This is a genomic window from Sulfurimonas sp., assembly GCF_041583195.1.
Classification (GTDB): domain Bacteria; phylum Campylobacterota; class Campylobacteria; order Campylobacterales; family Sulfurimonadaceae; genus Sulfurimonas.
Genome location: NZ_JBFHGL010000009.1, coordinates 1 through 57,671, shown reverse-complemented (window position 1 = coordinate 57,671; position 57,671 = coordinate 1). Strand labels below are relative to the sequence as shown.

The 57,671-nt window shown below is 34.2% G+C and carries 54 protein-coding genes and 3 tRNA genes (1 of these 57 running past the window's edge); 18 read left to right on the top strand and 39 right to left on the bottom strand.

Annotation, left to right across the window (positions count from 1 at the left end):
• The 4 genes from ygiD to ABZA65_RS09015 all read right to left on the bottom strand — a co-directional run.
• On the bottom strand, window positions 1–511 hold the 5' portion of the coding sequence (gene ygiD, locus ABZA65_RS09030) for a 4,5-DOPA dioxygenase extradiol (protein ID WP_373072843.1). 257 nt of this gene lie to the left of the window's left edge; the window shows 511 of its 768 coding nt (coding positions 1–511); the start codon lies at window positions 509–511; the stop codon falls past the left edge of the window.
• Window positions 512–532: 21 nt separating this feature from the next.
• Entirely contained in the window at window positions 533–1,099 is a 567-nt protein-coding gene (locus tag ABZA65_RS09025) for a YceI family protein (protein ID WP_373072841.1), read from the bottom strand.
• 47 nt (window positions 1,100–1,146) lie between these two features.
• Window positions 1,147–1,599 (bottom strand): MarR family winged helix-turn-helix transcriptional regulator, encoded by a 453-nt coding sequence (locus tag ABZA65_RS09020; protein ID WP_373072839.1) that lies wholly within the window; start codon window positions 1,597–1,599, stop codon window positions 1,147–1,149.
• 77 nt (window positions 1,600–1,676) lie between these two features.
• A complete protein-coding gene (locus tag ABZA65_RS09015; RefSeq protein ID WP_373072837.1) occupies window positions 1,677–2,864 on the bottom strand; it encodes an NAD(P)/FAD-dependent oxidoreductase in 1,188 nt (395 codons plus the stop codon).
• A gap of 75 nt (window positions 2,865–2,939) precedes the next feature.
• On the opposite strand from ABZA65_RS09015, the gene ABZA65_RS09010 reads away from it, so the two are divergent.
• Window positions 2,940–5,381, top strand: a complete 2,442-nt coding sequence (locus tag ABZA65_RS09010; RefSeq protein WP_373072835.1) for an FIST N-terminal domain-containing protein — start codon at window positions 2,940–2,942, stop codon at window positions 5,379–5,381.
• Here the strand turns inward: ABZA65_RS09010 and ABZA65_RS09005 are convergent.
• The 5 genes from ABZA65_RS09005 to ABZA65_RS08985 are packed head-to-tail and all read right to left on the bottom strand — an operon-like array spanning window position 5,378 to window position 11,589.
• Complete coding sequence (locus ABZA65_RS09005; RefSeq protein ID WP_373072833.1) at window positions 5,378–7,570, bottom strand: endonuclease MutS2; 2,193 nt, start codon at window positions 7,568–7,570, stop codon at window positions 5,378–5,380. The two genes, ABZA65_RS09010 and ABZA65_RS09005, sit on opposite strands and share 4 nt — an antisense overlap.
• The gene (locus tag ABZA65_RS09000) at window positions 7,561–7,890 is read right to left on the bottom strand and encodes a hypothetical protein (RefSeq protein WP_373072831.1); all 330 of its coding nucleotides are present in this window, start codon (window positions 7,888–7,890) and stop codon (window positions 7,561–7,563) included. The genes ABZA65_RS09005 and ABZA65_RS09000 overlap by 10 nt, the downstream gene beginning before the upstream one ends.
• Window positions 7,891–7,931: 41 nt before the next feature.
• A complete protein-coding gene (locus ABZA65_RS08995) occupies window positions 7,932–8,864 on the bottom strand; it encodes a hypothetical protein (RefSeq protein ID WP_373072829.1) in 933 nt (310 codons plus the stop codon).
• Window position 8,865: 1 nt separating this feature from the next.
• The gene (locus ABZA65_RS08990) at window positions 8,866–9,588 is read right to left on the bottom strand and encodes an NAD-dependent deacetylase (RefSeq protein WP_373072827.1); all 723 of its coding nucleotides are present in this window, start codon (window positions 9,586–9,588) and stop codon (window positions 8,866–8,868) included.
• A 21-nt stretch (window positions 9,589–9,609) separates the two neighbouring features.
• Window positions 9,610–11,589, bottom strand: a complete 1,980-nt coding sequence (locus ABZA65_RS08985; RefSeq protein ID WP_373072825.1) for a molybdopterin oxidoreductase family protein — start codon at window positions 11,587–11,589, stop codon at window positions 9,610–9,612.
• A 148-nt stretch (window positions 11,590–11,737) separates the two neighbouring features.
• Between ABZA65_RS08985 and ABZA65_RS08980 the strand changes: the two genes are divergently transcribed.
• The 4 genes from ABZA65_RS08980 (at window position 11,738) to ABZA65_RS08965 (ending at window position 17,674) form a co-directional block, all read left to right on the top strand.
• Entirely contained in the window at window positions 11,738–13,384 is a 1,647-nt protein-coding gene (locus ABZA65_RS08980) for a protein phosphatase 2C domain-containing protein (protein WP_373072823.1), read from the top strand.
• A gap of 125 nt (window positions 13,385–13,509) precedes the next feature.
• Window positions 13,510–14,790 carry a nitrate/nitrite transporter gene (locus tag ABZA65_RS08975; protein WP_373072821.1) on the top strand — a complete coding sequence of 427 codons (1,281 nt, stop codon included), beginning with the start codon at window positions 13,510–13,512 and terminating at the stop codon, window positions 14,788–14,790.
• Between the two features lie 15 nt (window positions 14,791–14,805).
• On the top strand, window positions 14,806–16,095 hold the full coding sequence (gene cobA, locus ABZA65_RS08970) for a uroporphyrinogen-III C-methyltransferase (RefSeq protein ID WP_373072819.1): 1,290 nt from the start codon (window positions 14,806–14,808) through the stop codon (window positions 16,093–16,095).
• On the top strand, window positions 16,079–17,674 hold the full coding sequence (locus ABZA65_RS08965) for a ferredoxin--nitrite reductase (RefSeq protein WP_373072817.1): 1,596 nt from the start codon (window positions 16,079–16,081) through the stop codon (window positions 17,672–17,674). The genes cobA and ABZA65_RS08965 overlap by 17 nt, the downstream gene beginning before the upstream one ends.
• On the opposite strand, the gene murC is transcribed toward ABZA65_RS08965, so the two are convergent.
• The 3 genes from murC to ABZA65_RS08950 are packed head-to-tail and all read right to left on the bottom strand — an operon-like array spanning window position 17,671 to window position 20,634.
• Window positions 17,671–18,984: a UDP-N-acetylmuramate--L-alanine ligase gene (murC, locus tag ABZA65_RS08960; protein WP_373072815.1), complete on the bottom strand. Its 1,314-nt coding sequence runs from the start codon at window positions 18,982–18,984 to the stop codon at window positions 17,671–17,673. The two genes, ABZA65_RS08965 and murC, sit on opposite strands and share 4 nt — an antisense overlap.
• Window positions 18,981–19,502 carry a hypothetical protein gene (locus ABZA65_RS08955; RefSeq protein ID WP_373072813.1) on the bottom strand — a complete coding sequence of 174 codons (522 nt, stop codon included), beginning with the start codon at window positions 19,500–19,502 and terminating at the stop codon, window positions 18,981–18,983. Before ABZA65_RS08955 ends, murC begins: the two co-directional genes overlap by 4 nt.
• On the bottom strand, window positions 19,495–20,634 hold the full coding sequence (locus ABZA65_RS08950) for a succinyldiaminopimelate transaminase (RefSeq protein WP_373072811.1): 1,140 nt from the start codon (window positions 20,632–20,634) through the stop codon (window positions 19,495–19,497). Before ABZA65_RS08950 ends, ABZA65_RS08955 begins: the two co-directional genes overlap by 8 nt.
• 60 nt (window positions 20,635–20,694) lie before the next feature.
• Here ABZA65_RS08950 and ABZA65_RS08945 point away from each other — a divergent pair, with 60 nt between their 5' ends.
• Both ABZA65_RS08945 and ABZA65_RS08940 read left to right on the top strand, forming a co-directional pair.
• Window positions 20,695–21,483 carry a hypothetical protein gene (locus tag ABZA65_RS08945; RefSeq protein WP_373072809.1) on the top strand — a complete coding sequence of 263 codons (789 nt, stop codon included), beginning with the start codon at window positions 20,695–20,697 and terminating at the stop codon, window positions 21,481–21,483.
• Window positions 21,484–21,873, top strand: a complete 390-nt coding sequence (locus tag ABZA65_RS08940; RefSeq protein WP_373072807.1) for a cytochrome c — start codon at window positions 21,484–21,486, stop codon at window positions 21,871–21,873.
• A 1-nt stretch (window position 21,874) separates the two neighbouring features.
• Here ABZA65_RS08940 and ABZA65_RS08935 read toward each other — a convergent pair whose 3' ends face one another.
• The 7 genes from ABZA65_RS08935 to guaB all read right to left on the bottom strand — a co-directional run bounded on the left by ABZA65_RS08935 (window position 21,875) and on the right by guaB (window position 28,010).
• A complete protein-coding gene (locus ABZA65_RS08935) occupies window positions 21,875–22,546 on the bottom strand; it encodes a ThiF family adenylyltransferase (RefSeq protein WP_373072805.1) in 672 nt (223 codons plus the stop codon).
• Between the two features lie 66 nt (window positions 22,547–22,612).
• A complete protein-coding gene (locus ABZA65_RS08930; protein ID WP_373072803.1) occupies window positions 22,613–23,401 on the bottom strand; it encodes a carbon-nitrogen hydrolase family protein in 789 nt (262 codons plus the stop codon).
• On the bottom strand, window positions 23,401–23,592 hold the full coding sequence (gene xseB, locus ABZA65_RS08925) for an exodeoxyribonuclease VII small subunit (RefSeq protein WP_373072802.1): 192 nt from the start codon (window positions 23,590–23,592) through the stop codon (window positions 23,401–23,403). The genes ABZA65_RS08930 and xseB overlap by 1 nt, the downstream gene beginning before the upstream one ends.
• Window positions 23,585–24,691 (bottom strand): homoserine O-acetyltransferase, encoded by a 1,107-nt coding sequence (locus ABZA65_RS08920; RefSeq protein WP_373072800.1) that lies wholly within the window; start codon window positions 24,689–24,691, stop codon window positions 23,585–23,587. The genes xseB and ABZA65_RS08920 overlap by 8 nt, the downstream gene beginning before the upstream one ends.
• Window positions 24,692–24,753: 62 nt before the next feature.
• On the bottom strand, window positions 24,754–26,019 hold the full coding sequence (locus tag ABZA65_RS08915; RefSeq protein WP_373072798.1) for an O-acetylhomoserine aminocarboxypropyltransferase/cysteine synthase family protein: 1,266 nt from the start codon (window positions 26,017–26,019) through the stop codon (window positions 24,754–24,756).
• Between the two features lie 61 nt (window positions 26,020–26,080).
• Complete coding sequence (locus ABZA65_RS08910) at window positions 26,081–26,563, bottom strand: RDD family protein (RefSeq protein ID WP_373072796.1); 483 nt, start codon at window positions 26,561–26,563, stop codon at window positions 26,081–26,083.
• Between the two features lies 1 nt (window position 26,564).
• The gene (gene guaB / locus ABZA65_RS08905) at window positions 26,565–28,010 is read right to left on the bottom strand and encodes an IMP dehydrogenase (protein WP_373072794.1); all 1,446 of its coding nucleotides are present in this window, start codon (window positions 28,008–28,010) and stop codon (window positions 26,565–26,567) included.
• A 146-nt stretch (window positions 28,011–28,156) separates the two neighbouring features.
• On the opposite strand from guaB, the gene ABZA65_RS08900 reads away from it, so the two are divergent.
• On the top strand, window positions 28,157–28,579 hold the full coding sequence (locus ABZA65_RS08900) for a MarR family winged helix-turn-helix transcriptional regulator (RefSeq protein ID WP_373072792.1): 423 nt from the start codon (window positions 28,157–28,159) through the stop codon (window positions 28,577–28,579).
• Window positions 28,572–29,738, top strand: coding sequence for a YbfB/YjiJ family MFS transporter (locus ABZA65_RS08895; RefSeq protein ID WP_373072790.1), 1,167 nt, complete (start codon window positions 28,572–28,574; stop codon window positions 29,736–29,738). Before ABZA65_RS08900 ends, ABZA65_RS08895 begins: the two co-directional genes overlap by 8 nt.
• Here the strand turns inward: ABZA65_RS08895 and ABZA65_RS08890 are convergent.
• The 4 genes from ABZA65_RS08890 to gatA form a co-directional block, all read right to left on the bottom strand.
• The gene (locus tag ABZA65_RS08890; protein WP_373072788.1) at window positions 29,735–32,536 is read right to left on the bottom strand and encodes a PAS domain-containing protein; all 2,802 of its coding nucleotides are present in this window, start codon (window positions 32,534–32,536) and stop codon (window positions 29,735–29,737) included. The two genes, ABZA65_RS08895 and ABZA65_RS08890, sit on opposite strands and share 4 nt — an antisense overlap.
• Before the next feature lie 15 nt (window positions 32,537–32,551).
• Window positions 32,552–33,313 (bottom strand): MBL fold metallo-hydrolase, encoded by a 762-nt coding sequence (locus ABZA65_RS08885; RefSeq protein ID WP_373072786.1) that lies wholly within the window; start codon window positions 33,311–33,313, stop codon window positions 32,552–32,554.
• The gene (locus ABZA65_RS08880) at window positions 33,306–34,805 is read right to left on the bottom strand and encodes a response regulator transcription factor (RefSeq protein WP_373072784.1); all 1,500 of its coding nucleotides are present in this window, start codon (window positions 34,803–34,805) and stop codon (window positions 33,306–33,308) included. Before ABZA65_RS08880 ends, ABZA65_RS08885 begins: the two co-directional genes overlap by 8 nt.
• 73 nt (window positions 34,806–34,878) lie before the next feature.
• Window positions 34,879–36,216: an Asp-tRNA(Asn)/Glu-tRNA(Gln) amidotransferase subunit GatA gene (gene gatA / locus ABZA65_RS08875; RefSeq protein ID WP_373072782.1), complete on the bottom strand. Its 1,338-nt coding sequence runs from the start codon at window positions 36,214–36,216 to the stop codon at window positions 34,879–34,881.
• 113 nt (window positions 36,217–36,329) lie between these two features.
• Here gatA and ABZA65_RS08870 point away from each other — a divergent pair, with 113 nt between their 5' ends.
• The 3 genes from ABZA65_RS08870 to ABZA65_RS08860 all read left to right on the top strand — a co-directional run bounded on the left by ABZA65_RS08870 (window position 36,330) and on the right by ABZA65_RS08860 (window position 40,596).
• Window positions 36,330–38,906 carry a cation-translocating P-type ATPase gene (locus ABZA65_RS08870; protein WP_373072780.1) on the top strand — a complete coding sequence of 859 codons (2,577 nt, stop codon included), beginning with the start codon at window positions 36,330–36,332 and terminating at the stop codon, window positions 38,904–38,906.
• 5 nt (window positions 38,907–38,911) lie between these two features.
• A complete protein-coding gene (locus tag ABZA65_RS08865; protein WP_373072778.1) occupies window positions 38,912–39,520 on the top strand; it encodes a fumarylacetoacetate hydrolase family protein in 609 nt (202 codons plus the stop codon).
• Window positions 39,521–39,936: 416 nt separating this feature from the next.
• On the top strand, window positions 39,937–40,596 hold the full coding sequence (locus tag ABZA65_RS08860) for a GGDEF domain-containing protein (RefSeq protein ID WP_373072776.1): 660 nt from the start codon (window positions 39,937–39,939) through the stop codon (window positions 40,594–40,596).
• Between the two features lie 4 nt (window positions 40,597–40,600).
• Here the strand turns inward: ABZA65_RS08860 and ppsA are convergent, their stop codons facing one another.
• The 5 genes from ppsA to ABZA65_RS08835 form a co-directional block, all read right to left on the bottom strand.
• Window positions 40,601–42,979: a phosphoenolpyruvate synthase gene (gene ppsA, locus ABZA65_RS08855; RefSeq protein WP_373072774.1), complete on the bottom strand. Its 2,379-nt coding sequence runs from the start codon at window positions 42,977–42,979 to the stop codon at window positions 40,601–40,603.
• Window positions 42,980–42,993: 14 nt separating this feature from the next.
• Complete coding sequence (locus tag ABZA65_RS08850; protein ID WP_373072772.1) at window positions 42,994–43,296, bottom strand: hypothetical protein; 303 nt, start codon at window positions 43,294–43,296, stop codon at window positions 42,994–42,996.
• A 10-nt stretch (window positions 43,297–43,306) separates the two neighbouring features.
• Window positions 43,307–43,921 carry a protein-L-isoaspartate O-methyltransferase gene (gene pcm, locus ABZA65_RS08845; protein WP_373072770.1) on the bottom strand — a complete coding sequence of 205 codons (615 nt, stop codon included), beginning with the start codon at window positions 43,919–43,921 and terminating at the stop codon, window positions 43,307–43,309.
• A 4-nt stretch (window positions 43,922–43,925) separates the two neighbouring features.
• Window positions 43,926–44,129, bottom strand: coding sequence for a hypothetical protein (locus ABZA65_RS08840; protein WP_373072768.1), 204 nt, complete (start codon window positions 44,127–44,129; stop codon window positions 43,926–43,928).
• Window positions 44,130–44,193: 64 nt separating this feature from the next.
• Window positions 44,194–44,787 carry an alpha/beta hydrolase gene (locus ABZA65_RS08835; RefSeq protein WP_373072766.1) on the bottom strand — a complete coding sequence of 198 codons (594 nt, stop codon included), beginning with the start codon at window positions 44,785–44,787 and terminating at the stop codon, window positions 44,194–44,196.
• A gap of 271 nt (window positions 44,788–45,058) precedes the next feature.
• On the opposite strand from ABZA65_RS08835, the gene ABZA65_RS08830 reads away from it, so the two are divergent.
• Together ABZA65_RS08830 and ABZA65_RS08825 are read left to right on the top strand one after the other, a co-directional pair.
• Window positions 45,059–45,490 (top strand): permease, encoded by a 432-nt coding sequence (locus tag ABZA65_RS08830; RefSeq protein WP_373072764.1) that lies wholly within the window; start codon window positions 45,059–45,061, stop codon window positions 45,488–45,490.
• Entirely contained in the window at window positions 45,487–45,981 is a 495-nt protein-coding gene (locus ABZA65_RS08825) for a permease (protein WP_373072762.1), read from the top strand. The genes ABZA65_RS08830 and ABZA65_RS08825 overlap by 4 nt, the downstream gene beginning before the upstream one ends.
• A 7-nt stretch (window positions 45,982–45,988) precedes the next feature.
• On the opposite strand, the gene ABZA65_RS08820 is transcribed toward ABZA65_RS08825, so the two are convergent.
• The 11 genes from ABZA65_RS08820 to ileS all read right to left on the bottom strand — a co-directional run bounded on the left by ABZA65_RS08820 (window position 45,989) and on the right by ileS (window position 56,106).
• A complete protein-coding gene (locus ABZA65_RS08820) occupies window positions 45,989–48,178 on the bottom strand; it encodes a copper-translocating P-type ATPase (RefSeq protein WP_373072760.1) in 2,190 nt (729 codons plus the stop codon).
• Window positions 48,179–48,189: 11 nt separating this feature from the next.
• Entirely contained in the window at window positions 48,190–48,414 is a 225-nt protein-coding gene (locus ABZA65_RS08815) for an SHOCT domain-containing protein (protein WP_373072758.1), read from the bottom strand.
• A 130-nt stretch (window positions 48,415–48,544) separates the two neighbouring features.
• A complete protein-coding gene (locus ABZA65_RS08810) occupies window positions 48,545–48,982 on the bottom strand; it encodes a hypothetical protein (RefSeq protein ID WP_373072756.1) in 438 nt (145 codons plus the stop codon).
• A 208-nt stretch (window positions 48,983–49,190) separates the two neighbouring features.
• Window positions 49,191–49,925, bottom strand: a complete 735-nt coding sequence (locus ABZA65_RS08805) for an endonuclease (protein ID WP_373072754.1) — start codon at window positions 49,923–49,925, stop codon at window positions 49,191–49,193.
• Window positions 49,926–50,039: 114 nt separating this feature from the next.
• On the bottom strand, window positions 50,040–51,620 hold the full coding sequence (locus ABZA65_RS08800; RefSeq protein ID WP_373072752.1) for a sodium/solute symporter: 1,581 nt from the start codon (window positions 51,618–51,620) through the stop codon (window positions 50,040–50,042).
• A 21-nt stretch (window positions 51,621–51,641) separates the two neighbouring features.
• A complete protein-coding gene (locus tag ABZA65_RS08795; protein WP_373072949.1) occupies window positions 51,642–51,911 on the bottom strand; it encodes a DUF3995 domain-containing protein in 270 nt (89 codons plus the stop codon).
• Window positions 51,912–51,921: 10 nt separating this feature from the next.
• On the bottom strand, window positions 51,922–52,053 hold the full coding sequence (locus ABZA65_RS08790; RefSeq protein WP_373072750.1) for a hypothetical protein: 132 nt from the start codon (window positions 52,051–52,053) through the stop codon (window positions 51,922–51,924).
• Between the two features lie 466 nt (window positions 52,054–52,519).
• On the bottom strand, window positions 52,520–52,627 hold the full coding sequence (locus tag ABZA65_RS08785) for an FMN-binding negative transcriptional regulator (protein ID WP_373072748.1): 108 nt from the start codon (window positions 52,625–52,627) through the stop codon (window positions 52,520–52,522).
• Between the two features lie 8 nt (window positions 52,628–52,635).
• Window positions 52,636–53,097, bottom strand: a complete 462-nt coding sequence (locus ABZA65_RS08780) for a hypothetical protein (protein ID WP_373072746.1) — start codon at window positions 53,095–53,097, stop codon at window positions 52,636–52,638.
• A 130-nt stretch (window positions 53,098–53,227) separates the two neighbouring features.
• Window positions 53,228–53,350: a hypothetical protein gene (locus tag ABZA65_RS08775; protein ID WP_373072744.1), complete on the bottom strand. Its 123-nt coding sequence runs from the start codon at window positions 53,348–53,350 to the stop codon at window positions 53,228–53,230.
• Window positions 53,350–56,106: an isoleucine--tRNA ligase gene (gene ileS, locus ABZA65_RS08770; RefSeq protein ID WP_373072742.1), complete on the bottom strand. Its 2,757-nt coding sequence runs from the start codon at window positions 56,104–56,106 to the stop codon at window positions 53,350–53,352. Before ileS ends, ABZA65_RS08775 begins: the two co-directional genes overlap by 1 nt.
• Window positions 56,107–56,231: 125 nt before the next feature.
• On the opposite strand from ileS, the gene ABZA65_RS08765 reads away from it, so the two are divergent.
• The 4 genes from ABZA65_RS08765 to ABZA65_RS08750 all read left to right on the top strand — a co-directional run bounded on the left by ABZA65_RS08765 (window position 56,232) and on the right by ABZA65_RS08750 (window position 57,669).
• Window positions 56,232–57,329: a CinA family protein gene (locus ABZA65_RS08765; RefSeq protein ID WP_373072740.1), complete on the top strand. Its 1,098-nt coding sequence runs from the start codon at window positions 56,232–56,234 to the stop codon at window positions 57,327–57,329.
• 70 nt (window positions 57,330–57,399) lie between these two features.
• Window positions 57,400–57,475, top strand: a tRNA-Lys gene (locus tag ABZA65_RS08760).
• Window positions 57,476–57,498: 23 nt separating this feature from the next.
• Window positions 57,499–57,575, top strand: a tRNA-Asp gene (locus ABZA65_RS08755).
• A gap of 18 nt (window positions 57,576–57,593) precedes the next feature.
• Window positions 57,594–57,669 (top strand) — tRNA-Val (locus ABZA65_RS08750).
• Window positions 57,670–57,671 lie beyond the last annotated feature (2 nt).

Below are 57,671 nucleotides of genomic sequence, written 5' to 3'. Positions count from 1 at the left end.
TAACTTCTCTTAAATTATGCGTTACATTTCCACTTGCAATGATCATTACACCTTCATCTCTCAGTACGCTTAATCTGCGGCCGAGTTCATAATGTTCTTTTAAACTCAAATTAGAATTAATAGATATTTGAGTTACGGGAATATCTGCATCTGGAAATAGATGTACCAGTATACTCCATACACCGTGATCCAAGCCTCTGTTTTCAACCTTAACATACTCATATTCTAATTGAAGTTTAGATATTAAAAAATCTGAATTCTCAGCTTTATACTCAACTTCATAGAGCTTATCGGGAAATCCGAACATATCATACATTAATTCATCGCTCTCATGCACGGATACGGCAGCGTATGGCACATACCAGTGTGCCGATATAGCAAGAATTGCTTTTGGTTTTTCTATAGATTTTCCTAAGCTATTCAATGAACGTGTGAACTCATTATTTTCTATAGCATTCATAGGATTTCCGTGACCTGCAAAAAATGCAGGGGCTCTTTTATTTTGAGACATAACATCTCCTTTTTTATCTGTTCACTTAGTTAAAATACCCTCCAACTCAATAAATATTTTAACTTTATCATCTACTATAAGTCCTCCGCTTTCTAAAAGATCGTTCCATTTAAGACCGAACTCTTGTCTATTTACTTTTGCCTCCAAACTTAAACCTGTTCTTTGATTACCCCAAGGATCTTTAATAACACCAGTAGTTTCAAGTTCAAACTTAACCAGCTTTGTAATACCGTGTATTGTTAATTTTCCTGTTGCTTCATCACTGCCTATATCTGTCAACTCAAGAGTAAGTGTTGGATACTTTGTAACATCAAAGAAATCTGCAGATCTTAGATGTGTATCTCTTTTTTCATTTTCTGTATTTACAGATGCAGCTTCGACTTCACCGTATAGAGATTTTAAAGTTTTTGTTTTCTCATCAAAAACAAAGTTACCTTTAAATTTGTCAAACTTACCTGTTACGTTTGATATCATCATATGTTTTACTTTAAAACTTACATTTGAATGAGTAACATCAACATTATAATTTCCTGCGAATAAACTACCTGCAACCAGTACAGATACCAATCCTAATCTTAATAAATTCATCTCTTATCCTTTAATACTAGTTAGTAATAATTTATAAAGAAAAAAAATCATTGTGATTTGTGTAATTTTCTCAATAAATTGAATAAGGTCTCCAATTCGTTTTCATCCAAAACTTCAAAGTAGTTCTCAAAGTTTTTAGCATGGTCTGGAAACAACGCACTAATAACATCTATACCTTTCCCAGTAATAGATATTATGTATGTTCTTTTGTCGTCAGGATCAGGTATAGAGTTCACAAAACCATCTCTAACTAAGTTTTTTATAACTACAGTTACATTCCCGGCAGTTCCAAGTGTTAGTTTGGTTATAGCACCTACACTTAAATCACCTCTATGGTAAAGAACTTCTAATATTTCAAATTGATTCATAGTTAAGTTGCATGACTTAATATAAGCCATCTCTTTAGCTCTGATCTTTTTAAAAGCACGATAGAGCTGAATCCATGTACTCATGGATTTATCAGCAGTTAAACCATAGCTTTTAGTAGTATTTACTTTCATAATTCCTTCTCCTTTTTAAAGTATATTACTAATTAGTAATAATGTCAAACAAAAGAATTATTTAAAAATAGTGGGTTTTATTTGGATATATCCTTAGCAGCAGCGTATCCGCTAGCCCATGCCCATGCAAAGTTATAACCGCCACGACGACCGACTACATCTAGAACTTCGCCTGTAAAGTAAAGATTTTTTTGTTTTTTAGATTCCATAGTTTTTGGATCTATTTCGCTGACATCTACACCGCCACCTGCAACTTCTGCATGACGAAAGCCATGAGTGTTTGAGACTTCAAACTTCCAGTTTAGACACTGATTTGCTATGCGTTTAAAATCTTTCATGTTTAGTGATTCCAGTTTGGTATCTGCAGATATATTTAGAACATCAAGTATTGTTTTAGATATTTTCAACGGAAGTAGGGCATGAAGCGCATTTAGTATAGAACTATCAGGAAGTGATTTGCTAATAGTGTTTAAATGATTTGATAGTTTTTGGTGTGAGAACTTCGGTAAAAGGTTTAAAATAACATCTACGCATGAGTAGTTCAGAATAGCTTCACTGGCTTCTCTAGATATGTCTAATATACTAAAGCCTGAAACTCCATAAGTTGTAAATAAAATATCACCGCTAGCAGATGAAATTTTTTGATTGTTAATCATCAGTGTCACTTCACCATCAACCTTTGCACCGCTCATTTTAGCATGCGATGAGTTTGATAGTTCTAGTTGAACAAGGCTTGGGTATGTTGGCACAATATTATGATCAAATGCTTTTGCAAACTCCAAACCATCATCACATCCGCCAAGATGAGAAGCCGCTTCGCTTCCTGTCGCTACTACTACGGCATCATATTTTTCAAACATTTTTTGTATATCTGATACTTTTGTATCATATATAAAATTTACACCACTGTTTAAGGCTTGCTCGTTTAAGATGGCAACAACCGATTTGGCTTCGTTTGAGAGAGGGTAGACTTTTCCGTCTTCTTTTTCATCTAGTAAAAGACCAATAGAATTGCAGTACTTTTGAAACTCTTTGTATCCAAAATTATTTAGTGCGTCAATAACAAAAGAGTTGCTTTGTGAGTAGTAGTCGTTTTGAGAGATCGTCGTATTTGTAATATTACATCTGCCGTTACCTGAGACCAGTATTTTTTTCCCGCTTTTTGAATTTTGTTCGTACAAATCTACCTTGCAAGAATTTTTGGCACATTCAATTGCACAAATAAGTCCACTTGCACCGGCACCGATAACTGCTACTCTTTTCATAAACCTAATTTTAGCCGATTTTATAGTCAATTAAATATAAATTGCTAAAATTTTGGTTATACAAGGGAGATCAACTTGAGAACTTTTAATACCTATTATAAAGATATTGATGATTTAGATAATTTCATATCAAAAAACTCAATTGATCAACACAAAGATATTCTAGTACAGGTTTTCAGCTCTGTATGCGATGAGAAAACTTTGCAACTACTTACAAGAGATATATTAAAACTACTCCCAAACGCTAAAATAATCGGTGCGACTACAGACGGTGAAATTTTAGGAAAAAACGTAAGTACTGATAAAATTGTTATAAGCATAACAGAATTTAAACATAGCACTTTAAACATATCTGCAGTCGAAAATGATGGCAACAGTTTCGAGTGTGGAGAAAAGTTAGCAAAAGATGTAATACATACAAACACAAAACTTATAATTCTTTTTGCCGACGGTTTGAGTATTAACGGTGAAGATTTTTTAGACGGGGTTAGCAGTGTAAGTAAAGATATTATGCTTGCAGGCGGTATGGCGGGTGACGGTGCCAGATTTAAAAATACTTATGTATTCTCAAACGATAAAGTAATCTCTAACGGAGCAGTCGGTGTATCGATAAACTCCAAAAACCTAAATGTAAAAAATGCATACAGCTTTTTTTGGCAGGAGATCGGTAAAGAGCTTATCGTTACTAAAGTTGAAGATAACAGAGTATATGAGATTAATGGTGTAAGTGCAGTAGATACTTACAGAAAATATTTAGGTGAAGAGGCTGCAAAAAGTTTACCTGCTATTGGAATTGAATTTCCATTAATTTTAAATAAAGACGGTGTAAAAGTAGCACGTGCTGTTCTTGGAAAAGGCGATGACGGCTCTTTGGTTTTTGCAGGGAATTTGCATATTGGAGATAGGGTACATTTTGGATTTGGTAATGCAAATGCAATTTTATCAGAGTCTATACAAATTGGTAAAGAGTTTCATGATACACCTGTTGAGTCAATATTTATATACTCTTGTATGGCAAGAAGAAGGTTTTTAGAAGATGCCATATCTGTAGAGTTAGAACCTCTATCAAAAGTAGCGCCAAGCAGTGGTTTTTTTACATACGGTGAGTTTTTTAAGTCTGATGAACCAGAACTTCTAAATCAAACTATGACTGTAATATCTTTAAGTGAGAGTGATGATGTAAGTAAATATCAACATGAAGAAGATGCAGAGATAGATTCGAAAATTAAGAGTATGAATGCAACAAACAAAGCACTCTCACATTTAATAGATCAAACGACACACGAGTTAAAAGAGACAAATGAAAATCTTGAATCATTAGTAGCTATAAAAACAAAAGAGTTGCAAAATAAAGTAAAAGAACTACAAACTGCATCTAAAGTAAAGTCTGACTTCTTAGCCAGTATGTCTCATGAGATAAGAACACCATTAAATGCTATTTTAGGCTTTGTAGATATTTTAAGAGGTGATGAGAAAGACAAGCAAAGGCAAAAATACTTCAGCATCATCAAAAACTCAGGTAATACTTTACTTACAGTTATAAACGATATACTCGACTTTTCCAAAATAGAATCTGGAAAAATGACATTTGAGAAAAGAAAATTTGCTACCAAAAAACCTTTTAAAGAGATAGGGCTTTTATTTTATGAACGTGCAAAAGAGAAAGGTATAGAGTTAAAGATAAATTTTGACGATAACCTTCCAAGGTTTTTCGTAGGTGATATTGTACGCGTAAAACAGATAGCTTCGAACTTTTTGAGTAATGCCATAAAGTTTACCGATCAAGGCGGTAAAATTACTATGAGTACCCATTATGATAAGCAAAGAGATGTGTTGATCTTTTGTGTTAAAGATACAGGCTCAGGAATAGACAAAAAAAACCTTGATAAAATTTTTGAAGCGTTCACTCAAGCTGATAGCTCAACTACTAGAAAGTATGGTGGAACTGGTTTAGGTCTTTCTATATCTGCAACACTTATAAAAGCAATGAATGGAACTATAGATGTTCAAAGTGAACTTGGAAAAGGTAGTGAATTTTGTTTTTATCTGCCTTTAGTTGAAGCTGATGAAGATGCTGAACACGAACATTCAAAAGAGGCTTTAGCTAAACTGTATATGCATAATAAGCTTAGCGGAAACGTTTTACTTGTTGAAGATAATGAAACAAATCAAATACTTGTAAATCTTCTTTTAGACAAAGTTGATTTACAAGCGGACCTTGCTAACAATGGTTTAGAAGGTGTTAATATGTTTAATGACAAAAAGTATGACTTAATTCTTATGGATGAAAACATGCCTAAGATGAACGGTATAGAAGCTACAAAAGTTATACGTGAGATAGAGAAAGAAAAGTCACTAAGCCCTACACCTATTGTTGCTCTAACGGCAAATGCTCTTTCAGAAGACAAAGACAGATTTATAAATGCAGGGATGGATGATTTTATTGCCAAACCTATTGAATATGAAACTTTTGTAAAAATTCTTCATAGGTTTTTAGCTTGTAAAATAGATAGTTAAAGGTAAACTATCTTAGCTCCAAAACCGCCAAGATGAGGTGGTGCGTCAGTAAAGCTTTTGACCCTTGGATGAGCTGTTAGGAAGTTTTTAACTGCATATGACAGCTTACCTGTTCCAATACCGTGATAAACTATAACTTCATCCCAGCCGTTCATAAGAGCATCGGATAAAAACTTATCCAGTGTCTCACATGCCTCATCTGCACGCATACCGTGCAAGTCACATTTAAGACCAGCTTTTTTCTCAACTTGCACTTTTACATCTGATTGAGGTTTTTGTTTTATTATTTGTGTCGGTTTGAGTTGTTTTGTCTTAACGCGCACAGTCATGCCGTTTACTTCTACAATGGCTTCTTTATTGCCTTTAAGAGCTTTGATAGTTCCGCTTTGGGAATGGTATTTTACCTGATCGCCTACACTAAAGACTATATCTCTTTTTATCTCTTCTTTTTGCTCTTTAGGCAGATTTTTATTTGCTTTATTCATAGCACGGTGAATAGCCTGTGTATCACCAGCACGTGCAGCTGATTTTGCTTCATTTATTGCAGCTTCATAACTACGTTTAAGTGCAGATTTTTGTTCATCAAGCTCTTTAAAAAGATCTTCTCTTAAAGCTTTTAGTTCTTGCTCTTTTTTATTAAGCTCTTCAAGTTTCTCATCTACTTTTATATGTTTTTGTTTTAACTCACGCTCAAGCTGGCTTCCACGCTCTATAAGAAGGTTTAGTTTTTCACTATTGTCGCCGTATACGCTTTTAGCCTCTTTAACTATATGCGGTGCTATACCGTAACGGCTTGCCGTTTCAAAAGCATAACTCTTACCGATGATCCCATGCATAAATTCATATGTCGGTTTTCTAGCATCTTCATCATATATGGCAGCCATAAGCTCAACATCATCACGATCAGCCATAAGTGCTGCAAGACGCTTATGGTGAGTGGTTACTATAATCTTTTGATTTTTCTTTATAAGCTCATCAAGTATAACTTTAAATAAAGCTGCAGCTTCATCAGAGTCTGTTCCAAGCTCAATCTCATCTACTCCGACAAGTGCATCACGCTGAGTGAAGATCTGAGAGAATTGTTGCATTCTTCCAGCAAATGTAGAGATGTCATTTTTAACATTTTGCGGATCATCTATTATTGAGAGAATCTTCTTAAAATTTCCAATTGAGCTTTTATTCTCATTTAGCTTCATTGGGATCATATACTTTGCCATAAATGCACTAGATAAAAGAGATTTTAGAAGCATAGTTTTACCACCGGCATTTACACCTGTAATCATAAGAACATTTTTACTAAAGTCTACGTTTACAGGTTTTGCATTATGCAGGGCAGGGTGGATAAAATCTTTTAAAATTATATTTGAATTTTTTTGAGATTTTACAATTTGGAGATTTTGACTTTTTGCAAATAAAACCCTTGCCTGATAATTATCAAAACGTGAAAACTCTTTGTCTATAAAGTTGATAAAGGGCTGCAACTCACTTAGTTTAGTAGAGAACTCTTGGGAATATCTGTAAAAGATAGCTTCACGCTCTTGGTTTATATAGCGGATCTGCTCTTTGGCTTTTAAAATAGAATCAGGTGATACATAAAAACCTCCACTGCTACTACGTCCAACTACTGCACCTTTTAGTACATGGTTAAAACCACCGCGAACTAAAAGGCAGTCTTCGTTGTTTACAAAGTGAAGTTGTGTGTCCATAAGATAAGGTGCAACTTTAGATGAAGAGACTAGACGTTTAAGTGAAACGGATATATTATTTTTTTGCTCTTTTACTCTCTGGCTTAGAGAAAAAAGCTCTTGGTCTAAATTTTCTTCAAACTTTCCATCATTTGTAAAGTATTTTTCAACTTCTAAAAACTGTTCAGGAAATTCGAACTTTTCCATCCATTCGCCTATAATTCCTTCTATATCACGGTTTTTAAAATAACGAAAGTAGCGTACAACTTTTACAATCTCAAAAATTTGTTCAAAGTTAAGTACACCGTGTTTTTTAAGATGCTGTTTTATATTTGCAAAATCAGACACTTTTGGAGGAGCATTAAACTCCAACTTATCAAGTGCTTTTATGTAGCGAAAATGTAGTTCTTGATCACCTTCTATAAAGAGATCATCATTGCGGGAGAAAAAGCTTTTAAACTGAGCTATATGCTCGTTTAAATCTAACTGAGAGATTATTTGCATGAAGATACGCTGAACATTTGTCCGTAATTTGGAGTATTTTCTCTTCCTATAAAAGTGTATGTACCCGTACTTAAGTCATATAGGCTTGAATTGACATCAACACCTTCGCAATCAACAGTTTTACCTTGGTTAAACTTAGTTACAACTGCCATCATGTTATCTCTTTGTGCGTCTGAATAAGTATTAAATGCAATAGCGCTTAAAATGATTGCAAGAACAATCCCTGATGTGATAATTTTTTGTTTGTGGTTAAGTTCAGTAAAGTAGTGAAGACTTAGAAAAAAAAGTCCTACAACTACCAATCCAAGAATATATGCCAAGAAAAAATCCTATATTTATATTTTTATTATTATATCAAAAATTATTTTACATATTTTGCATAAAATATTGCAAAAGGTATCTGTATAAGATACGACATCATAATAGGTATAAGCATAGTTACACCAAATGAAGCTATAGAAAAACTAGCAATGATAAGTGCTAGAGTTATATAGCGTGTTGTCGTAAACCAAAATGCCGAACGCTCCTCTGGGTCTGAAATGTCAAAAGTAAACTTAGCAATTAGAAAGTTTCCTATGTAAAATGCAGATATAGCATAAAATGACATAGCTATAAGTTCCGGTTCAAAGTCATAAACTTCAAAAAGTAGTTGAGAGTTTTGCAATGCAAAAAGAAACGTAATAATTATAAATATACTTACATTGCTGATAATCGGGCGATACTTATTTATAAAGTTTACTACAGGGGTCATAAAAATAAGAATTCTGCTCAGAATTAACGGAACAACTATAAGGTACAAGATTACAGCGTTGGCAAAACCTGTAAGAGAGTTGTTTGAATCTGCATAAAACTCTCCAAAATAACCCTCTGTATATACAGCAAACAGGTGAAGCATTAAAAGAGATAAAGAGATGAATATAATGTTTATAAAAAGAAGTATGAAACCTAAAGAGGTATTTGAATCTGTTTTTTTAACCCAGTACATAACCATACCGCCACCACTTAGTACAGAGAGTGCAAAGACACCAGCAGCTATACCGAAGTCTTTTGTTGCAAGACCTATTGCTAGTGCAAGTGCAGGAAGAGCTATAAAGTTTACTACCAAACTTTTAAAAATTATTTTTTTATGCGTTAAAATCAGTTTAATATCTTTTAGTTTAACATTAAAGAGTGTAGGCATGATTAGAGTTACACCTGCAAATAAACATATTTTAGACGTAAACTGCAGACCTTCTGTATTGTAACCGTAAGTTAGTCCTAAAATTGCCGCCACTAGCACTAAAATTATTTGCATATTATTCTATCTCCCAAAACTCTTCAATGTCGGCTTCTATTTTTTCAATAGCCGAAGTTGCATTTTCGTAGTATACTCTATCAAACTGAGAATCATCTATATATGGTGATATTTCGAGGTTATTTAGTATTTTTTTGCAATCCATAAGTTCTAAATTTGCACTTATCTGAATAACATTGCCAAGTGTACCTATAACAACTGCTATTGAATCTTCATTTTGCAGATATTCAAACGCTGAGTACATATCCATATATTTTGGAGCCTGACCACCAAAGAAAACAACATAAGGTTTTATATGAGAATTTCCGCATTTAGGGCACTGCTCACCAATAGTAAACTCTTTGTATCCAATATCAAACACATTGTTACAACTCATGCAGTGCATCTTGGTAAGCTCTCCATGGACATGGATAACATCACGGCATCCTGCACGCTCAAACATATCATCTACATTTTGTGTGATCACTATACAGTCGTCTTGGTATTTTTCTTTGATTTGGGCTACTATTTCGTGGGCTAGATTTGGTTCAACATCAGCTAATTGAACTCTTCTTTGGTTATAAAACTTATGAACCTGTTCGTAGTTTTTTTCCCAAGTATATTGATTGCAGATCTCTTCAATACTGTGGTTTTCCCACAGCCCGTCTGCATCTCTGAAGGTTTTGATTCCACTCTCGGCACTAATACCGGCACCAGAGAATATAACTATCTTTTTTTCTTTCATAAAAAGATTTTAACAACTATTTTATAATTTTTCAATTTTTACGGCAGAATGGTTATAATCAGGCTCTAGTGAATCTTTATCTAAAAGATCATTAGTAAGATAGTTTATGTCCCTATTACTTATTGGTATAAAGATATTTTTCTCTAAAATATCCTCTGTAATAAGTACCTTTGTCTTTATACTACCACGTCTTGAACTAACTTGAATTTCATCGCCATCTTCAAGTCCGAGTTGTTTAGCATCATTTGGGTTCATCTCACAGAAGTTCAATTCTTTGAACTTTAAAAGAGTTGTAGGAAGATTTGTTTTTGTACCTGTATGCCACTGATCACGTGTCCTACCTGTTAAAAGTATATATGGATATTCCAAGTTTGTTTTTTCACTCAGGAGTTTGTTTTCCACATAAAACAGATTTCCTTTTTTATCAGGTGTAAGATATGTTTTTATATCTTCACCCCAAATGAATGGTTTAAAAGAGATGTCATCATAGTCAAGTTTATGTATATCCATATGATCATTTAATTTCGTCATCTCTTGATATTCTTGAAATATCTCTTTAGGATTTTTAAAGTTAAATGCATCGTTGAAACCAAGCTCTTGTGCTATAAGTTGAAATATCTCCCAATCAGGTTTACAGTCAATCGAACGACGAGTAAGCCTCTCTTGTTTTGTAATAGTTCTATCAAGATTTGTCTGAGTACCTTCTTTCTCACCCCAAGGTGCAGCAGGAAGTCTTACGTGTGCATATTTTGAACTCTCGGAGTTTTCATATGCATTTATCTCAACTACAAACGGTATCTTGCTTATAAAATCTTCTACCTTGTTTCTGTTTGGTAGATGATATACAGGGTCAGTATGAGCGATTATAAGTACGTCCAGTTTTGCTTCCATCATCTGTGTAGCAGTAAGACCAGGTTTGTTGTCTATCTTGTCTGTCTTCCAAAACTTAGATACTTTTTCAATACTCTCTTTATCAAAGCCGAGATGCACTGCAAGCATGGTAGATAGTCCACCGACTTCACGGCCACCCATGGCATTTGGCTGACCTGTAAGACTAAGTGGACCATTTCCTTCTTTAAATATTTTTCCTGTTAGTAGGTGCGTGTTTAAGAGTGCTAAATTTTTATCAACCCCTTGAACAGATTGATTGAGCCCCATAGTCCAAGCTGTAATTATATTTTCACTAGATATATACAGATCAAAAAATTGATCAAACTGCTCTTGCGAAAGTCCCGTTCTTTTTAGCATCTTCGTAACTGGAGCACGCTTGAATTTATTTTTTAAAAGTTCAAAGTTATTTACATTTTCTTCAACATATTCTTTATTGTATAGTTCTTCATCTATTAGTTTTTTAGATACTAGGTTAAAAAAATCAATATCGCTTCCTGCTTTTATACTTAAGTGAATATCAGCAAGTTTTGCTGTTTCAGTATAGCGAGGGTCAATTACTACTATTTTAAGACCTTGTTTTTTCGCTTTTTTTATCTGGTTATGAAAAACTACATGAGCCTCAGCTGTATTTGCACCTGCAAGAATCAATAAGTCAGACTTGAATATATCATTCATTCTTAGAGGTACAAAATCAGCACCTATAGCTTTTTTATATGCAACTACGGCACTTGACATACATGTACGAGAGTTTGTGTCTACATTGTTTGTACCTATAAAGCCTTTACCGAGTTTGTTCGCAATATAGTAATCTTCTGTTAGAAGCTGACCTGAGAGATAAAAGCCTATTTTATTTTTATCTGTAGATTTTATTTTATCGGCTATGATTTTTATAGTCTCATACCATGTTGATATACGATACTCTTCATCAATACTCTCTCTTAATTTTGGACGTAGAAGCCTTGAAGGTGTGTCTAAACTTATAAGCTCTGAAATACCTTTTGAACAGAGTTTTCCTTCATTTGTAGGGTATGTTACATCTCCAATCAGTTTTTGTTCATCGTATTCTATACCACAACCAACACCACAATATCCACACACTGACTTAATCATTTAGTCTCCAAAATTTTATAACTTCAAAAGTATAGCACAAAGTTTATGTAAAATTAAGTACTATATGTATAGAATTTATACAATTTATGACTTAAAAAATACTATATAATGTAAAATTAAGAAAATATTTCATGTGCAAGGTTTATTAATGGCTAAAGAACAAATTAGAAAAACTGGATTTTCATTAGCAAAAGGGAAAGAGTTAACTGGTGATGATTTTTACGATGTTAAAACTATTGGAAATCTAACTTTAGCAATAGTATGTGATGGAGTAGGTAGTGCAACTGAAGGTGCTGCAGCGGCTAAGCGTGTAACAAACTATATGATGAATAATTTTAAGATACGTCCAAAGTCATGGACTATTGAGAAAAGTATACTGACTTTTATAAAATCTATAAATGATATATTATATAAAGAATCACAGATTAATTATGAATCCAGTGAACTTGTTACAACTCTGACAATAGTTGCTATTGAAGGAAATCGCATATATGGAGCTAATGTTGGAGACAGCAGGGTATATTTGCAAAGAGATAATAAACTAACCCAACTATCAGAAGACCATTCTATGAATGAAAAGGGATATGAAAATGTACTTACTCAAGCCATAGGTATATCACAGAGTGTAGAACCATATTATTTTGAAAATACTCTGCAAAAAAGTGACAAGATATTACTTTGTAGTGATGGTCTTTATAATGTATTGGATAATGAGGCATTAGAATCATCTATAAATCTTGGAGCACATACACTTGTTAAAAAAGCATCTAAATTAGTTGAGAATGATCTACCTGACGATACTACTGCAATTGTACTAGATATATTAGAAGCAGATGATATAGATATACTAAAACATCAAGATCTTTTAATATACCAGACACTAAAAGAATGTGATGTAATTGATGGTTATGAATTAAAAAGATCTCTAGTTCAAAACAACAGGACTTGGCTTGTTAGAAAAAAGACAAAAGAGTATGTATTAAAATATGCGCCAAGTGAATGTATTGATGATGAGGGTGTACTGGATCTGTTCGTAAAAGAGGCTTGGAATGCAAAGCGTTTAAAAGCTGACTTTTTTCCTAAGGCTGTGATTCCAAAAAACAGAACTCATAGATACTATGTTATGCAACTTTTTAAAGGTGATGATCTCTCTACGTATTTAAAAGATAAAAAACTATCTATTGAAGAGAGTATAAAGCTTGCCAATATGCTTATAGATATGTCACAGTATCTTTTAAAATATGATTTGGTTCATGGAGATATAAAACCTGCAAATGTGATTGTATTAAAAAATGAAGATGGTACACTTGAGTATAAAAGTATAGATTTTGGAAGTATTACAGAAATATTTTCAAACAATTCACGAGCAGGTACACCTAGCTTTTTATCACCTGAAAGGTTTGAAAACGAATCTATAAGTGAGACTAGTGAAATATTTTCCATAGGTGTAACACTATATTATGCATTAACCGGAAAATATCCATATGGTGAGATAGAACCTTTTCAATCTCCTATATTCAAAAATGCAAAAAAACCTAGCTTTTATAACAAAAATATTCCTGATTGGCTTGACAGTGTAATACTTCGCGCAATATCTATAGATAAAGAACAGCGCTATATGCATTATTCAGAGATGAACTTTGAACTAAACAATCCAAGTAAGGTTGAACCGTATTTTGCAAAAAATATATCTTATATGCAGAGAAGCCCTACAACATTTTACAGAGTTGGTTTTGTAAGCATGGCAATTATAAATATGATACTACTATTATATATAGGCTATTTAAAGTCATAGTTAATGTAATTTTAAAGTTATTGTATATAATTTATACAATAATATGTCAAAATAGTGCTCAAATACATGTTATAATACTGACATCAATAACTACTTAATGTAAAATTAAGTTAAAAGGAAAAAAGATGGCAGGATTAAAAGATCTGAAAGGGCAAGGACATACACCGACATTGTTCATGGCTTTTTTATATTTTGATATGAGTTTTATGGTTTGGACAATGTTAGGTCCATTAAGTACTGAAATATCTGAAGCTTTAGCTTTAGGTGGACATATTATGACAGCAGGTGAGAAAGCTACACTTCTATCTTTACCTATACTTTCAGGTGCACTTCTAAGAATACTTCTTGGTTTTGGTGTTGATAAACTAGGTGCTAAGCTTACAGCGATGCTTGCTCAGTCAGTTGTAATTATTGCTCTTTTAACTGCTTATTTACAAGGTAATAGCATCACATACGATACACTACTTTTAGTTGCTCTTGGACTTGGTTTTGCCGGTGCTTCTTTTGCTGTAGCTCTGCCTCAAGCTGGTCAATGGTATCCGCCTAAACTACAAGGTGTTGTTTTAGGTATAGCAGGGGCTGGTAACATAGGTGTTGTAATTGACTTCTTATTTGCTCCTAAAATCGCTGAGTTATGGGGATGGGAATCTGTTTTTGGTGTTGGTGCAGCTATGGCTATAGTTGTATTGATTGCTTATGCATTCTTGGCTAAAAATGCTCCTGCTGAGGTTTATACTGCTAATCCTAAAAAACTTAAAGATTACGGAAAACTTCTTAAAGATAAAGATACTTGGTGGTTTAATCTTTTCTATGCTGTAAGTTTTGGTGGATTCGTTGGTTTTGCAGGATATATGAAAGTGTATCTTATGAATACTTACCAAGCAGATATGAGTGCATTTGGTATAGATATCTTAGATGAGAGTAATGTTAAAGTTATAGCTGGTTACTTTGGAGCACTTTGTATATTTGCAGGTGCTGTTTTACGTCCGGTTGGTGGAGCGATTGCTGATAGACTTGGTGGTGTTAAATCTTTATACATCTTCTTTGGTACTGTAACTGTGTTAGCAATAATAAATGCTTCTGTAACACTTCCATTTGGTGTAGCTATACTAGTTCTGTTTTTAATCATGGCTAACTTAGGTATGGCAAACGGTGCAGTTTTCCAACTTGTTCCTCAACGTTTTGGTAAGGACATTGGTATTATGACTGGTATTATTGGTGCAGCAGGTGGTCTTGGTGGTACAGCCCTTATCAAAACTCTTGGTTGGAGTAAAGGTGCATTTGATGGTTATACAGTTGGATTTATGATATTTGCAGGTGTTGTTATAGTTGCTATTAGCGGTATCTCTTTAGTTAAGACTAGATGGAGAACTACTTGGGGTGTTCAAGCTGGCGGAAGAATCTAATTTGAAGGATATATGATGAAGTATACTACATTACCAATCGTTTTAAAAAACCAAAAAATTATCTTAATTGGGGGTGGAAAAGTAGCACTACAAAAAGCAGAGGTAATGCAGAGAAACTCAGTGAAGTTTTCATGTGTATCTTCTGAATATATCAAAGAATTCGAAAATATTAAGGTTTCAAAGACTCAAAAATATTTTGAGATAGAAGATATTGAATCATATAGTATCGTAGTTGATGCTACTGGTTCAAAAGATGTAATGAATAGACTTTTGGCACATAAACACAAAAAGAATTTTTTATATAACTGTGTAGATGTCCCAGAAGTTTGTGATTTTTTCTTTGCAGCACTTATAGAATACGGTGCATTAAAGGTTGCAGTATCATCAGCAGGTGCAAGCCCGACACTTGCTAAGTCTGTAAGAGATAAGATAAAAAGAGTTCTTCCAAAAGAGCTTGAGAATCTAAACACTGAACTCAAAAACGAGCGTGATAGCGGGATAATAGATATAAAAAAAGCAAAACAAAAAGCAAATAAAATGCTTGGAAAAGTAACACTTGTAGGTTGCGGTACAGGTGATGTTGATCTGCTTACTATTAAAGCATATAAAACTATACAAGAGGCTGATGTTGTATTTATTGACCACTTAATAAGCGAAGAGATAAAAGAGATAATCCCAAAAGACACGATGAAAATAAATGTGGGTAAAGAAAAGGGTTCACACAGTGTCAAACAAGAGAAGATAAATGAGATGCTTATAGATTATGCATCTAAAGGTCTAACTGTAGCTAGATTAAAAGCAGGTGATCCATATATATTTGGTCGTGGGGCAGAGGAAGCTCAGGCTTTGATAAAAGAGCAGATTCGTGTAGATGTCATACCTGGTATATCTTCAGCTATTGCTGGTCCTCTTAGTGCTGGTATTGCTCCAACAGCAAGAGGATATGCAACAAACTTATCAATTGTATCTGCTCATTTGGCTGGAAACAGAATTAATACTCAGTGGATAGATCTGCTGAAGATAAAGAATCACACGACTATAGTTCTTATGGGACTATCACGTGCAGATGAGATAGTCGAATATGCACTTAAAGAGGGAATAGATGAAAATATGCCTACGGCTATTATTTCTAATGCTTCAAGACCAAATCAGAGTAGAGTAATAACTACTCTAAAAGATTTACCAAAAGCAGCATTAGATGCACCAAGACCTGGAATAATTGTTTTTGGTGATGTAGTTAATTTACATAGTGTATTACCTCAGTATGAAATAAAGATGGAGAATGAAAATGCAAAAATTGCATGATGCTTATCAAGCTAGAAGTAAAAAAGAAAATAAAATTGAGCAGATTAAAAAGTTAAAAACACCTACTAGTATTTATAAGAATTTAAAAACTATTTGTGAGTCTGGTTATGAGAATCTAAAAGATGAAGATAGCAAGTACTTTTTAAAATGCTTTGGACTCTTCGATAAGGGTGATGGCAAGTTTATGATACGTGTTCGTATTCCAGCTGGTCAGCTAAATATTGAACAAGCTCTAATGATAGGTGAGATATCTAAAGAGTTTGGTGAAGATTACATAGATATAACTACACGTCAGCAAATAGAACTGAGATTCATAAAGTTTGAGAACCTATATACTGTTTTAACTAAATTAGATTCTGTAGGGATAACAACATTTCAAACAGGGGTTGATAACTTTAGAAATATAGTCACATCTTCTTTTGATGGGCTAAGCGAAGATTCTATAATTGAATGTATGCCAATTATAGAAGATCTGCAAAGTATATTTTTGAAAAAAGAGGAATGGAATAGTGTACTTCCTCGTAAGTTTAATACCGCAATACTTGGTACAAAAACAAATGACTGTAATATTTTTGGACATGATTGCTGTTTTATACTAGCTAAAAAAGATGACAAAATAGGTTTTAATTTTTACCTTGGTGGTCGAGTTGGTATGCAGGCAGAAGATAGTGGTCTATTCGTTAATGTAGATGATGTAAAAGAGGTGTATATATCTGTAATAAATCTATTCAGAGAGTTTGGTTTTAGAGATAACAGAAACAAAAACCGCCTGCACTTTTTGATCGAGGCTGTTGGAATGGAAGCATTTAGAGATGCAATAATTAAAACAACTAAAGCAAAACTAGATAATTCAGGAGAATTATTATTAGAGAACGAACATAAAGTTCCTCAAAGTGGAGCTACTAAACTCAAAGATAATAAGTCTGCACTTTTATTTAGTATTCCATCTGGTATTTTCTCAGGATCTGATCTTATAAGAGTTGCAGAACTTTCAAAACCTATGGGGGCTCAAATACGACTATCTGTTGAGCAAAGTTTTTACATAGTTTGTAGCGATATGTATATATATGCTTTAAAACAAAGTGATATATATGCAAAATATTCAAATTATCAGAATACTTACTTTGTAAATCAGGTGGCTTGTGCAGGTACTGCAACATGTGCTTTTGGTGTAATTCCAAATAAACCAGATGCTATAGAGATGGCAGAATTTTTAAATAAGGAGGTACCACTAGAGGACGCAAAGGTAAGAATGTACTGGTCTGCATGCCCAAAAGGATGTGGAATTCACGGTATTGCAGATATTGGTTTTGAAGGATGTAAAGCCAAAGATGAAAATGGGGAAACATGTTATGGTGTGCATATACTTTTAGGTGGAAAAGCTTCTTTTGAAGCAAAAGAAGCAAGAGTTATATATAAATCTGTACCTTTGAGTGATGCTAAATATAAAGTGAAAAAAATTTTGCGTATGTATCAAAGTTTAAGAGAAGCAGGGGAAAGTTTCGAAGCTTTTGATACAAGGGTGTTAAGTCATTTAGATAATGACAAATTATTAGAGGATATAGAAGGTTATAATTAACCTGCACCTCTAATTTGGTAGGTAATATCACCTGCACCAAAACCTATTATTAGACCGTCATTTAGAGTTTTTAAATCTTCTTTGTCTTTAACTATAGTTATGTTGTTGTTCGCACGTTTTATATTGTCGGCCATTGTAAGGTTGTACTTTGAAAATTCTTTTATAAAGTCTATATCGCGTGTAGCTTCACCCGCTGACCAAACAGGTAGGATAATAAGCTCATCTGCACCTTCAAAACATTTTGTAAACTCTTCTAAATTATCGATAGTACGAGAGTATTTATGTGGTTGCCAAATAGCTGTGATTTTACTAAAACCTTTAAGCATAGCATACTCTTTTACAGAGTTGAATGTCGCTTTGATCTCAGTTGGATGATGACCGTAATCATCAATAATTACACTGTTAAGTTCACTTCCAACAATGTCAAAACGTTTTTTGATCCCTTTAAATTTTAAAAGGTTCTCTCTTATCTCTTCAATATCCATAGATTCGTGTGCAGCTAAAATAGCTAACGATGCATCTAGCGCTATATGTTTTCCAAAGCCCCAAACTTCAAAAGTTCCTAGATTTTTAAGAGTAAAACGAGTATGTGGTTCATCATCTTTTAAAACATATTCTATATTTGTTATATCTTTACTCGGGTATAACCATGCAGCATCTATCTCATGTACAAGTGAACTTAAAAAAGGATCTTCTGCATTTAATACACGACATTTTGCTGATTTTATAAATGTTTTATATGAATCATAAAATCTGTCATAGTTATAGTCATAATATTCCATGTGTTCAGGTTCTGCGTTTATAACTATTGAACAGTAAGGATTTGAGTTTAAAAAGCTTCCGTCACTCTCATCAGCTTCAAAGATCATGACATTGTTATCTTCTTCATAACGAACATTTGATCCGAATGATTTTGATTCAGCACCGATGATAGATGAACCACACATAATAGAAGCTAAAATTGCCGTAGTAGTACTTTTCCCGTGAGCACCTGCTACAGAGTATACTTTTCTATCAGCTAGTATATCTTTTAATGCTTCGCGACGTGCTAGAACTTTAATGCCTTTTTTATTGGCAGCTATAATCTCTGGATTATCAGGACGAATTATTGCAGAGTGGATAACCAAGTCTTGGTCTTTAATCGCATCTGCAGAGTGAGGAACAGTAACTTCTATTCCAAGTGAGCGTAATTTTTTAGTTATTTTTGTATCACTTATATCAGATCCACTTACTTCATGACCTTGAAAACGCATATATTGCGCCAGACCAGAAATTCCAATACCGCCTATTCCAATAAAGTGTATTTTCATTCGTCGTCCTCTGTTGTTTGAGACTTATCTAGCAACTTCTGTGCCTCATTTGTAAAAGCACTTATATAAAAAGTTCCGGCCGCTTGAGTAGCATTAACATCGGCAATTTTATCTATAAAGTTTTCCAGTGAAATTCCTTCACCTGCCGCTGCCCAGTGCATTTTAAGTGCATCTGAGAATTTTTGATCGTTTGTAAGACCTGCTAGAACTTCAAAAAGTGCTGCAGCATCTTTGGCAGAGCCTGCACTATAGTTCTCAACTGCATATTCATAAAGTGCGCGAACAGTTGCAAAGTCTTGCACCTCCTGCATATCCATTCTCACGTGAGCTTCAAGTGTTTGGGTAAGTCTCTCTAAAGCAAGATCTAAAATATTTTGATAATAACCATGAAGAACTTCTTCTGCTAAAAGTTCGTTTGCATCATGTTCTAGAATATAAAGTGAAGCTATATCCCCGTTTTTTTGAGCACTTAAGATTTTTTCTTTTAACTCTTCAACTTTTTTATCGGGATTAGCCATTTATACATTCCTTAATTCTATTTAGTGCATCTTTTGTTTTTTCTTCATTTTCAACCAAAGCTATACGTACATAACCAATACCAGGATTTTCACCGTTTACGTCTGTACGGGCAAGGTATTCACCTGGAAGAACTTTAACATTGTATTTTTCATATAACTTCTTAGTAAACTCTATAGCATCGTCAACTTTCAGCCATATATAAAATGTAGCTTCTGGCATATCAATATCTAAGATCTCTTTAGCCAATTTAAAATTGTTTTTATATACCTCTCTTGCCTGAGCTACATGCTCTTCATCTCTCCAAGCTTCAGCTGCCGCACTTTGAAGTGGTAGAGGTGCTGCACAACCTATGTATGTACGGTATTTCATATACTCTTTTAAGATCTCTTCATCACCTGCAATGAAACCGTTTCTAAGCCCCGGTGCAGATGAGCGTTTTGAGATAGAGTTGATTACAAGTGTATTTTTAAACTCTGGATTACCTGCATGAACAGAAGCTTCAAGTAATGAAGGAATTTTCTCACCTGTATAGATTTCAGAATAACACTCATCATTTAAAAGTATAAAGTTGTGTTTTAGTGCCATCTTAACCCACTGAGCTAGTTCATCTAATGTTAAAACAGAGCTTGTAGGATTGTTTGGAAAGTTTATAATAACCAGATCGCACTTAGCCAATACATCTTCGTCTATCTCAGCTTTAAAATTGTTTTGCTCATTTAGATTTATGTGAATTATGTTTGCACGTGAAGCAATAGCCGCACCTTCATAGATCTGATAAAACGGATTTGTAAAAGCCATAGTAGGCTCTTTTATATCAAAAAGTAAAAACTGTGGAAAGTTAAAAAGTACTTCACGTGTTCCAAAAGTAGGGATTATTTGTTCATCTTTAAGTTCAACGCCAAAACGTGTTTTTACAAATTCGATTTGAGCATCTCTAAGATCAGCTTCACCGCTTGTCTTTGGATATTTTTTTAATAAACTTGTATTGTTTGACAATGAATCCTGTATAAACTGAGGCGTTTCAAATTGAGGTTCACCGATAGTTAAAATACTAGGCTCATAATTTTTATTTGGTATAATGTTTAACAATAAATTGTTTAATTTTTCAAATGGATATGGTTCAAAGTTCATCTTAATTTACTTGTGTTTAAATTGATGCAATTATATCCAAAATTAATAAGGGTGAGTTTAATGAAAATATTCTTGAGTATTGTACTTGTTCTTATAGCCTTGTTTGCGCTGTTTTTCGAAGTAGATAAAAGTGCGATGGAACTATACTATCAAAGCTTCGATCGGGCTGTTTATTCATTTGCTCTAGCTAAGGGTTTAAACGCAGTTATATCTGTTATTCAAAGCTCTGAAATAAATGTGAGTTTTTTTGTCGGTGCTACTGTCGGACTTGGAGAGATACTTGATCCTTTAAACGATATGGTAGAGAGATTTTCTTGGATAATGCTTGCTTCATCTGTATCTATAGGTATTCAGCATCTTCTGTTGTTACTAGGAAAAACACTTTTTTTAAAAACTGTTTTAATAATTGGTCTTGTTATAACTTTCTTGCTTATATGGGTAAAAAAGATTCACAACTCATTCGCCTTTATTCTCTCTTTAAAAATTGTTGTACTGCTTCTTGTTTTACGCTTTGGTGCGGTAACTTTCGTTTATGTTAATGAAGCTTTTTATAACAACTTATATGCAGAAAATTATGCAAATTCCACAAAGTTTATAAGCAGTTATAAAAATGATCTTGAAGAGATCCAAAAAGACAAAGAGGAACTAAATGGTTATTGGGAAAAGTTTGAACGTAAGATGGAAGTTTTTTCAAAAAAAGTCATTAAACTTATAACAATGTTTGTCGTAACTACGATCATATTTCCACTTGTATATTTATGGTTTTTAATACTACTTGTCAGATGGACATTTAATTTAAAGTTTGATAGTGATAAGATAATGATTATGTTAAATAAGAAAGGATTTTAGATGAAGATTTTAATTGCTGTATCAATAGCTTTTTTATTGGTTGGATGTAATGCTGAAGAGCAAACTAAAAAAATGCCTGAAAAAGAGAGTGTTAAAACACAGGAGAAAGAACCAACAGGCATTAAAAGTACAATAGCTCCCGTTAGAATTGTTTCAGGAAAAAGTCTGTTTTCAAAATGTACGTCTTGCCACGGTGAAGATGCTTCTCAAAAAGCTTTAGGAAAGAGTCAGGTTATAAAAGGGTGGAGTGTTGAGAAGTTAACAAATGCAATAGAAGGTTATCAAAACGGAACATATGGGGGAGATATGAAAGGTATGATGCGGGTTCAGGTAAAAGATCTAAATTCTGTAGATATAAATATTATAAGTAACTATATTTCTAAACTCTAAATTAACTTTTAGGTAATCCAAATTTTTGGGTTACCAATTCCCCTTCATCATTGAAAAGTAGATAATAAAGCATATCTTTTTTAACACTAAGCCCGGCTAAATATCTAAGTGCCAAGTTTGCCTGAAGAGATGCAATATGCATAACTATAGGGGCCGCTATCCCTGCAGGAGTTTTATTTGTTATTTTAAAGGCATCGCTAAATGATGATTCTTCTATAAAACAAACCTGACCGTGAAAAGCTTCAACACTGCCGTAAACCCATGGTAAGTTCTTCTTTTTTGCATAAGTGTTTATATCCGCACGTGTAGGAAGGTTGTCAGTTGCATCTATTATAAGATCAACTTCAATATTTTTTTCTGCCCAAGCTTTAAAATCACAGTTGTGAGAGAATGCTTTTACGTATGGACATCTTTGTTCGATTATCTTGGCATTTATCTCTGCTTTATTTTTACCTTCATCTTTGACTTTAAATGCAATTTGACGATGAACGTTATGTATGCTTACTTCATCAAAATCAATCATATGGATCTCACCGATGCCGCTGGCACCAAGTGCATATGCAAGTGAACTACCAAGTCCACCTGAGCCGATTATGGCAATTTTTTTATTTAAAAGCTTTAATTGTGTCTCTTCTCCCCACAGTTGAACCTGGCGATGAAAGTATTGCATCATGATAAACCCTTTTGTGATAAAAATGTGATTATATCATAAAAAGTTATAATACGACATCTAAAAATTTTAAAGTTTGGAAATGTTATCTTTAAAGCCCCAAACTCTTTTTGCTTGAACTACTTCAGAGTGACTCATATCAACTATCATCAACTCCTCTTTGTTCCCTAAATGCTCCAAAAGTTCACCATCGGGAGATGCCAGAAGTGAATCACCGTAAAAGTTCCATGTATGATCTTTTTCGTCATACTCTCCGATTCTATTTGCTCTTAAAATATATATGTTATGAGTAAATGCACGCGAGAGTATAAGAGCTTTCCAACGTTCATACGAATCAAAAGTTGAAACGCTTGGCAGTAAAAGACAGTCTATATTTTTATCTTTTAACTTTTCGAACATCTCGTCAAAATGTACTTCAAAACCATTCATAACTGCAAATTTAAAACCATCTATAGTAAACACTAGAGGTGAGTTTAACTCTTTTGTTTCATTAGAAAAATATTTTTTTTCATTCCAGTGCGGATAGTTGATCAGAAGTTGTTGTTGGTAGTAGGATGTTGAATTAGGTGCAAATTTTACAACGCATTTATAGATTTTGTCTTTTTTTACAATAACCATCGGTGCTACTATAGTAATAGCATATGTTTTTGAAAGCTCTTTAAGCATCTTGACTTGGAAATCTTCCTGTTCTTTTATCATGCTAAGGCTCATTGATTCAAGCTCTTTGAAAAAAGGGTTTAGTATATACTCCCCTAAAAGGAGCAGTTTGATCCCATTTTTATTTGCAATACGGATGTAGTTATAAAGTTTTGTACTACTCATCCCTTGTGAGCTCAGTTGTAGTACTGCGGCCTTCATTAAGAGTTCTTAATCTCTGTTATTTTGATCTGTGCGTCTTCAAGTATTTTTTGGGCGTCTTGAAGCTCCTTTATACCTTTTTCATATGCTTTAACACTATCTTGCAAAGTTATCTCAGGGTTCATAAGAATTTCCAGAGTTTTTTTGGCACTTTCAAGTTTACTCTCAAAGTTTGTTGTTTCTTCAGCCATCTAACATATCCTTTATATAGTGTTGAAACTTATCAAGTTCAACTAAAAATGCATCGTGTCCGTAATCACTAGGTATCTCAATATATTTGTGGTTGTTTTGTCCATTTTGCGTTAAAACGTCATCAATATGTTTCATCTCATCACTTTTAAATAGTAAATCGTTACTAAAGCTGATCAGACAAAGCTCGGCAGTGATTTTTTGCAACGCTTCACTTAATGAGTCAAATCCACGAGATAGATCATAGATATTGATAGCTTTTGTAATGTACAGATAAGCTAACGGATCAAACCATTTAGTAAAGTTATAACCGTTGTACTCTAAGTATGACTCAACCTGAAACTTACCGAAAAGCTCGTATAAACCATCAGTTCTCTTATATTCACGACCAAATTTTTCATCCATAGACTCGTGAGATAAAAAGCTAATATGTCCAGCCATACGCCCAACTGCCATACCGCTTAGACCATTTTCTTTTATAACTTCAGGATCATAATAACCTTGTTTAAAATCAGGATCTTTTAAAATTGATTCACTGGCTACTTTGTTAAATGCAATAGCCCAAGGCTGAGTAGCGTAAGTTGTAGCAAGTGCTATGATTTTTTTCGCAAAATTCGGATAGTGAATAGCAAACTGAAGTGCCTGCATACCACCCATACTTCCACCGATAATAGCTTCTACTCTATGAATATCTAAACGATCAAAAAGTATACGTTGAGCTTTTACCATATCTTTTATGGTTACAACCGGAAATTTATAACGATACGGTTCATGATAAGGGTGTTTAGGACTCATTGGACCGGTTGAGCCAAAACAGCTTCCTATAACATTTGTACAAATTACGAAATATTTGTCTGTATCTATAGTTTTTCCACTTCCGATAAGTCCATCCCACCAGCCTGGCTTTCTTTCTTCTTCGTAAAAACCTGCTGCATGGTGAGAACCTGTCAGTGCATGACAAACCACAATAACATTACTTTTGTCCTCATTCAACTCGCCGTAAGTCTCATAAGTTATATCGTAAGGCTCTAAAATACGTCCACTCTCTAAGTAAAGCGGATTTGTAAAATGTTCAGTATTTGTTTGTAGGTTTAAGTCCAAATTTTATGCTTTTTGAAAAATATTTTTTATTATTCTAGCGAAAATGGCTTAATATAAATATATTAAGCCTCTAAAGCTTGTTTCATATCCTCAATTAGATCTTTTGAACTCTCCAGTCCACAAGATATACGAATAAGTCCTGCAGGAACACCACAAGCATCTAATTCTTCTTGAGAGAGTTGTTGATGTGTTGTTGAAGCAGGGTGAGTTATGATTGATTTAGAATCACCAATATTTACAACTAAAGAGTAAAGCTCAGTAGCGTTTACAATTTTTTCAGCTGTATCCATATCTTCAACCTCAAAACTTAGAAGTCCTGAACATTGACCTTCCTCAAAATATTTTTGTGCATTTGCATAGTTAGAATTGCTTTTTAGACCAGGGTAATTTACTTTTTTTACTTTTGGATGTGCTTCTAAAAATGTAGCCAGTTCAAGTGCATTTTTAGAGTGTTCACGCATACGAAGAGCAAGGTGCTCTATACCTTGGATAAATAACCAAGAGTTAAACGGTGAAACAACGGCACCTAAATCACGAAGAAGGCTTAAACGTGCACGAAGCGTAAAAGGTGGAAGAGGTACATCAGTATAAACTAAACCGTGGTAAGATGCATCTGGCTCATTGAAGTGTGCATAACGAGCATTTCCTTTTAACTTCTCAATAAGTCCTTTTCTCTCAACCATGATTCCGCCGATCGCAAGACCTTGACCTGTTGTGTATTTTGATGCACTGTGAACAGTTATATCAACACCGCGTTCAAGTGGACGGCATAAAACAGGAGTTGCAACAGTGTTATCAACTACAGTTAATATATTATACTTATTTGCTATAGATACTATAGCGTCTATATCTGCTACATCTATACTAGGATTTGTTAAAGATTCAAAAAAGATAACTTTTGTTTTATCATCTACTAACTCTTCTATAGCACTTGGGTTATGTACATCAAAGAATCTAGCTTCAATTCCAAAGCGTTTTAGAGTATGAGCTGTTTGAGTTAAGCTTCCACCATAAAGTTGTTTTGCACATACTATGTTATCACCAGCTTCAGCAGCATTTGCTATTGCAAAAAATATAGCACTCATACCGCTTGAAGTTGCAAGTGCAGCTTCACCGCCTTCTAATTCAGTAAAACGCTTCTCAAAAACATCTGTCGTAGGATTGTTTAAACGAGTATAAATATTTCCAAGCTCTTTAAGAGCAAAAAGATTAGCAGCATGTTCTACATCACGAAATTCATAGGCCGTAGTTTGATAAATTGGAACTGCCATTGTTCCTTGTGAATCCTTCTCATAACCTGCGTGTAGTGCCGATGTTTGTAAGTCCATTATGGTTCCTTAATTATAATAAAAATTTATTTAACGGAATTCTATCACAAAAGTGTAAACCTTATTCTTGTATTACAACTGTATCGGCAAGAAGGTCATGTAAAGCGCGTTTATCCTTGCGAAACGCAACCATTAAAAATCCGATTAAAAAAGGAAGTGTTGATATTATGTAACCGATCGATCGAGTGATCGCTTGTTTATTGTCGATGTCTTTGTGTGTTTTAGCATCTACAATTTTAATGTTTAGATATTTCTTACCTGGAGTAGCACCACGCCATCTTCTCCAAAAAACTATAGTAATTACTAAAATAGCCACCTCAAAAAGAAGTTCCCATTTCATAGACATCTGTGGAGAATTTGTTAAGGCTTTGTGTGCATTTCCCGCTAGTGCGGCTTGCATGTTTTGCTGATATTGTGAAAAATCAAACCAGTTTCCATCACTTAAAAAGTAAATAATTACGGCTAATGGAAGAGCTAGAACTATAGTGTCAATAAGTGACGCTAAAAATCTAACCCAAAATCCGGCATATTTCACATCAGACATGTTAAACGTGGTAGTTCGGTGCTTCAGCAGTTATTTGAACGTCATGAACGTGAGACTCTTTAAGACCTGCACTTGTGATCTCAACAAACTCTGCTTTATCCCAGAAAGTCTCAATATCTTTACTTCCACAGTAACCCATAGATGCACGAAGACCACCCATCATTTGATGAACGATTCCTGCAATTGCACCACGGAAAGGTACACGTCCTTCAATACCTTCTGGAACAAGTTTATCAGCTGCAGTACCCTCTTGGAAATAACGATCGTTTGATCCTTTTTGCATAGCACCGATACTTCCCATACCACGGTATGATTTGTACTGGCGACCTTGATACATTACAGTTTCACCAGGAGATTCTTCAGTACCTGCTAGTAAGCTTCCTGCCATAATACAGCTAGCACCAACTGCTAAAGCTTTTGCTAAGTCACCTGAATATTTGATACCACCATCAGCGATAATAGGCACACCAAGTTTACGACCCATTTGAGCACATTCATCTATTGCAGAGATCTGAGGCACACCAACACCTGCAACGATACGTGTAGTACAGATAGAACCAGGTCCTATACCAACTTTAACACCATCAGCTCCAGCTGCAGCTAAAGCTTCAACAGCTTCACCAGTTGCTACGTTACCTGCAATTACATCAACTGCTAACTCTTTTTTGATCTGTTTTACAGTATCTATAATACCTTTAGAATGACCATGTGCCGAGTCTAAAACCAATACGTCTGCACCAGCATCAACAAGAGCTTTAGCTCTGTCCATTTGACCAACACCTATAGCTGCACCAACAACTAAACGACCAAAATCATCTTTGTTTGAGTTTGGATAAGCTATACGTTTTTTGATATCTTTAATAGTAATAAGACCTTTTAAGAAACCGTTTTCATCTATAATAGGAAGTTTTTCGATTTTATGTTGATGCATAACGTCAGCTGCATCATCTAAACTAATACCTGCATCTGCAGTTACAAGTGGCATTGGCGTCATAACTTCAGATACTACTTTACGCATATCTTTCTCAAATCTCATATCACGGTTTGTAAGAATACCCAAAAGTTTATTATGACCATCAACAACAGGTACACCTGAGATCTTGTATTCACCCATTAATGCATCTGCATCAGCTAAAGTTGCATCAGGGTTTACGTAAATAGGATCAATAATAATTCCACTCTCGCTCTTTTTAACTTTTTTAACTTGTTTACATTGAGATTCTATATCCATGTTTTTGTGGATAATCCCGATTCCGCCAAGTCTAGCCATAGCTATAGCAGCACGGTATTCAGTTACCGTATCCATAGCAGCAGAAACCATAGGGATTTTAAGTGTAATGTTTTTAGTCAATTTTGTTTCAAGATTAACTTCTTTTGGTAAAACTTCTGAATACTTAGGGATTAAAAGTACGTCTTCAAATGTAAGGGCTTTTTTACGAATGTTCATGGGTGGTATCCTTTTGCTGATGTTTAATAAACGCGATTATAGCAGATTTGTTGTTAAAAATCTATAAAAATTAAAAGCTAAATAGTTGTGTTGACAATAATTGTTTTAACAAGTATAATGCTGTTTAGTTTTTTAGAAGGATATACATGAAGTTTGATATGGACAGCTCGTTTGGGTATTTGATAAATAGGCTCTCAATAGCAAATAAAAACAGTTTTAACAAACTAATAAAACCGTACGGTGTATCTCCAGAACAGTGGACTGTACTTTTCAGGGTTGTTGAAAAAAACGGTATTACTCAAAAAGAGTTATCTGATTCAACTTATAAAGATCAAGGTAATCTGACCAGAATGATAGATAAACTAGTAGAGAGAGGGTATCTTTTAAGAGACTCTGATGAGAATGATAGACGCTCTGTAAAGCTTTTTGCAACACATAGCTCTAAGCAGTTAGTTCAAAAGATAGCACCGCTTTCAACGCAGCAAAATGAAAAGCTTTCAAGTACTTTTAGTGAAGAAGAAAAAGAAAAATTCATAGAACTTCTAAATAAAGCCTATCTAAATGTTTGACAGAAATAAAAACTTTAATATATTACTTGCCGGAATACTCAGCATAGTAGTAGGGGTCGGTGTGGCAAGATTTGCATTCACTACGCTTCTGCCACCTATGTTAGAAGATTTTTTAAGTGTTACAAATGCCGGACTTTTTGCATCTGTTAATTATGCAGGTTATTTAAGCGGTGCAGTTTTTAGTATATTTATGAAAGATATAAACGTTAAAGTAAGGTTTTTTAGAATAGGTATGATTTTAAGTGTATTAACCACTCTCGTATTGGCTACAACTACGAATGAGATACTTTGGTTTATATCACGTATTATCGCAGGGTTTGGTTCGGCTATGGTACTAATTGTTGGCGGTGCTATAGTTATGGTTAAAATCAACTACGAAGATAAAACAAAAGCAATGGGTATACATTTCACAGGTATAGGTATAGCGATTACTTCAACAGAGTTAATAAGTCAGTATGTACTTAAAAGCTCTACATGGAGTGGTGCGTGGATGGTATTGAGTGTACTTGCTTTTATACTTTCTTTTTATGTAATTTATATTCTCTCTTTTGATAAAGAATTGAAAAAGGAGGCTCCAAAACATAAAGTTTCAAAATCTATGTTTACACCGTATGTGATCTTTTTGATACTAGCTTATTTTACTGCAGGTGTTGGTTTTGTAGTTCAGGCTACTTTTTTCCCTGATATTATAAATTCATTAGATGGACTTGAAGGTTCAGGTAGTTTAGGCTGGTTAATAGTAGGAATTGCTGGTATACCATCGGCAATTTTTTGGATGTGGCTTGCTCATAAGTATAACAGTGTAGATATTATTATAGTGACTTTTGTTCTTCAGGTTATAGGTATACTTATTCCAACTTTTACAAATGATATATATATGAATCTTCTAAGTGGTGCATTATACGGAAGTACTTTTATAGCTCACGTCGCTCTTTTTATGCATTACGGAGGAACTTTAGCAGGTGGAAATCCAGTTATGTTTATGGGTGCTATGACGGCAGCATATGGTATTGGACAGGTTGGTGCACCACTATATAGTGTAGCTTTATTTGAAATGTACGGAAATTACAATGCTTCGTTATATGTGACAGCTTTTATAGTATCGCTCGGTATAGTATTTTTGCTAAGTGCTAAAAGGGTAGGTAAGATAAAAAATTAGTCTAGGTCATCAGGAATTATTATGCAAAAACATATACCTTTTTCAGTATTATTTGCAGATATTTTTCCATTTAGATGTCTTTCAATAATTGTTTTACTCATGTAAAGTCCAAGTCCTGTTGCATCTTTTTGATCTTTTGTACTAAAATAGGGTTCAAAGATCTTCTCTTTATTTTTTTCATCTATTCCTGAACCGTTATCGCATATACTTATTGTGATAATATTTTTTTCTTTTTTTGTTAAAATTTTTATCGTTGGATTTTCTTTATTGTGTTCAACAAGAGAGTCTTTAGCATTTTTAATTAGGTTTATAATAACCTGCATGAGCTCTCTTGAATAAGTATATAACTCTATAGTGTTGTCAATCTCCATTACTACGTTAATACTATTGTTTTCCAAAGACTTTCCAATGATCTTCATTACATTAAAAAATATGTTTTCCAGTTTCACTTTTTCACGTATTTTTACAGGCTTAAAAAAGTTTCTAAAATCATCTATAGTATGTGAGAGTTCTTGAGTTTGGTACATGATATTGTTTGCATACTCTTTTGATAATATATTGTTTAGGTTGTCAAATTCAATATCTGCAAGCATATTACTCGCTTCCATAGAGATAATGCTGATTGGCTGTCTCCACTGGTGGGCTATCATGCTGATCATCTCTCCTAAAGCAGCTTGACGTGACTGTGAGATCATAATATTTTGCTGTTCTTTAAGTTCCAGTTTGTTATTGTAATCTTCCGTAATATCAAAAGCTATTGTTGCTATACGCTTTTTGGATTCATTATTTTTTATAGAGAACTTAATTACTCTATAATATCTGTCAATATTTGCTTTAGGAATTTTAAGAATATCTTCACACTTGCCTTTTTCATAAGCTATATCATCCATAGATTTAATTTTATTTATAGTTTCTTCATCAAAAAAGTTCTCTCCCCCTTCAATTTGATGGTTTTCATTATCAAAAAAATGTTTGCTTAGTAAGTTTGCATATACATACTCTTGATCTATATCTTTTATAACTACATAGGCAGGGATATGATCCATAAAAAGTTCAAATATGTATTTTTGACCCTTTAAATCTTTTTCTAATTGTTTCACTTTTGTAATATCTGTATGTGTACCTATAGCACGAATCGCTATTTCATTGTGATCGAACAAAGTTTTCCCTCTGTCTAAAATCCATACCCAGTGTCCGTCTTTATGTTTTAGTCTGTATACACATTCATAAGTATCAGTTTGCCCTTTTATATTACTTTGAAAATTATTTATTACTTTATCTTTATCATCAGGATGTAGAAGTTCTTTCCAGACTTCTTGTGAACTTTCTAGTTCATCAGGATTATATCCAAGTTGTTTTTTCCAGTTGTTTGATAAATATAGTTCATTATTTACTAGGTTTAAGTCCCATAAACCATCATTAGTAGCATTTAATGCAAATATATATCTTTCTCTTGAGAGCTCTATTTCTGTTATATCTGTAAATACTACCAAGTGTGTATTGTCTGTATCGTAAGATAGTTTTTTAGATTTTATATCAAAAAAATACTTTTTTCCGTTTTTTGTCATCGATACTTTATGTACTTTATGGTTATTTTGTTTTATATATTCAAACCACTTCAGCCCATGTACACTCTCTTCAAGACACTCATAAACTTCTTCAAAATAATCACATATACAATTATGCTCACTTAGAAAGTCTTCAAGTGTGTTATAACCGAAAAACTCCAGCATAGCTTTGTTTGCATTCTTTATTGTTTTAGAGTTTATTGTTATCAAAATATCAGGTGTAGTATCAAACAAATCTTGGAGGTTAGTTTTACTCTTAGTTAATTCATCAACTTGCTGATTGTAAATATCTTCAACACTTTCTTGATACTTTCTGACTTGTTTAATTACCATAAAAACAATGACAAAAAATAGACTTAAAATAAGTAAGTATCTTAAATAATAGGTATAAAAAAAAGATGAAAAAATATTATCTTTTTTTTGAAATGTAATGATCTTTACACTGTCTTCATCGGAAAAGTTTTTTAAAATTATAAAGTGTGTCATGTAGTCTTGACCATCTATATCGTAGTGTTTATGATCATTGAAGTCTATCGGTTTGAATTGATTATATAGTTTTTTAAACTTCTCATTTTCATCTGAAGATGAAAAAATTTTAAGCTCATCTTCTTTAATGAAAAGTACTCCAAAAGAATCACTGATATTTTTTATAGCTTCAATTAAAAAGGTCGGTTCAATACCAATTTCTATTGCCCCTATATAAGTTCCGTTTGTATCAAAAATGGGACTTATGATTCTGTATACACTATCATGTCTGCCTGTTTCATAACCTGTTGTAGTTTTATGGCTTTTATGAATATTTCTTATCATAGCTCTTGTTTGTGCTATATTGTCACCATAGTCATCCGGTTTATGTACCCTTAAAAATGATCTGCCATCTGCTAAATGAACATGCATGATTTTTAGGTATGAGTTCTCTTCCTGCATAAGTTTAAACATAGGGTACAAGACTTTATATAAACCATCTCTATCATTATTTAAAATGTAACTTCTGATATTTGCCGTTTCAGATAAACTTCTAACCCTATAGTAGTAGTGCTTTATAATATAATTGATAGCATCTTGTATATTAACATCGATCTTGTTTTTATATTCTTTCTCTTTTTCTTCTATATATTGTTTGTGTGCAAAACTTATAGTGAATATGCTTGATAGCAAAAGAGTCAGCATTGCTAATGATATATATAAAATTACACTTTTTTGTAACTCTTTCGTATCAAAAATATTCATGTTTTACTTTTTTGTTTAGAAAAGATCATCTATCAGATCACTTCCACATTCAAGGTTTTCAAGCCAGTCTAAAAATTTTTCAGAGTTTTCATCTTCAAATACAAATCCATGTTGCGGTGCAATTTTTGAGAGTTCAAGAGCTTTGACTCTGTTTACCCATGCACGACAAAGTTTATTTGAACCCATATACCTTTTATGAAACGCTTCCAAATATTTTACATGTGAATCAAAATCTTCAACTTTTTTATACTCACCCATAGAAGTTACTATTGCTGCTCCTATATCACCTGAGAATAAAATTTTAGATCTTGAGTCATAAAGTGAAAAGTTACCAGGCGAATGTAGAAAATGAGCAGGAACAAACTCCAAATAATCTGCTCCGAAGTTTAGTTTTGCTCCTTTATCATTAAGCGGTATGATTCTGGTCATTTCCAAAAAGCCGTAATGGCTCATAAATCTAACCCATAAGCTTGATAACACAAATTTTGCTTTTGTGCTCATAGCCCACTGAGTTATTGAACCTGATACATCAGGATCTTGGTGTGAGAGGAAAACAAATTTAATTTTCTGCACATCTATATATCTGCTTACTGCATCATACAGCTCGTCAAATATAGCTTCACTTCCAGGATCTACTAACACTGCAGAATCTTTTTGAATAATCAAATATTGATTTACAGATAAGAAAGAATCCCCAAGCTCTTCATCATCAAAACTAAACATCACACATTTATGTGTACCATCATCATATAATATTTTTTCTTTATTGTCATTCATCTTTAATCCCCTTAAATTCTCTGATTATTGCCATTTGTCTTTTTGTTATGTATTTAGTCAATTCACTTTTATTTAGATCTTCAAATGCAAAGATAAGGTGATAGTCATTTTTTCGTGCATCTTTATGCAGTAGTTTTGCAGAGGTATTTATAATAAACGGTTTTTTATCAAATTCCAAGACAATATTCAGCCAAACTTCATCACCCTCTTCAAGTCCTGCAGGAATAGTGTACATACTGAGTTTTATAGCTTCTAAAGATATGTCGTCTATAGTTATATCGGTATGAAATTTGTTTTCTCCCAGAAATAGTGAAATTGATTGCTTCTCATCTGGAACTATTCTTACAGTTTTTCTATCAACTGCAGATGTTTGAATGAATTTTAAATCACTAAGGACAACTTCTTGTTTATCATAACTGATTCTTTCTACACTTTTGGCTTCTATGGCATATGGTAATGAGTCAGAGACAAGAATTGTTTTTTTTTCATACTGGATAGCTCTTATTTGACTGAATTTTGTTTTTAATGTTATTTTCTTATCGTTTATTTCAGTTATCGTACCATCGTTGGTTATGCTTAAGCCTTTATAGTAGTTATGGACTTCTACTGTGGCATAGTTTCTATGTAAGATGTTTAAAAGATCAAACATAGCTTTTTCATTTTCTAAATTTTCTTGATTGTCTATTTGAGAAGCATCATATAGGTCTAATAGTTTTAAGTCTGTCACATCATCAAAAGATAAAATCCCATATGATTCCTGATCTGGAATCTCCGTATATTTTAGTATAAAGTGTTTAAATTTCTTGTTTTTGTCAAAAAGTTTAACATTATGCATCTCTTTTGTATTTTCACGAATCTCATCAAACCAGTTTTTATCTTCAGTTTGATATAAAAATCCATCATGTTTTAAAAATACGTTGCCCAAGTCCTTGTGCTTTTGAAAAAAATTTTCAAGGTCGTCAACACCAAAAAAGTCTAAAAACATTTGATTTGCCATAATAGGTTTAAAATCTTTTAACATTAAAACTATAGATGATTGGTAGTTAAATACATTTTTTAAATTTGTATTGAAAACATTGGCATTTTGTTCTTCTTTTAGCTCTGTAATGGCATCATTAATAACATCTGCAAACTCATATATGCCTACTGGCTTTTTTAAAAATCTGAATACTTTAAGTTCGATTGAGTTCATAAGGTATTCTCTGTCATCAAAAGCAGACATGATGATTACTTTTGCATGGGTGTTAAGGTCTTTTATATATTTGGCAAGCTCCATACCATTCATTTCAGGCATGATAATATCAGTTATAACAATATCGTATGAGTTTTTTTTAAAAAGTTCTAATGCAGTTTTACCGTTCTCTGCAATATCGACGTTGGAGAAAAATTTATTTAAAAGTTTGGCAACATTATTTCTGAGTTTAGTGTTGTCTTCAGCAAATAAAACACTAAAAGCTTGAGCCTCTTTGGCTAGCTTTTTTAGATCATTCATAAACAGCCTTTAATATAATTAAACCCACGAAAGGTTTATTTTATATTAAAGAGTTTTAATGTGTTCTTAATTGTTAGAAGTTTATCTCTTTTTCTAAACTAAGTGCACCGTCAAATAGTGTCTGTTCATTATAAGAATTTGCTATCAGTTGTAATCCAACTGGCATACCGTTGTCACTTTTACTGATAGGAAGTGAAATTGCAGGAAGACCTGCAAGGTTAACACTGATAGAGTAAAGGTCACTAAGGTACATATCCATCGGGTTTGAGAGTTCACCGAATTTTGGCGCAATTCCCGGTGCAATAGGTGATAAGATAAGGTCCATATCCTCAAAAATCTTTTCATACTGATCTTTGATCATATGTCTTGCTTTTTGTGCTTTCACATAATAAGCTTCATAATAACCACTGCTTAATACGAAGTTTCCAAGCATAATACGGCGTTTAACTTCATCACCAAAACCTTGACTTCTTGTTTGAATAAAAGTGTCTTGAAGATTTTTACCTTCTACACGGTTACCATAACGTATACCGTCATAACGGGCAAGGTTTGTAGCAGCCTCCGCAGTTGCAGTGATGTAATAAGCTGATATGTCAAATTTTGCATCCATAAGCTCGTAGTTTACTATCTCATGACCTGCATTCTCTAAAGCTGCTATAGCTTTTTCATACGCATTTTTAACATCGGTACTTGCATTTTCAACATGCTTAGGTAAGACGGCAATTTTTAGTTTTCTTTCTGGATTTAGTTTATCAGAAACTTTATCATCTTTTGGAGCAGAAGTTGAATCTTTTTCGTCATGTCCACTTATGATGTCATAAAGTATCGCAGCATCTTCAACGTTTTGTGTCATAGGACCGATTTGATCAAGGCTTGATGCATAAGCGCCTAAACCGTAACGGCTTACACGTCCATATGTTGGTTTCATACCAACAATTCCACAAAATGAAGCTGGTTGACGGATTGACCCACCTGTATCGCTTCCAAGTGCAGCCACGGCAAGTCCAGCAGCAACAGCAGCAGCACTTCCTCCTGAACTTCCACCAGGAACATGGTCTTTATTTATAGGATTTAGTGTTTTACCGTAAAAACTTGATTCTGTAGTAGAACCCATAGCAAATTCATCCATATTTGTACGACCAAATGGACTAAGACCGGCTTTAAGCATCTTCTCAATAACAGTAGCATTATACGGTGCAATATAGCCTTGAAGTATATTTGAACCAGATGTTACAGACCAGTTTTTTACTTGAATATTGTCTTTAATAGCTACAGGTACACCATCACCGACATTTTCAACACTTATATAAGCGTTTAGATCTGAATTTGCTTCTATTTTTGTTTTTAATTCTTCTTTTAGTTTTGTTAATTCTTCTTTGTTTAATTTTAGTGCTTCTTTTAACGTAATCACAAATTTTCCTGCATAAATAAAAATTTTTTGTATTATATCCAAATATATATGTTTTTCATAAAGTTGCAAAATGCACAAGTGTATGGTAGAATTTTTCCAAAGAGGTGCACGACATGTTCCATACCAAAACAGTAGAAGATACACTCTCTTCTCTTGAATGTACAATAGATGGTCTAAACTCAAAAGAAGCTGAAAAACGTTTAGCCCATTATGGATTAAATGCTATACCAGAAGCAAAAAAAAGTACACTTTTAGATATCTTTATAGCACAATTTAAAAGTCCGATTATATATGTACTTTTAATAGCTGCAATAGTCTCTTTAGTTATAAAAGAGTATACGGATGCAGGTTTTATATTTGCGGTATTGCTGATTAACTCTTTTATAGGGACATATCAGGAATATAGTGCCAATCAAAGAGCTGATGCATTAAAAAAAGTATTTAAAACATACGTAAATGTTTTAAGAGATGGTAAAAAAGTTGAACTATTAAGTGAAGAGATAACAGTCGGAGATATAGTATATTTTGAATCTGGCATAAAAGTTCCTGCCGATGTCAGATTAATAGAGACAAGTGATCTTCAAGTTAACGAATCTCTTCTTACTGGTGAATCTATAGATGTTACAAAAGATTCTGGATATATATCTGAAGATGAAGATGAACCAATAGGCGATCGAAAAAATATGCTTTATGCAGGTTCAATGGTTATTAAAGGTCGCGGTATCGGTATTGTAACAGCTGTTTCCGAACATAGTGAAATCGGTAAAATAGCATTGCTGCTTTCAAAGTCAAGCATTTCAAAACCGCCTCTTGTAATGAGGATGGAAACTTTTTCGCTAAATATAGCAAAGATGATTGCACTATTTGTTGTATTTATTATCATTATCGGAATCTATCAAGAGTTTTCACTTAAAGAAATTTTCTTTTTCAGTGTGGCAATTGCAGTATCAACTATACCTGAAGGTCTGCCGGTAGCAATTACAGTAGCTCTAAGTGTTGCAAGTTCGGTTATGAGTAAGAGAAACGTTATAGTTAGAAAACTATCAGCCATAGAGGGACTTGGCTCATGTACACTTGTAGCCAGCGATAAAACCGGTACTATGACGCAAAACAAGTTAAGTGTTGAGCACTTTGTAACGCCAAAAAAAGTTTATAGCTCAAAAGAGAAAATAGATGAGAATATACTACTTGCCTCTTTATTGTGTAATGAAGCTACAATAAATAAAGATGAAAACGACTTTTATTATTTAGGCGATCAGGTTGATGTAGCTTTGGCTAAATATGCTTTAGATATAGATTCAAGTATTATAAATATAAAGAACAACATCACTCCATTGCATATGCTTGCGTATGAGCCTCAAAATGGATATTCAGCAGCTTCATATAATATAGATGGACAAAAGACAGACTTTATAAAAGGTTCACCTGAGCTTATAATGGAAAAAAGTGATCTTAATGAAGAAGAATTTGAAACTCTCTCAAAACAAGTAGACCAATGGGCGGCTGATGGTTTTAGAAATATAGCATTTGCATATAAATTTAATGATGAGAGTGGTATTGCAAAAGAGGGATATAAATATATAGGTTTTGCTGCTATTATTGATCCATTAAGAGAAGGTGTAAAAGAAGCAGTTACAACAGCTGAACAAGCCGGTATTGAAGTTGTGATGGTGACAGGTGATCATCCAAATACTGCTTTGTTTATATCTAAAGAGCTTGGGATTGCCATAAGTAAAGAAGAGGTTATGGACGGTGTGGCTGTTAGTCACTGGCAAGAAAGAGGTGCCCCAAAAGATGAAATAGCAGATAAACGTGTATTTGCCCGTGTTTCACCTGAACAAAAACAAGTAATAGTACAAAAGTTTCAAGATATTGGTCATTTTGTAGCTGTAACTGGTGACGGTGTTAATGACGCTCCAGCACTAAAAAGGGCAAACATCGGTATATCTATGGGAAAAAGCGGTACGGACGTAGCAAGAGAATCAAGTGACATGATACTAACAGATGATGCCTTTAGTTCCATTGTAAATGGTATAGAGGAAGGGCGTATAGCATACGATAATATACGTAAAGTTATACATCTGCTTATATCTACCGGTTTTGCAGAGATGGTACTTGTAATGCTCTCAATGCTTTTTTTCATACCAATACCTCTTTTGCCTGTACAACTGTTGTGGTTAAACTTAGTAACTAACGGTATTCAGCATATAGCTTTAGGAGTTGAAAAAGCTGAACCTGGCGTATTACAAAGAAAAGCCAGAGATCCAAAAGAACCTATTTTTAACTCTATTATGATAAGCCGAGTTATAGTTGGCGGACTTTATATGGGTATATCTGCTTTTGCAGTTTTTTATACACTGTTACACTTTGGTTATGCAGAAGAATCAGCTAGGAATATTACACTTCTATTAATGGTTTTATTTGAGAATGTACATGTATTTAATTCTAGAAGCGAAAATCATTCTATTTTTAAAATAGATTATAAGAAAAATATATTTTTATGGGTATGTGTTATATTTGCACAAGGTATTCATATAGCTTCAATGTATATACCTTTTATGCAAAAAGTATTAAATATTCAACCTGTAGATCTAAATACATGGTCTGTACTTCTTATCATAGCACTTATACTAATAGTCGTTATGGAGATAGAAAAAATTATAAGAAAGAGAGTATTAAAAAGTAATTGAAAAATATGAAATATATTAAATACGGTAAAGAAAATATAGCACCTTCTAAAGTGATCTGCATAGGCAGAAATTACGTTGAACATATAAAAGAGTTAAACAACGAAACGCCTGATTCTATGGTCGTGTTTAATAAGCCAAATTCTGCAATAAGTGAGAGTTTAAAATTTATAAGTGATGACACTCGCTTTGAGGGTGAGATCTGCTTTTTAATGAAAGATAAAAAAATTGAAGCAGTGGGCTTCGGACTTGATTTGACAAAAGCAGATATTCAAAATAAACTAAAGCAAAAAGGTCTTCCTTGGGAGAGGGCAAAAGCTTTTGATGGCTCTGCCGTACTCAGCGAGTTTGTAAAGTTTGATGGTGATTTAAAAGACCTTAAAATGGAGTTGTATATAAACGATAAACTTACTCAGCATGCAAACTATGATCTGATGATCTATAAGCCGATGGAGATGATAAAAGAGATAGATTCGTTTATGAGTATAGAAGATGGAGATATTATAATGAGCGGGACACCAAAAGGTGTCGGCAATTATAAAAAGGGTGATCTGTTTGTAGGAAAGATCTTTTGCGGGGATAATCTTCTTGTTGAGGTAAAGTTGGGAGTTGAGTGAATTTAGTTATTTAAGATATATTTTTGTATACTACACATTAAAAAATATAATATAAATAAACAAAGAATTTCAACAAACAATAGTAAGGCAACAGCATGGATGATTTATACTCACGATATCAAACGGATTTTTATCTTAAATCCACGTTCTGGCTTTCTGTAATTGCTGGAACTTTGATATTGCCTTTTGCTTTTTATCACATTACTATTGAACACATGGGTATTGGTATAGGTGCTTTTATTACCTCATTGAGTCTATACTTGGTTGCCTGGGCTTGTAAGAGAAAAATATATAAAACTATTTATACGTTTATCTGGCTTACCCCTTTTACAACGTTATTTGTAGCTTATCTAACAAACTTTGTTGGAATAACCGGTACCTATTGGTGTTATTCGACACTAATTTTATATTACTTCATGATGTCAGAGCGTCAGGCATGGATGTCAAATATTATATTTGCACTGGTTAATATTCCCGTAGTGTGGTATCTTTTTGCGACGGACGAAGCTATCAGGTTCACTATAACATTCTCATTGGTTAGTGCATATTCGGCTGTTTTTCTTCATGTAGTATCCAAGCAATATAGTGATCTGCAAAAAATGGCTATTACTGACAAGCTAACCGGTTTATACAATAGGACAATGCTTAAAGACTTTTTGGAACATGCGATTCATCAAGCTAATCGAACAAATACCGCACACACACTAATTATTATGGACGTTGATCATTTTAAGAACATTAATGATGAATTAGGTCATGATACTGGTGATCACGTTCTCATACAGCTTGGAGAATTTTTAAAGAACTCTCTTAGAGAGAGTGACAAGGCATTTAGAATCGGAGGAGAAGAATTTTTGGTTCTGCTATACAATACAGATGGAGCTAATAGCATTGACATAGCAGAAAAAATACGAAAGGGTATTGAAAACCTTTCATTAATACCGGATCGCAGTGTAACTGTCAGTATTGGTGTAGCCGGTCTCAGTTCAGTTAAAGACTGGAAGCAGTGGATGAAGACCTGTGATATGAAACTATATGAGGCTAAGAATAAGGGTCGAAATATAGTAGTTGTTTAAACAACTAAGTTTTACCCTCTAGCTCTGTAACTACCTTATGCATCTTATAAAGTGAGTCAGGGTTTAAAGATATAGAACTGATCCCAGACTCGACCAAAAACTTGGTTATCTCAGGATAATCTGATGGAGCCTGACCACATATTCCTATGTACTTTCCTTTTTCGTTTGATACATCTATAACCATCTTAAGCATCTTTTTGATCGCGTTGTTTCTCTCATCAAATATATGGGCAATCTTGGCACTGTCCCTGTCAACACCAAGGGTTAGCTGAGTAAGATCGTTAGAACCTATCGAGAAGCCATCAAACACTTCTAAAAACTCATCTGCCAGTATTACATTTGCAGGTATTTCACACATTGCATATACTTCAAGATTATTTTTCCCCTGTGCCAGCCCCTGAGAGTTCATAACCTCTATAACTTTTTTACCCTCATCAACAGTTCTGACAAATGGAAACATCACTTTTACGTTATCAAGTCCCATATCATCACGTACAAATTTTAAAGCCTCACATTCCCACTCAAATGATTCTCTACAACTCTCATCGTAGTATCTGCTAGCTCCTCGAAATCCGATCATCGGGTTTTCTTCCTCAGCTTCATAATCAAATCCGCCAGGCATATTTTTATACTCGTTGCTTTTAAAATCACTCGTTCTTACTATTACGGGTTTAGGATAAAATGCTGCAGCTATAGTGCCTATACCTTCGCTGAGCCTGTTTATAAAGAACTCTTTAGCATCAGTATATGGTGCCATAAATGCTCTGATCTTCTCTTCATCTCTTACGCTTTTACCTTTGTGCATATCAACCAAAGCCATAGGGTGTGTGTTTATAGAGTGGTTCATTATAAACTCCATTCTAGCAAGACCAACACCGTCATTTGGCATCTGTGCTAGTTTGAACGCCTGGCTTGGATCAGCTACGTTCATAAACAGATGAGTCTTTGTTGGTTTTAACTCGGCTAAGTCTATATCTTTAACAGAGTAATCTAACTCTCCATCGTATATAAAGCCCTCATTACCGCTTGCACAACTTACCGTTACACTTTGGCCATTTTTTAGCACTTTTGTAGCATCTCCACATCCTACTACCGCTGTTACACCGATTTCGCGTGCAACTATGGCTGCATGGCAGGTACGGCTTCCTTTGTCTGTCACTACTGCAGAGGCTTTTTTCATAACGGGTTCCCAGTCGGGATTTGTAGTAGGGGCTACTAAAACCTCACCATCTTTAAATTCAGAAAATTCAGATATATCGTTGATAATATGAACCCTCCCGCTACCTATGCGATCACCTGCAGCTATACCTGAAGTTAAAACTTTTGCACCTTTGGAGTTTAGAGTGTATTCCTGTATATGTGAGCTTGTTTGTTTTTTACTTTGCACTGTTTCTGGACGTGCTTGAACTATGTAGAGCTTATTGTCTTTTGCATCTTTAGCCCACTCTATATCCATAGGTTTTTTGTAATGATCTTCTATAATAACAGCCTGTTTAGCAAGTTCGATCACATCTTGATCATCTATGGAAAAGCTGTTTTGCTCCTCTTTACTAGTTTTTATATTTAGAGTATTTTTACTACTATCTGCATAGATTAGTCTCTCTTTTTTACTTCCTAAAGAGCGTTTTAGTATGGTGTTTATACCTTTTTTTAAAGTAGGTTTGTAAACTAAAAACTCATCTGCATTTACACGTCCACTTACTATATTTTCACCAAGTCCCCAGATTGAGTTTATAAGTACAAGCTTGTCTGATCCGCTTTGGGTATCTATACTGAACATAACTCCACTTGAGGACTCATCACTTCTTACCATTTTTTGAACACCAACTGAGAGAGCGACTTTGAAATGATCATATCCGCGGGAGTCTCTGTAGCTGATCGCTCTGTCGTTAAAGAGTGATGCGAAACATCTGTGTACACTGTGGAGTAGTTCATTTGGAGTATTTACATTTAAAAATGTCTCTTGCTGGCCTGCAAACGAGGCATCCGGTAGATCTTCAGCTGTTCCAGATGAGCGAACGGCTACATCTGTGCTATCTGAGCTGTACTCTTTTGATAGTTTTGTGTAGGCATTTTTGATTTCATCTTCAAGCTCTTTTGGCATCTTTGTATTTAAGATAAGCTCACGAACTTTTTTACCTTTATCTTGAAGCTCTTTTGTGTTTTTTGCATCAATATTTTTAAGAGTTTCATAGATCTTCTCTTTTAGATCATCTTGGCTTAAAAGAAGCCAATAAGCTTCGCTTGTAGTTGCAAAGCCGTTAGGGATGTTTATGTTTTGAGATGTAAGCTCGTTATACATCTCTCCAAGTGAAGCGTTCTTACCACCTACCTGAGGCACATCACCTATACTAAGCTCATTAAAAAAACGTATATATCTCATAACCACTCCTTTATTTATTTAAAAGAATCCCAGACATTATTTTTATTGAAATACCAAAGCGCATAGGGTGTTTCAAAGACAAAAAAACTAAGTACGCTAAACCAAAACCAGTCAAGTGTCAAAAACAGAGCATTAAACTCTATGTATGAGCCGTAAAACAAAATACCAGATATACTAATAGCTATAACAAATGACACCGCATCGTATTTTGCCAGTTGCATACCGTCTGATCCTGCAACACGCGGAAAAAGCCAAAGGTAAGAGAAGCTTAAAATGCTTAGATTTATAAGTATAACAATAAGCTCCGGACTACTCATTTTTCATAACCTAACCCTTATATATTAAAGGAACAAATACAAATCCGTAATGTTCTATGGTATTTAGTTTATCATTTTTTTCTTTAGTTATTTCATATATAGAATTTCGAACCGGTATGACAAGTTTACCGCCTTCTTTAAGCTGTTTAGTTAACTCATAAGGTATATGTTCCGCTGAGGCAGATACCAAGATCTTGTCAAAACTTTCGTTGTCTATTCCAAGTGTATCTGAAGCTTTTAAAATTTTTGAATTTTTAAAGTTGTATTTTTGAAGGTTTTTTCTGCCAAGTTCTACAAGCTCATCAATTCTCTCCAAACCTGTAACTGAACCTTCATCTTTTACTATGTATGAAAGCAGTGCCGTAGTCCATCCGGAACCGCTTCCTATATCTAAAATAGATTCACCTTTTTTAGGTGAGAGCATCTCAAACATCATAGCTACGGTTGTGGGTTGTGAAATAGTTTGATTCTCACCTATAGGAAGTGGACAGTCATAGTATGCTTCACTGCTATAGTTTAGAATAAAATCTTTTCTGTCTATATGAGTAAATGCATCTATGATCTGTTCTGAATATAAAGAATTTGTATCTATTAGATGATCAACTAAGTCTTTATTTGTAAACATTGACTCATTTTAACTCTTGAAGAGCCTTTATAACATCATCAAGGTTATCTAATGGGATATGTACTTTCCATTCGTGATTGTCGGTACTACCAGCTAATGAGATACCAATACTTGCTACATCGTTGCTACCTGGTCCATAAGGTTGTGAAATCTTTGTTATAGATATTAGACCTTTTTTTGTTCCGCTAAGTTCAATTGTCTTTACCATAGTAGATCCTTTTATAATATAATTTTATAGTTTATCTATTTAGAAAAGAAATATCAAGTATAGGTTAATAAAAAAACTTTTTCATATAGGTGTAGTACTCCACATTTTCAAGTACAGAATTGTGTGTCTCATTTTTTAAGAGTTTTACACTAAGTTGAGACTTTGGAAACTCTTTTATAAGCTCCTTTGTTCGCTCATTATATACAGTCATATCGTTTTGGGCATAAATGATCAGCGTATCTGTATCTATATCTTCTATTCTTGATGCAGAATCATATTTATCTCTTAACATCAAAGATATAGGAAAGATTTTAAATTTTTGTTGTGCAACTTTTTCTATGCTGTCAAACGGAGTTACAAGTACAAGCTTTTCAATCTCTCTTTTAGATGCCAAATATGTAGCTATGCCAGAACCGAGACTTCTGCCAATTACAGATACACTTTCATATCTGTTTTTTATCTGATCATATATATGAAGTGCATCTGAATAGAGGCTTTTTTCATTCGGTATACCAGTGGAGTTTAGGTACCCGCGATACTGTACAAGATAAACAGTATGCTTTTTAAAAGTCATTGTAAAGCGAAGAAAGTTGTACTCTACATCTTCAGCATTACCGCCAAAATAGATGATCGCTTTTTTTTGTCCTTCGTTTACCAAGGTTGCATGTATAGACTCACCTTCGTTCTCAAATACTTTTTCTTTAAAATTGTTAATACCCTTTGGTTTAGGATGGTAAAGTATAGCATCCTGTTTAATATATATAAAACAGCATGACGCTATGTATAATACAAGTACTAATACTAAAAAAGATTTAAAAACATTTTTTAAAAACTTAATTGGTGATCCTTTAAATACTCAATATCAGATGTAGCAATTATACTCTAAAAAAATATATATGATAAAATTTTGAAAAAGGAGAGCCTTGCCAATGTTTTCATGCCTAAACTGCAAAGAGATTTTAACTAACACTAAAAAATCATTTATTATGATCGCACCTATGCTCATAGCCGTAATTGGCCTTGTCGGGCTACTTCAAACAATATTAACGCCTGATATGATCCACTCTGTGTTTAACTCAAATGCAATACACGATATGTTTGTCGGTACAATAATCGGAGGTGTATCTGTAGGTCAGCCTTTTGTAAGTTATATACTCGGTGGAGAGCTTTTAAAAGAGGGTGTATCACTGTATGCGGTTAGTGCGTTTATATTGGCATGGGTAACTTTGGGAGTTATACAGTTGCCGCTAGAGTGGAGTCTGTTTGGAGGTCGTTTTACTGTAGTTAGAAATTTGTTGGCATTTATTTTTACTTTTATAATCTCGTTTTTTACGGTTATAACTCTGGAGATCTTAAGATGAGTAAAAAGCCTAAAAATAAGATCTCGTGGATAATGCTAATAATAACTATAACAATATATATAGTTACTGCTTTTATAGACTCATCTGTAGCAACTGATGCACTAAAAAAGAGTTATGAGATTTTAAGATCTATAGCACCGATAATAGCTGTTGTTCTTTTACTGATGGCTACTTTCACAACACTTATAAAGACAAAAAATATGGTTAAACATATAGGTGAAGATAGTGGTTTAAAAGGGTGGATAATAGCTATACTTGGAGGTTTGCTTAGTCATGGTTCTACTTATATTTGGTATCCGATCCTCTCACAGATGCGAAATGAAGGGGCTAGGGAAGGGCTTATAATTGCATTTTTTTACGCAAGAGCAATAAAGCTTCCTTGGATACCTGTGATGATCGCTTATTTCGGACTTGGGTTTACGCTTATTTTATCTGCATATATCCTGCTTGGAGCATTTTTGCAAGGAATTATTGCAGACAAAACTAAATAACAGTACCTTAGTTAATATCTTTTGTTTGAAGACGTAATGCATTTGCAATTACAGATACTGAACTAAAACTCATTGCAGCAGCTGCAATAATAGGGCTTAATAAAATTCCGAAAAACGGATAAAACACTCCTGCGGCTAGAGGTATACCAAGAGAGTTGTATACAAAAGCGAAGAAAAGGTTTTGTTTAATATTTCTGATCGTTAAGGCACTTAGTTTTCTAGCATGTAGAATTTTTTTCAAATCACCTTTCACAAGAGTCAGATCAGCTGTTTCCATTGCAATATCGGCACCGGTTCCCATAGCAATTCCAACATCTGCAAGAGCTAACGCTGGTGCATCATTTACGCCATCACCAGCCATGGCAATAGTGTAGCCTTTTGATTTATACTTTTTAAGTGCATCTACTTTATCTTCAGGCAAAAGTTGGGCTTCAAAATCATCAATTCCAAGTTGATTTGCAACGGCACGTGCAGTTCCTTCATTGTCACCTGTTAGCATAACGATTTTGATATTTTGCTCGTGAAGTGTGGTTATTGTCTCTTTCATCTCATCTTTTATAGGATCAGATACTGCAATAAGGCCTATTAAAGTGTTATTCTTTGCCAAAAACATAACAGTTTGCCCGCTACTTTCTCTTTGTTTAAACTCTTTACTCAATGGTTCTAAGTCTATATTGTGTTCTTGCATCATTGCCATGTTGCCAAGAATAATAATCTCGTCGTTTATTTTCCCTTTGATCCCTTTACCGGTAACTGAATCAAATTCATTAACTTCTTCTAGTTTTATGCCATCTGATGCTTCAATAATAGCTTCAGCAAGAGGGTGCTCACTACTTCTTTCAAGTGATGCAGCAAAACCGAGCATGATCTTTTCATCTACATCAGCACTTGGTACAATACCTACTACTTCAGGGTGCCCCTTAGTCAATGTCCCTGTTTTATCTACCAATAGTAAGTTCACTTTACGCATGTTTTCGATAGCTTCGGCATTTTTATATAGTATACCGTTACTTGCTCCTTTACCCATTGCAACCATTATTGACATAGGTGTTGCTAAACCAAGAGCACATGGACAAGCTATGATTAGGACTGCTACGGCATTGATTAAGGCATATGTCATACTAGGTTCAGGACCGTAAATTGCCCATAAAATAAATGTAGTAATTGCGATAAATATTACAGCAGGTACAAAATAAGATGCAGCTATATCTGCAAGGTTTTGGATTGGTGCACGACTTCGCTGAGCTTCTGCAACCATTGTTACAATTCTTGATAACAGAGTTTCATTGCCGACTTTTTCAGCTTGCATTATAAGTGATCCTGTTTTGTTGATCGTTGCACCAATGAGTTGTGCTCCTACTTCTTTATGAACTGGGATCGCTTCTCCAGTGACCATTGATTCATCAAGTGTAGAGCTTCCTTCTAGTACTATTCCGTCAACTGGGACTTTTTCACCAGGGCGTATACGAAGGTGATCACCTTTTTGGACAAGGTTTAAGTCCAGATCTTTTTCACTTCCATCTTCTTGAATAACTCTTGCTGTTTTTGGTGCTAATCCAAGAAGACTTTTTATTGCTGCTGATGTACGTGTACGAGCTCTAAGCTCTAACACCTGACCAAGCAGGATCAGTGTAACGATTACTCCTGATGCTTCAAAATATACGGCAACATCTCCGTCTGCTCCTTGAAATGATTCAGGAAATATATTTGGTAACATAGCAGCAACCATACTGTAGCTATATGCAACGCTAACACCTAGTGCAATAAGGGTAAACATATTTAGGTTAAAACCTTTTAAAGACTTGATTCCTTTAACATAAAAAGGCCAAGCGATCCATGTACATATAGGTGTGGCAAATAGAAGTTCACCCCATATACGACCTTTTGTACCAACTAAGTTTGATATAGGCTCGCCTGGAAACATATCTCCCATAGAGAAAATTAGTAAGGGAAAAGCAAAGATGATAGATAATATAAAACGAAGACGCATTTTGTTGTATTCACTGTCATCTTCTTCTTGGAGGGTTACCTGCATTGGTTCAAGAGCCATCCCGCATTTTGGACAACTACCTGGTGAGTCTTGTATGATCTCTGGGTGCATTGGACAGGTGTATTGAATTTTAGTATTTAGTGCAGGTTCACTGTCGCATTCACCACCTGCAATTTCACAAGTTGAGTTTTTTCGTTGATGTTCCATGCTATATCCTTTTAGCTCTCAGCAAGGTCTTTACGTTTTTCTTCAAACTCCTCTTTATTGATCTCACCTTTTGCATAACGCTCTTTTAAAATATCTAGTGCATCAGTAGTTTTTGTTCCAATATCTTGTTTATCTGCCAACCTTAGCAATAAAATAAAAACAACTATCAGCAATATAATCCAAAACCATCCCATTCCAAAGCCAAATCCATGTCCCATCTCATAATCCCAGTGCATATATATCCCCCTCAATTTTAGAGATAACTATCAGCTATATCATCTAGATAAATGATGTAGCTGATAGTTATTCAGCATAATTTTTGAAACATACGGCTATTTTTATAAAATGAATAGCCGTAATAAAGTGTTACCTTACATATGGACCGCGTATATATCCCCAAGGATTTACATATAGATCCATCTCATTACCGTTTTGATCTTTTATTATGAACCAGTATGTATACCCTCTAGGCATTTCATCTTTTTCCATTTTAGATATAGAGAAACCTTTAAGATGTTCCGAAAGAAACGCCTTAACTTTAGTCTTAACTTCTTTTTCTGAAAGAGTTTTATACTCTTTCTGGTATTCCTGACGGTGATAATTTCCACAATCTTCGCAAGGTTGTCCCATCATTCCATAACCGTGACCTCTATAACCAGGACCCATCATATTGCCGTAACCAGGACCCATCATATTGCCATATCCTGGACCCATTCCTCTGTAAGGTCTGTCATCATCTGCCATAATACCTACTGGAAGTGCCAAAAGTGCTAGAACCACTGAAACTCGTGTTAAACTTTTCATGTTGTCTCCTTTTTTGGACGCTAAATATTATGATATTCTATTAAAAGTTACAAGTCAAGGTATAAGATTTTTTTATTTTAATGTATTCTTGGAAGAGCCTTTAAATAGGTAAATACAGGTAATAAAAAAATTTATATAATGTAAGCGCAGTTTTGAGAATAATTTAGAACTTTTATGGCTTTTTCATTGAAACATAGTAAATATAATCTTATTTTGATGGTATAAAAGGGTTTAGATTTCTTTGTTTTTTAGCTATACGTTGATTACGTTCTATCTCCCATTCATTTGGTGGATATAGTTTATTCCAAGATTGATACTTGTTTAGTTCCTGTTTTGATAGCTTCATGCCGTATTGTTTATTAAAGTACAAATAATCTCTGGCTATTATACCTCTGATATCATCTTTTACTCTGGCTCTTTTTTGTTTAAAAAGCACATCAAATTTACATTCACCGTACTGTCCGCCAACTGCCTCTTCAAAGTCAAATCTAAAATTCTTACGATCGCCGTTTAGCTCACCTACGGCTGGGAAAAGGTTATGCATATCTGCTTGCATAACTCTGTACTTTTGATTTACCTTTTCACAACACTTGCGACCTTTATAAGTTTTGCCGTTTTTCTTTATACACTCAGGATTTCCTTCGCGCCAACACGCAAATTGACGTCCGAAGTTCTCAGCTGGAATCAGATGTTCCCACTCTATACGGTTTGCTCTTTGGTTTATTTTCCCTTTTTTGGTTCTTATGTTTCTTGGTATATATCCGCAAGATTCTTTGTCGATCATATTTTTTTTATTTTTATAGTTGTATTTGCAGTCACAGTATATGGTAGTCTGATGACCTTGATATATTTGACGCAGCATCTTTTTAGATTTGGAAAATGATTCGTTTTGAGCCAAAAGAAGCGTTGAAAGTAGCGCAAGTAAAAGTAATTTTTTGATCATCTAAACTCCTGAATGCGGAGTTATAGAATATTTTTAAATAAAAGAAAGTATGTAGATTTTTTTAATAATAAAAACTAAATAAACTATAATAATTTTGAATATTAGTTATAGTTGTTATATGTTTGCTAAACCTCTTTCAATAGCCCAAAGCATAATAAACATAATGAAAAAATAGCCTACCAAAAGAGTGTCCATTCTTCTCCAGTTAAGTGCTATATTGTGTTTTGCAGTATATTTTGAATGTACATTAGTGTTTTTAAAATAAGTAAGTGAAAGAAGCAGTGCAATAACATAAGCTATAACCACTCCGATCACGTTCCACCACATCCACATAATTTCAGGATGCATAATCCATAAAAACACATTTATGCCAACACCACTAAAAAGACCGATCAAAATAGCATTGCTTCCAATATTTTTATGTATAGCTCCCGCTAAAAATACAGCCAGAACAGGGCCGTAAAATGCAGAACCTATTTTGTTTATGGCTTCTATGACGGTATCGGCTATAGAGCCTACAAAAAAAGCAAAGATTATAATGGCAATTCCCCAAAAAGCAGTAGTGAACTGGCTTAAACGGATCTCTTTTACACCCTCAATATGTTTTTCTTTTAACACAAAGTCATGCAGAGTTACGGCTGAGAGTGAGTTTAGTGCCGAATCTATGCTTGACATGGCAGCTGCTAAAATGGCCGCGATCAACAACCCTTTAACACCAATAGGGAGGTACTCTAAAATAAACTGAGGTATAAGGTGATCAGCAGAAGTAGATGCAATAGAGGCTTGAAGTGAACTGTCTTGCATATAAAGCGTACCTACCGCTATACCCATTAGCACATATAGTAGTGTAAGTGGAAATCTGGCAAAACCGTTAAAGTAAAGTGATAGTTTTGATTCGTTTATATTTTTGGTTGAGAGCTCTCTTTGAACCTGACTCTGATCCGTTCCGTAATAAGCAGAATATAAAAAGAAGCCTCCAAATAAAAATGCCCAAAACGGCATAGAGCCATCGGTATTAAAACCCCAGCTAAAATCTAGTGTCTGTAAACGCTCTTTTGGAAACGTTTCAAACATAACACCAAATCCTCCAATAATATCTACGGCGATATAGATCGATACTACAACTCCAAGTAATAGCAGTCCCATTTGCAGAATATCTGAATAAACAACGGCTTTCATACCGCCTAAAGTGTCATAAATAAGTATAATAAGCCCCATAGCTAAAATAGAGATCCACAGCTCAAACCCTGTAATGCTTTGCATAACGATCGCAGTGGCATACAAGGCTATACCGGTACCAAGCCCGCGACTAAGTAGAAATATTACTGCAACAGTGTTTCTTACACTTGTATCGTAGCGTAGTTGCAGGTATTCATAAACACTCACCAGTTTTAACTTACGAAATAGGGGGATTAGAAAAATAGATGTGACGATCATAGCAAGCGGCAGGGCAAGTTCATACTGAAGCCATGTGAGTCCTCCACCTTCTTTAACAGCTACAAATGCGGGGATAGATATAAAACTAATAGCGGAGCTTTGTGTAGCCATAGTAGATATTCCAACAGCCCACCAAGATAGTTTACGATCAGCTACATAGTAGTCGTCCTGATCATGGTTTTTTCTACCTACAAAATAACCAAAAAGGAGTAAAAATATAAAATAAGCACCAATAATTGACCAGTCTAGTAACCCCATACCTTTTACCTTTTTTATTATTTATACGTTGTATGTCAGTGTAGCAAATATAACACCTAATATCAAACATAATGGTGAAAAATATTTTGTATCATAAATTGCAAATTCCGTATCTTTTATTTTTTTGAAAAAGCCTACCATATTAAAGTCACCAACTGATCTTAGTGTAAAGACAGCTGAAATGATCCATCCAAATATAGCTATAAGTTCAGAGTTGTCAGAGCAGAAGTAAAGTTTGTAGGCAATAAATGCAAAGCTAAATAACACAAGAGCGACAAATACAGTTATAATTTTTCCGGGTTTAAAAAAGTGCTTCGTTATTAACTTCTGGTATAACTTTGTTTATACCTAACTTTCCACCAAAAGCCCAGTAGAAATGAAATAAGCCTATAATGATTAAAAGCGTTATTGTTATAGCTGCTACAAAATTCACTTTTACTCCTTTTATAAGTTAGCTATATTTTGTCATGCTTTAATATGCATGTTAATTATATTTTTCCAAACTTTGTTTGGTTTAAATCCTTTTGGTAAAACTAATTTAGCACTTTTATCTTTTAATATCATTTTTTTATAATGATATATAAAAATGGATACTCTATAGTTTTTTGCACAATGTATAAAAACTTTTTTATTCTGTTCTTGTAATGTTTTTAATGTATTGCAAAATAATTTTAATCTGTCAATTTCTGGATTTTCCCAAGATATTGGAATATGGATATAAATCATATTATTTTTTGATACAACTTTATCTTCATTTTTTAAAGCACTATTACTATTATGTAGTGCTAAATTTATTACTACATCAAATTTGTTTTTTGAAATAAGTTTAAATTCTTTTTTTGTTGGTTGTCCTGCTGTTGATATATAATCATTAATTTTGATAAAGTTTAAAATCGTTTTTATCTTTTGCTCCTAGTATTTGATGTAAGTGTGGCAAATGGATTTGATTTTGTAAAGGCTTGAATCTGCTTTTGTTCTGTTATATTAAAGTGTTTTTGGATATACATATTTCATATTATTGCTTTTTAATATTAAAAGCTATACCTATTTCTTTGATTTCTTTTTGATAATTTTCTTCTTGTTTATTAATAAAATTTTCGATATCTTTCGCTCTTTTAAATGCTATATCTCTTGCACCATCTAGCATATAACCTGCATTAGCATCATTTAAAGCTTTAGCTTGAGCTTTTTTTAGAGTTTTTTTATTACTTTCAAGTCTTTTTCTAGCTGCTTGAATTTGTTCTTTCATAATGGTTAAAGACGTTTCTTTTGATAGTGCAACTTTTAATTCTTTATCTGCCCAAAGATATCCCATATAACCACCTACACAACTGATGCCTAAAAATATTATTACTAATATTATTGTCTGTATAAACGGAGTATTATGTTTTTGATAGTTTGAGATAATTTTGTAACATAAATAAATCATTATGGCTAATAAGCCTAAATATCCATATTGAAGAATATTTAATATCATGTTTTTCCCTTAGTATTTATTTATCGAGTATTATATAAATATTTACTTGAAACAATATAAATATTAGAAAACAGAAAAAGTTATATTAAATGATTATAAAAAAAGAGAAGGGGAGGGAGAAGAAAAAAGTCTAAGAGTTTCTAGACTTTTTTCCAAGTTTTACAAGTCCTATGCCTATAGCAGTGACAAGTAGTATTGCACCTATAGAGATAAATACAAAACTCATCTCTACAGGTTGTGTGAAATCAGGCATTACGCTAAAACCTCGCCACATCTAGTACAAGTTGTGTCTTCAGCTTCTGAATTGAACTTCCAACAACGTGGACATTTGTGTGCTTCAGCTTTGTAGATTATAAACTCATCATCATCCACTTTAAAACTTCCAAGTTCTGTAGAACCTTTTTCAGTACTTACACCAGAAACAACGAACCAGTCTTCAGCCTCTGTAGAATCTAAAGCTAGAACTTTTGCAGAGTCAGTGTATAGAGTTAGCTCTAGTGTAGCTTTGATTGTTTTGTCTTTTTTAAGTGAGTCTATCGCAGAACCAAAACCAAAACGAGCTTTTTTCATATACTCGCCATCAAAGTTGCTTTCAACTTTCTCCATCGGCTCATATACAAAGTCAAATATATCTTCAGCATCACCCTTGATGATCGCCGGAGCAGTCTCAACTATTTCATCACAAGTGTATGTGATGATCGGAGCCATAAGAGTAAGAAGCTGTTTAACGATCATAGCCATAGCACTCTGGCTTGCTCTACGGTGAGTGTCATTCATGCCATCACAATAAAGTCTATCTTTAGTGATATCCATATAGATACCGCTTAACTCGTTAGCTATGAAGTTGTTAAGCGTGTTCATACCGTTTACATAGTTGTACTTACTAAACGATGCGTGTACGCTCTCAAACACATCACCAGCTACACTTAAGATCCATTTGTCTAATTCACCCATTTGATCTACAGGAGTAAGAGCATCTAAATCGTTAATGTTCGCAAGTAAAAATCTAAATGTGTTTCTTAGTTTACGGTAACTCTCGGCAGTTTGTTTTAAGATACCATCAGAAATTTTAAGATCCCCTTGGTAGTCACTTGAAGCTACCCAAAGACGAAGTATCTCAGACCCATATTGTTTTAGAACTTTCTCAGGTGCAACAACGTTACCCTTAGACTTACTCATCTTCTCACCTTTTTCATCAACAGTGAAACCGTGAGTAAGAACAGCTTTGTATGGAGCTACATGCTCAACAGCCGTACTTAAGAACATTGATGACTGGAACCAACCGCGGTGTTGATCTGAACCTTCTACGTAAAGATCAGCAGGATACTCTCCAGCGTCATAGTTACGAGATTTTAAAACAGAGTACCAAGTTGAACCAGAATCAAACCATACATCAAGAATGTCGCTTACTTTTTCAACTTCATCAGCAGTATATCCACTTCCCGGATATAAAAGTTCTTCAGTCGGCATTGAATACCATGCATCGCTCCCGTGCATCTCAAATACCATTGCTGTAAAGTTTAGAACTTTCTCATCTAGTATAACTTCACCTGTAGCTTTTACTCTAAAGAACGCTATTGGCACACCCCAGTCACGCTGACGAGATATACACCAGTCTGGACGGTTCTCAACCATAGAGTTAAGTCTGTTTCTTCCAGTTTCAGGGAAGAAAAGAGTTTTCTCAACTTCAGTCAGAGCTATGTCACGAAGTGTTTTGTTCTCACCCTCAGGTGTACCGTCAACCGAGATAAACCACTGCTTAGTAGCACGGAAGATCAGTGGAGTATGAGATCTCCAACAGTGTGGGTACGAGTGAGTGAACTTAGAATCATAAAGTAGTGCATCACCTAGAAGCTCTAAGATCGGTTCGTTACATTTGAAGATCAGCTTACCAACAAACTCTTCTGGGTTTGGTAATAGTCCATCACGAACGATCGTCTCATCATAACAACCAGTCTCATCAACAGGCATTACAACTTCTAAGTCATACTTTAGACCTACACGGTAATCGTCTTCACCATGACCAGGTGCTGTATGAACACCACCTGTACCACTGTCCATCATAACGTGCTCGCCTAGAACTATTTTAGATGTACGTTTGTTAAGTGGGTTTATAGCTACTTCATTTTCAAGTACTTTTTGATCTACTTCCTGAGCTATTTCACCTTTTACTACACCTAGTTCAAGTAAAGATTCATATAATGCTTTTGCTACGATATAACCATCAGTAGTTAGGACATACTTCTCTTCTGGGTGTAGAGATATACCTGTATTTGCAGGAAGTGTCCAAGGAGTTGTAGTCCAGATAACAAGAGCAGCATCTCCAACAAGACCGGCTTTTGTTTTAGCTTCATCACTAAGCTCAAATGCTACATAGATAGAGTGTGACTCTTTATCTTCGTACTCAACCTCTGCTTCAGCTAGTGCTGTACGCTCAGCCCATGACCAGTATACAGGTTTGCTTCTCTCAACTAAAAGACCTTTTTTAGCAACATTACAAAGTGTACGGTAGATGTTTGCTTCAAACTTATAGTCCATAGTTACATATGGATTTTCCCAATCAGCAATGATCCCTAATTTTTTAAACTCTTCTCTTTGGATATCTACAAATTTTGCAGCGTGCTCACGGCACAGCTCTCTTACTTTAGAAACTTCAAGTTGCTCTTTTTTAGCTTTTCCGCCAAGCTTTTTCTCAACTTGCTGCTCTATCGGTAGACCATGACAATCCCAACCTGGAGTAAAACGAACGCTTTTTCCGTTGAAGTAGTTATGCTTGATAATGATGTCTTTTAAAGTTTTGTTTAGAGCATGACCGATGTGAGTGTTTCCGTTTGCATACGGAGGTCCATCGTGTAGTGTAAAGCTTTGTGCACCTTTACGGTTAGCTTTCATCTTTTCATAAACTTTTTTATCATCCCAAGAAGCATAACGCTTAGGTTCGTTCTCGATTAGGTTACCACGCATAGCAAAGCTAGTTGTAGGTAATAGTAATGTTTCTTTGTAGTCCATTTGTGCCTCAAATATTAAGAGTTTTTATATATTAAAATTTTGCGATTATACCTTTTTATTGATTAAAAAGCTCTTTAAAGTGCTATAATACTTACAAATGATGCTAATTGTGGAGTTTGAAACTTATGAAAGTACACTTGATATTTGTAGGAAATAAATTTATTTATAACACATCTTTAAAAGATTATGTTCAAAGAAGTGTTTTAAAAAACTTTGATTATATAGACAATACAACGTTTTACAAAGAGAGCGATAATACTTTGTTTTTAGAACTTGATTCATTGTTAAATACAGAATCTAAAGTAATAATAGTCACTTCAAAGCAAAACTTCTCAACAATCGGTAAGGTTCTATGTACAGTAACAGAAGATAATCAAGTTTTAAAAGAGGGTATGTTGATCCCATCAGAATCATATGTTTATAAAGAAGCAAGTTATCTTTTAGAGTATAAAAACTGTGCTGTAAATGTGCTTCATATAGATGAGATGCAAAAGTTTCCAAAACTGTTACTGGACTCTGAAGATTCAAAAGAGGTTTTAAATATATTTGGTGAAGATGAAGAAAGTTTAAGAGCTATACTTAATCCTGTAGCCCAAACGTATGATCTTCGTTTAGACATATTTACTATTATCGATGGTTGGATTCAAGTAAATGTTAGCAGTAAAAAGTTTGGTGAAATTTCTAAATTCATACCATCAGCTTCAAAACTTTTACCATATAAAATAATACAGACAGATGACATGGCTACTTATATAATAGAAAAACTAACTCAGTTTGATAAAAAGATAACATTTGCCGAGAGTTGTACCGGAGGATTATTGTCATACTTTTTTACTTCACGTAACGGAGCTTCAAACATACTAGATGGTTCGCTTGTAACATACTCGAATGAGATAAAAGCGAATTGGCTGGCTGTAGAAGAAGCTACTCTTGAGGAATTCGGCGCAGTAAGTAGTGTTGTTGTTAAAGAGATGGCAGAGGGTGCTTTAAATGTAAGTGAAGCAGATTTCGCACTTTCCATAAGTGGAATAGCAGGTGATACAGGTGGAACTGTAGATAAACCAGTAGGTACAGTTTTTGTCGGCTTAAAAACTAAAGACGGTTTTTCTAAAGAGGAATACCTGTTTTTAAGCGGTGACAGAAATTATGTACAAAACCAAAGTGTCTTACATGCGGTAAAAATATTGCTTTTAAGCTCCAAAGATATTTTTTTTGAAATTTAACAAAAAAACTCTTGACAATAAAAAATGATTTGTCTATAATTTCGACCTCTAAACAAATAGAGGCCAAAATGTCTTGTTAGCTCAGTTGGTAGAGCACGTCACTTTTAATGATGTGGCCTCAGGTTCGAATCCTGAACAGGTCACCATTTTTAAATCTAAAAACACTTATGCGGTGGTAGTTCAGTTGGTTAGAATACCTGCCTGTCACGCAGGGGGTCGCGAGTTCGAGTCTCGTCCACCGCGCCATTTGTTTTTAGTTTAAATGGGCGCTTAGCTCAGTTGGTAGAGCGCTACCCTTACAAGGTAGATGTCACTGGTTCGAGTCCAGTAGTGCCCACCATT

Bases quoted from the DNA above. Each gene is read 5' to 3' on its own strand.
- guaB (WP_373072794.1), bottom strand. From the start codon at position 28,010: ATGAACATTCGTAAAAAAGCCCTTACATTTGAAGACGTACTTTTAATC.
- ABZA65_RS08780 (WP_373072746.1), bottom strand. From the start codon at position 53,097: ATGATATTAAATATTCTTCAATATGGATATTTAGGCTTATTAGCCATA.
- ABZA65_RS08940 (WP_373072807.1), top strand. From the start codon at position 21,484: ATGAAGATTTTAATTGCTGTATCAATAGCTTTTTTATTGGTTGGATGT.
- ABZA65_RS08820 (WP_373072760.1), bottom strand. From the start codon at position 48,178: ATGGAACATCAACGAAAAAACTCAACTTGTGAAATTGCAGGTGGTGAA.
- ABZA65_RS08830 (WP_373072764.1), top strand. From the start codon at position 45,059: ATGTTTTCATGCCTAAACTGCAAAGAGATTTTAACTAACACTAAAAAA.
- ABZA65_RS08800 (WP_373072752.1), bottom strand. From the start codon at position 51,620: ATGGGGTTACTAGACTGGTCAATTATTGGTGCTTATTTTATATTTTTA.
- ABZA65_RS08885 (WP_373072786.1), bottom strand. From the start codon at position 33,313: ATGAATGACAATAAAGAAAAAATATTATATGATGATGGTACACATAAA.
- xseB (WP_373072802.1), bottom strand. From the start codon at position 23,592: ATGGCTGAAGAAACAACAAACTTTGAGAGTAAACTTGAAAGTGCCAAA.
- ppsA (WP_373072774.1), bottom strand. From the start codon at position 42,979: ATGAGATATATACGTTTTTTTAATGAGCTTAGTATAGGTGATGTGCCT.
- murC (WP_373072815.1), bottom strand. From the start codon at position 18,984: ATGAAAATACACTTTATTGGAATAGGCGGTATTGGAATTTCTGGTCTG.
- ABZA65_RS08775 (WP_373072744.1), bottom strand. From the start codon at position 53,350: ATGCCTGATTTCACACAACCTGTAGAGATGAGTTTTGTATTTATCTCT.
- ABZA65_RS08810 (WP_373072756.1), bottom strand. From the start codon at position 48,982: ATGAAAAGTTTAACACGAGTTTCAGTGGTTCTAGCACTTTTGGCACTT.
- ABZA65_RS08990 (WP_373072827.1), bottom strand. From the start codon at position 9,588: ATGAAAGAAAAAAAGATAGTTATATTCTCTGGTGCCGGTATTAGTGCC.
- ABZA65_RS08890 (WP_373072788.1), bottom strand. From the start codon at position 32,536: ATGAATATTTTTGATACGAAAGAGTTACAAAAAAGTGTAATTTTATAT.
- ABZA65_RS09015 (WP_373072837.1), bottom strand. From the start codon at position 2,864: ATGAAAAGAGTAGCAGTTATCGGTGCCGGTGCAAGTGGACTTATTTGT.
- ABZA65_RS09020 (WP_373072839.1), bottom strand. From the start codon at position 1,599: ATGAAAGTAAATACTACTAAAAGCTATGGTTTAACTGCTGATAAATCC.
- ABZA65_RS08840 (WP_373072768.1), bottom strand. From the start codon at position 44,129: ATGGTAAAGACAATTGAACTTAGCGGAACAAAAAAAGGTCTAATATCT.
- cobA (WP_373072819.1), top strand. From the start codon at position 14,806: ATGAAGTATACTACATTACCAATCGTTTTAAAAAACCAAAAAATTATC.
- ABZA65_RS08785 (WP_373072748.1), bottom strand. From the start codon at position 52,627: ATGTATATCCAAAAACACTTTAATATAACAGAACAAAAGCAGATTCAA.
- ABZA65_RS08980 (WP_373072823.1), top strand. From the start codon at position 11,738: ATGGCTAAAGAACAAATTAGAAAAACTGGATTTTCATTAGCAAAAGGG.
- ABZA65_RS08860 (WP_373072776.1), top strand. From the start codon at position 39,937: ATGATGTCAGAGCGTCAGGCATGGATGTCAAATATTATATTTGCACTG.
- ABZA65_RS08910 (WP_373072796.1), bottom strand. From the start codon at position 26,563: ATGTCTGATGTGAAATATGCCGGATTTTGGGTTAGATTTTTAGCGTCA.
- ABZA65_RS08870 (WP_373072780.1), top strand. From the start codon at position 36,330: ATGTTCCATACCAAAACAGTAGAAGATACACTCTCTTCTCTTGAATGT.
- ABZA65_RS08865 (WP_373072778.1), top strand. From the start codon at position 38,912: ATGAAATATATTAAATACGGTAAAGAAAATATAGCACCTTCTAAAGTG.
- ileS (WP_373072742.1), bottom strand. From the start codon at position 56,106: ATGGACTACAAAGAAACATTACTATTACCTACAACTAGCTTTGCTATG.
- ABZA65_RS08880 (WP_373072784.1), bottom strand. From the start codon at position 34,805: ATGAATGATCTAAAAAAGCTAGCCAAAGAGGCTCAAGCTTTTAGTGTT.
- ABZA65_RS08955 (WP_373072813.1), bottom strand. From the start codon at position 19,502: ATGGCTAATCCCGATAAAAAAGTTGAAGAGTTAAAAGAAAAAATCTTA.
- ABZA65_RS08945 (WP_373072809.1), top strand. From the start codon at position 20,695: ATGAAAATATTCTTGAGTATTGTACTTGTTCTTATAGCCTTGTTTGCG.
- ABZA65_RS08975 (WP_373072821.1), top strand. From the start codon at position 13,510: ATGGCAGGATTAAAAGATCTGAAAGGGCAAGGACATACACCGACATTG.
- pcm (WP_373072770.1), bottom strand. From the start codon at position 43,921: ATGTTTACAAATAAAGACTTAGTTGATCATCTAATAGATACAAATTCT.
- ABZA65_RS08765 (WP_373072740.1), top strand. From the start codon at position 56,232: ATGAAAGTACACTTGATATTTGTAGGAAATAAATTTATTTATAACACA.
- ABZA65_RS08805 (WP_373072754.1), bottom strand. From the start codon at position 49,925: ATGATCAAAAAATTACTTTTACTTGCGCTACTTTCAACGCTTCTTTTG.
- ABZA65_RS08895 (WP_373072790.1), top strand. From the start codon at position 28,572: ATGTTTGACAGAAATAAAAACTTTAATATATTACTTGCCGGAATACTC.
- ABZA65_RS09025 (WP_373072841.1), bottom strand. From the start codon at position 1,099: ATGAATTTATTAAGATTAGGATTGGTATCTGTACTGGTTGCAGGTAGT.
- ABZA65_RS08965 (WP_373072817.1), top strand. From the start codon at position 16,079: ATGCAAAAATTGCATGATGCTTATCAAGCTAGAAGTAAAAAAGAAAAT.
- ABZA65_RS08900 (WP_373072792.1), top strand. From the start codon at position 28,157: ATGAAGTTTGATATGGACAGCTCGTTTGGGTATTTGATAAATAGGCTC.
- ABZA65_RS08825 (WP_373072762.1), top strand. From the start codon at position 45,487: ATGAGTAAAAAGCCTAAAAATAAGATCTCGTGGATAATGCTAATAATA.
- ABZA65_RS08930 (WP_373072803.1), bottom strand. From the start codon at position 23,401: ATGAAGGCCGCAGTACTACAACTGAGCTCACAAGGGATGAGTAGTACA.
- ABZA65_RS08995 (WP_373072829.1), bottom strand. From the start codon at position 8,864: ATGCAAATAATTTTAGTGCTAGTGGCGGCAATTTTAGGACTAACTTAC.
- ABZA65_RS08850 (WP_373072772.1), bottom strand. From the start codon at position 43,296: ATGAGTAGTCCGGAGCTTATTGTTATACTTATAAATCTAAGCATTTTA.
- ABZA65_RS08985 (WP_373072825.1), bottom strand. From the start codon at position 11,589: ATGATTAAGTCAGTGTGTGGATATTGTGGTGTTGGTTGTGGTATAGAA.
- ABZA65_RS08950 (WP_373072811.1), bottom strand. From the start codon at position 20,634: ATGAACTTTGAACCATATCCATTTGAAAAATTAAACAATTTATTGTTA.
- ABZA65_RS09005 (WP_373072833.1), bottom strand. From the start codon at position 7,570: ATGCAAATAATCTCTCAGTTAGATTTAAACGAGCATATAGCTCAGTTT.
- ABZA65_RS08935 (WP_373072805.1), bottom strand. From the start codon at position 22,546: ATGATGCAATACTTTCATCGCCAGGTTCAACTGTGGGGAGAAGAGACA.
- ABZA65_RS08815 (WP_373072758.1), bottom strand. From the start codon at position 48,414: ATGCACTGGGATTATGAGATGGGACATGGATTTGGCTTTGGAATGGGA.
- ABZA65_RS08915 (WP_373072798.1), bottom strand. From the start codon at position 26,019: ATGGACTTACAAACATCGGCACTACACGCAGGTTATGAGAAGGATTCA.